Consider the following 57,671-nt stretch of genomic DNA (forward strand, 5'->3'; position numbering starts at 1 on the left):
TTTATGGATCCACCATATTTAAAAAACTTTATAGAAAAAACATTAATAGAAATAAGTAAAAGAGAAATATTAGAAGAAGATGGAATAATAATAGTAGAACATGATATAAAGGATGAAGTAAAAGATAATATAGAAAAACTTCAAAAATACAGAGAAAAGAAATACGGAAACACAATGATTTCGTTTTTTGCTTGGGAGGATTAGTTATAATGAAAAAAATAGCAGTATATCCAGGTAGTTTTGATCCAATAACTAATGGACATTTAGATATAATAAAAAGAGCATCTAAGCTATTTGATAAATTAATAGTAGCTGTTTTATATAATTCTAGTAAGAATTCTTTATTCACATTTGAAGAAAGAGTAGAACTTATAAAAGAAGTTGTTAAAGATATAGATAATGTAGAGGTAGATAGTTTTACAGGTCTTTTAATAGATTATTGTAATGATAAAAAGGTTAATGCTATAATAAGAGGATTAAGAGCTGTTTCTGATTTTGAATATGAGCTTCAAATGGCTCAAATGAATAGACAATTAAATCAAAATATAGAAACTGTTATACTTACAACTAGTACAAAATACTCTTTTATAAGCTCTTCTTTAATAAAAGAAGTAGGAAAATTTAGAGGAGATATATCGGAATTAGTTCCAAACAATGTATCAAAACAGGTATACAAAAAATTACATGGGGGGGATTAATCTTGGAACTATTAAGACTAATAGAAGAAATAGAAGATTTAGTAGAGGAAAGTTCTGGAATTCCATTTGGGAATAAAGTTTTTGTAGACAAAAAACAGTTTTTAGAAATAATAAAAGAAATAAGACTTCAGCTACCTGATGAAATAAAACAAGCAGAATGGATAAATACAGAAAGACAAAGGATACTAGCAGAAGCTCAACAAGAGGCAGATGCTATAGTTGAAAATACTAAGTCGTACATGCAAGAACAGGTTGAAGAAAGTGAAGTTATAAAAGAAGCTCAAAAACAAGCAGAAAAAATAATACAGCAGGCTCAAAGCACGTCTAAAGAAATAAGAAGAGGCGCAAAAGAATATGCGGATAATATACTTGGAAAAGTTCAATCAGATTTAGAAAATATAACCCAAGTAATAGCAGTTAATAGAGAAGAATTAAAATAGGGAATTATATATTATTTAACTACAAAATGATGGTTATTAAAATATATCTAAATGAGTTAATATTTTAGTAACCATCATTTTAAAATTAAGGAAATATATAATTTTGAATATGTGAATCAATGTGTAACATTAGACGAATTTTTTTTATACCTATTACTAATATATGAAAGTATATATACTAATAAAATAAATACAAAAAATATATTATTATTAAAAGGAATATTAGTAAAAAAATTATCAATGTATATATTATAATAAATAGAATTGTTAAAAGTTTGTATATCTAAACTGTTTTTAAATAAAGGATAAAGAAGAAAACAAAATAAAAATGAATTGACACCATGCAGAAATTTACCAAATATATAAATATGTATATTAACATCAGTGCTAGATAAAAAATTACAACATTGAGCAAGGATTGATATTCCGCTAAAGGATATTATGAATGTACAAAGGCAAATCTTAAATATTAAAGAAGGTCCACTCAATAACGATATATTATTACAACCTATTGTTATCTCGAATAGCCCACTTATAAATGCTTGAATAACTTCAATTGATATATTAAATGGATGAAGAAATACAAATAATATAGAACTTATCAAATCTATGAATTTTAATAAAATAAGTATTTTGAATAATACAGAAAATACTATAACGAATCCACATACTATTAATAGTGTGTTTATTCCATTTCTAACTGAATCTCCAAATATAGAATAAAATCCTTTTTCTTCATTTTCATAAAATAGTATTTTTTTTAACCTATTAAGTATGCTTGTGTTGTTATAAATTTTGATGTCTGATGAAGTATTGTAAAATCTAAATAAAATACCTATGCTCAATGCTCCTATATAGTGGCATAAAAGTATGAAGTAACCTATTTTGGCATTGTTAAACATACCTATTCCAACAGAACCCACTATGAATAATGGACCCGATGTAGAACAAAATGAGGCTAATCTTTGAGCTTCTATTTTTGATATTTCATTGTTGAGTCTAAGATTTGATACAAGTTTTGAACCTATAGGGTATCCAGAGAGTATGGAAATAGCAAATATTAGTGAACTCTTGCCTGGTACATTAAAAAGTATCCGAGATGGCTTTTCTAAGAATACACCTAGAATATCTATAACTTTTAAATTTATTAATAGATTAGCTCCTATTAAAAAAGGAAGAAGTGAAGGAATTAATATATCAATACATATATCCATTCCTACTTGTGCAGCCTCTATAGACTCTTTAGGAAACAAAACTATATTTATTATAAAAAATAAAACTATTATCCCTGGGAGTACAGATTTTAGTAATCTTGAATTTTTCATATAAACGCCTCCAAAACATTAATCTAAGATAATTATATTAAAGTATTTGTTTATGTATGAATTTAAAATAAAGTTAAAATTAAGATGATTTTGTCAAAAAATAATAGTTTAACTAATGAAGTATGATATAATTATAAGAAAAAAGATATATTTATATATAAATACATCTTTGTAAAGAGGTGACAATATATGGGTTCGAAAGTTATAAATCATTTTTTAAATTCGGTTTTAGACATAATGCCTCAATTAGGATTTAGCAATATACAAAAAAAAGATATTTTAGTTAAGGAAAGCAGTATTAAGGTACACGGTGTAATGTTGAATCTAGGCGTTGTGGGAGATATAAAAGGAAATGTAATTTATAATATGAGTGAAAATGATGCAAAAAAGATAGCTTCTAAGATGATGATGGGAATGCCGGTATTAGAATTTGACAATATGGCTCAAAGTGCTATATCTGAATTATCTAATATGCTTACAGCAAAGGCTAGTATAAATCTTGAAAAAGAAGGAATAAATACTAATATATCTACACCTACATTAACTTATGGAAGTGAATTTGAAGTTAAGACTAATACGGATAAAATAGTATCTAGTGAAGTTTTAGTAGATGATATATCTATTAAAGTCAATATTGCTTTTGAGTAAACAAGAAGCAGCTAACATAAATTGTTAGGTGTTTTCTTTTTAGATATAAAATTAAGATTTTATTTGATTTTAGAAAGTATTGATTTGGATATATTTAAAAATGAAGACTTTTCCATGGGTAATATGATATAATTTTAAAAAATATACTTATATACATTAATTTAACATTTGAAATAAAAGAATAGAAAGAGGTTATGAGTGTGATGTTAACAAAAGTAAATGAAGATATACAAAAAACTTGTGAAAATATATCGAAGTTACTAGATGTTGAGGTTACTTTAGTTGACTCTAATTTAGTTAGAATAGCTGGAACTGGAGAATTTAAACAAAAAATCGGTACCAGTATAGATAAAAATTCTATATACTCTCATGTTTTGGAAACTGGAGAAGTATACATTATGGATGAAAAATATGATAGTGAAAAATGTGTACAATGCAATCAAAGATATTACTGTAAAGAAATTGCAGATATATGTTGTCCTATTCAAATTGATGATGTTGTAATAGGAGTAATAGGGCTTGTAGCTTTTGATGAAAATCAAAGAAACATGATGCTTTTAAAAAAGAGTGAGCTAATGCTTTTTATATCAAATATAGCTGATTTGATGTCTTTAAAACTTAAGGGAATAGATAATGTTGATTATCAAAATGATAAAATAAGTTCTTTTGAAGAGCTAGAAAAAAAAGAAATTTTAAAAGCTATAAAAAAGTATGGAAACAATACAGATGGAATGAAAAAAACAGCAGATGCTTTGAATATAGGGATAGCTACTCTTTATAGAAAAATAAAAAAGTATGATATAAAGTAAAAAATTAAATCCGATTCAAAAGCTGTGAAATTCTTATTTTTCAGATAAAATAATTAATGTACAGTTTATATAGAAAATGAAGTTCATAAATGAATATATACTTGTACTTAAGGACAAAATTAGTAATAAGTATATTATTATGGATTTAATTATTCAAATAAACTGGAGGAATAAAATTTTGAACAAAGATGTTTTATCTGAAAAACAAGGCATATTTATAATTATATTGTTTTTAATAGCTACATCTACAAATATAATAACAGGTTCAAGTGGGAAAAATGATTTGTGGATGGTTATAATACTAGGATTTTTAGCTACTTTACCAATAGCTATGATATGTGCTAGGTTATGTGATCTATTTCCTGGGAAAGACTTATACGATATATCATTAATTTGCTATGGAAAAACTTTCGGAAAGTTTATGATATTCATATATATAATCTACTGTATTCATGTAGAATTATACGTTATATTAGATTATGCTTTTTTTGTTAATATAGTTGCGGCTTCAGATACTCCTAAGATAGTATCAGTTATAATACTTATGTTATTAGGAAACTGGATTATAAGATATAAAAATGAAATATTAGCCAATTGGTCTAAATTTTTTTTTATATTTTTTATATTTTATATATTCTTAGGTATAGCTTTTATGATTCCTGATATGAATGTACAAAATCTATTCCCTGTACTTTATAACGGAGTAGGTCCTATTATAAAGGCTACTTTTGGAGTTGTTTCATTTCCATTTGCTCAAATAATAGTGTTTACCATATATTGTTCTGGATTTGAAAAAAATGCATCGGCATGGAAAATATATATTATAAGTTTAGCAGTCGGTGCACTTCTTATATTGATGAATTCTGTTGCTGGACTTATGGTTTTGGGTGCTGATGGTATAAATTCTACATATTTTTCTTCTTATGATGCATTTGCTAGAATTAATATAGGTAATTTTATTCAACGATTTGAAAGTTTATCAGCCATTATATATACATTAGGAGTTTTTATGAAATCTAGTATATATTTATTATGTATTACAAAAGGTATTGGGAAGTTGTTTGATTTTGAAGAATACAATTTTATAACTACTTTATCATGTTTGATTATAATCAATATGTCTAACATTTTACACAAAAATGTAGAGGATAATTTCCATTGGATTTTCAATATATTTCCTTATTATTCATTTTTGTTTCAGGGAATACTGCCTATTTTTATATGGGTAAGTGCTGAAATTTATATGAAACTTAAGAGTTCTAATACTCGACTTTCTTAACTTTCTATAATTTCTGAATATAGTTTATCAATAAGGGTATTTTAAGTAGTTAGAAATACAGTATGGAATAAAAATCCTATCTGAATTAAGTTTCGTTTGAAAAAAGACTATGGATCATAGTCTTTTTTACATCTTGCTGTATAAATATTAATAAGCGGATAAAAGTATCAATTATACTAAGTGACGAAGTGTATAAAAAATTTGATGGATATATGAATTTGGATTAGAAAGGAACAGTATTATGAAAAAAGTATTGGTTTTGGCTGAAAAACCTTCGGTAGGAAGAGATATAGCCAGAGTTTTAAATTGTAATTTAGATAAAAATGGATATATAGAAGGTGAAAAATACATTATAACATGGGCCTTTGGACATTTAGTTACATTAGCGGCGCCTGAAAATTATGATGAAAAATATAAGTCTTGGAAAATGGAAGATCTACCTATGCTTCCTGAACGATTAAAGTTAGTTACTATAAATAAAACACATAGACAATTTAATACAGTAAAAGAACAGATGAATAGAGAAGATGTAGGTGAAATAGTAATTGCTACTGATGCAGGTCGTGAAGGTGAGTTGGTAGCAAGATGGATAATAGAAAAAACACATGTAAAAAAAAGAATAAAGAGACTCTGGATATCATCTGTTACAGATAAAGCTATAAAAGAAGGTTTTAATAATTTGAAACCTGGAAAAGATTATGAGAACCTTTATAAAAGTGCAACAGCACGTGCAGAATCAGATTGGATTGTGGGAATTAATGCAACTCGAGCATTGACATGTAAATACAATTCGTCTCTTTCTTGTGGAAGAGTTCAAACTCCTACTCTTTTTATGATATTAAATAGAGAGAACGAAATACAAAGTTTCAAATCTAAGGATTTTTATGGAATAAAAGCTTTTATAAACGATGTGGAATTTATATGGCAAGATAAAAAAACTAAAAATGCTAGTGTTTTTGATAAATCAAAATGTGACAATGTAATAAATAATATTAATAACAAAAAAGCTAGAGTTGTAGATATAATAAAGAAAAAGAAAAAAATATTTGCTCCTGGTCTTTATAATTTAACAGACCTTCAAGCTGATGCAAATAAGATTTATTCTTATTCAGCTAAAGAAACATTATCTATAATGCAAAGATTATATGAACAACATAAATTATTAACATATCCAAGAACAGATTCAAGATATATATCAGAAGATATCGTAGATACTTTAAAAGATAGAGTTATGGCTTGTAGAGTAGAAAAGTATTCAAAAGTAGCTTTTAACATTTTGAAAAAAGAAATTAAAATAAATAAAACGTTTGTAGATGATTCTAAGGTTTCGGATCACCATGCTATTATTCCAACAGAAGAGTCTAGTGGATTTGCTTCATTGACTGACAAAGAGTTTAAAATATATGATTTGGTTGTAAAGCGCTTTTTAGCTGTATTAAACAATCCTTTTGAATACGAAAGCATAACTATACAAATTGAAATAGGACAAGAAGTATTTACATCTAAAACTAAAAAAATATTATCTTTAGGCTGGAAAAAGGTGTATGAAGATATAGAGACTGATGGTAGTATAGTTAATAATTTGTTAAGTAATTTAAGCATAGGGGATGAGTTTGGTATATCTAATATACATCAAACTAAAGGTCACACTAATCCTCCTTCAAGATTTGATGAGGGAAGCTTACTTATTGCCATGGAGAATCCTAAAAAATATATGTCCAATGAAAATAAAGAATTAATACAGACTATAGAAGAAACTGGCGGACTTGGAACTGTTGCTACAAGAGCTGATATTATAGAAAAATTATATAATAAATTTTTGATTGAAAAAAGAGGTAGATACATACATATAACATCAAAGGGAGAGCAACTTTTGAATCTTGTTCCAGATGATTTGAAATCACCGCTATTAACCGCTAAATGGGAACAAAAGCTCGATCTTATAAGTAAAGGTAAATTAAAAAAAGATGATTTTACCAATGAAATGAGAAGTTATACAAATCTTATAGTTGAGGATATAAAAAATAGTGATCAAAAATTTAAGCATGAAAATTTGACTAAAAATAAGTGCCCTGAATGCGGTAAATATATGTTAGAAATTAACTCGAAAAATGGGAAAATACTTATATGTCAAGATAGAGAATGTGGATATAGACAGAATGTATCTAAAAAGACTAATGCAAGATGTCCTAACTGTTTTAAAAAATTAGAACTTAAAGGCCAAGGTGAATCTAAAATATTTGTATGCAAATGTGGTCATAAAGAAAAATTATCAAGGTTCAATGAAAGAAAGAAAACGCAAGGTAAGAAGGTAAATAAAAAAGATGTGAATAAATATTTAAAGAAACAAAAAACAGAAAATGAACAAGGTCTAAATTCTGCATTAGCAGAAGCTTTGGCTAAATTTAAGAAATAATATATAAAGGAGAGAATAAATGTTTAAATTAGGAGATTTTAATGAATTAGAAGTAGTAAAAGAAAGAGAATTTGGATTCTTTTTGGATTCTGAAGTTGGAGAGATTCTTCTACCTACAAAGTACGTTCCTGAAGACTTAAAAGTTGGGGATAAGATAAATGTATTTGTATATAAAGATTCTGAGGATAGATATGTAGCTACTACAATTACTCCAAAGGCTAGGGTAGGAGATATAGCTTTTTTGGAAGTTAAAGATATCAATCAATATGGAGCATTTGTTGATTGGGGATTGGAAAAAGATTTATTAATACCATATAGTCAGCAAAAAGAAACATTGAAGAAAAATAGAAAGTATATTGTTAGCATATATATAGATGACGTGAGTAATAGAATAATAGCAAGTCAAAAAATAAATAGATATATAGAACAGGAAGATATAGAACTTACAGAAGGTCAGGAAGTAGATTTGATGATATATGAATTTACAGATATGGGTATAAAAGTTATAATAAATGGAAAATATTTTGGCCTTTTATACAATAATGAGGTATACAAAAATTTAAAAATTGGAGATATCACAAAGGGTTGTGTAAAGAAAATCAGAGAAGATAATAAGATAGATGTTACTATCAGAAAAAAAATAAATACTGAAATAGACGAAGCAAAAGCTAAGATAATGGATGAATTGGAAAAATATGATGGAGTTTTATACTTAACTGATAAGTCATCTCCTGAACATATAAAAAATAGCTTAGAAATGAGTAAGGGAATGTTTAAAAAGGCTTTAGGGGGGCTTTATAAGGATGGGTTAGTTAATCTTACTAGTGAAGCTACATATTTAAAAAAATAAATTAAAGTGAAAATCCTGTTGTATAATATAACAGGATTCTTTTTTTCGTAAAATATATGTTATAATACAATATATTATTGGTAGTAAAGGGATGATTGATTATGAATATAATAACGATAGAAAATATATGTAAAAGCTATTCAGAAAAAATTTTATTAGATGATGTATCTCTGGGTATAAGTGAAGGAGAAAAAATAGGTGTATTAGGCATAAATGGGACAGGAAAGTCTACTCTATTGAAAATAATAGCAGAGGTTGAAACTTATGACAGTGGAAAGATAACAAAAGCTAGAAATGCAAATATAGAGTATCTACCACAGAATCCAGATTTTGATGGAGATTTAACTGTAATAGAGCAGGTTTTTAAAGGAACATCTCCTGTGATGAAGCTTATAAGTGAATATGAATATACACTTGAAAAGTTAAGTCGAAATTCACAGGATAATAATTTACAAACTAAACTTTTAAATTTAAATCAACAAATGGATGCTATGAATGCGTGGCAGCTTGAAAGTGAAGCCAAGAGCATACTCACAAAACTTGGAATATCTAATTTTGATGATAAGATAAAGCTTTTGTCTGGTGGGCAGAAGAAGAGAATAGCTCTTGCAAGTGCACTTATAAATCCATGTAATCTACTTATATTAGATGAGCCTACTAATCATATGGACAATGATACTATAATTTGGCTTGAAGAATATTTGAATAATAGAAAAGGATCTCTTATTATGATAACTCATGATAGATATTTCTTGGACAGAGTAGTAAACAAGATAATAGAGGTTGATAGGGGAATGTTATATTCTTATTTAGGAAATTATAGTAGGTTTTTAGAGTACAAACAAGAAAGAGAAGAAAGCTTAATTGCCTCTGAAAGAAAAAGAAAAAGTATTTTTAGAAAAGAATTAGAGTGGATACAAAGAGGTGCTAGAGCTAGAAGTACTAAACAAAAGGCGAGAATAGAGAGGTTTGAACAATTAAAAGAGGATAAACTTGAAATAAATGATAATAACATAGATGTATTTGTTGGAAGTTCAAGACTTGGTAAAAAGGTAATAGAGATAAATAATATATCAAAGAGCTTTGATAATAAAAAAATACTTAGCAATTTTGAGTATACAATATCTAAAGGTGATAGGGTTGGGATAATAGGTAATAATGGGTGTGGAAAATCAACTCTTATAAATATGATTGTTGGGAATATAAAGCCTGATAGTGGACACATAGATATAGGTACTACTGTTAAAATTGGATATTTCTCTCAAGAAAATGAGCATATGGACGAAAATCTAAGGGTTATAGAATATATAAAAGAAGAAGCAGAGTGTATGTATACAGCTGATAATAAGCATATAAGTGCATCTACTATGCTTGAAAGGTTTTTATTTACTAAAGACGCACAGTGGTCGCTAATATCTAAATTATCTGGTGGAGAAAAGAGAAGACTATATTTACTTAGAGTACTAATGAAATCTCCAAATGTACTTATTTTAGATGAGCCAACTAATGACTTAGATATACAGACTTTGACGATACTCGAAGAATATTTAGATGAATTTGATGGAAGTGTTATAACTGTATCTCATGATAGATATTTCCTAGATAGAATCGTAAATAAAATATTATCTTTTAAGGATGATTTTTCTATAGAACATTATGTTGGAAATTATTCAGACTATAAGGAATTTTGTAGTCAAAATGAAGATGTAGAAATAAAGGAAGTTGTTGAAAAGAAAGAAAAAAATGCGTATAAGAAAAAAGACACTAGGCTCAAATTTACGTTTAAAGAGCAAAAGGAATATGAAGAAATAGATGAAGTTATAGAAAAATTAGAAAATGATATATCTAATACAGATGAATCTATAAATAAATGTGGAAGTGATTTTGAAAAGTTACAAAAGCTAACTAAGCAAAAAGAAGAATTAGAAACTGCTTTAGAAGAAAAGTTAGGAAGATGGGAATACTTGAATGATTTAGCTGAAAGAATAGAAAATCAATAATGGATTTTGTGATTAATCCGAAATAAAGGAGATTAAAATACCGCGAATGTGTTAAATGTTTTTAATATAAATTTTATACAAAAACATTTAAATCATTCTCTAACATTTTAATCTCCTTTATTTTTAAGTGTAGCTATTAAATCTTAAAATGGCTTAATGGAGAATGTTTTCTTTTATATTGAGGTAAGATCGGTTTTATGTTATAAAAATTAATATTAAAAAACTGTCTATGAAAATGTTAGTGAATGCTTTTAGATATTTTGACTAATATAACTTGTTTTTGTCGTTTAATAATCCGTTAAGAAATTTGCGTGTTTGACCGTAGGGAGTTCGTAAATTTTAGGATTATTAATAAGACAAAAGCTTAGTTATATTCAAAATATTGTTGTATTCGCGGTATCTTTATAGACAGTTTTGATTACTTACATAATAATCAAAGAAAGTGTAAGTCTATACAATTAAGTATTCTTTACATATATAGGAGATGTGTAATAATCCATGTATCCTTTGATTTTATCTTTTCTATGTTTGTAATACATAATATTATACATATTAGTACTTTTTATATCGTAATTTAAAAAGAATTTTAAATCTTCATCTTTAAAATTTACTGAACTCAGTTTGTTTATTATAGTGATATCTGAGTTCTTTTTTATATTTTTTATTATTTCTCTTCCTTTATCATTGAATGCTAGTATTCTTATATAAGGGATGTTATTTATATTCTTAGCCTTTATAACGTCTTCTTTTTTTATTGAAAGAAGTATGTTTGTAAGTATTCTTTTGATTTTAGTCATAGTATATCTTTTAGATTTTACATTCATAATAAGTTCATTAAGTGATGGTGTCTTCATTATAGAGTCTATTATTTTGTTTTCTATTCCCTCGTTCACATCAAAATATTTATTTATGCTTTTTTCTTCTCTTAATATGATACCTATTAATATATTATAAAACTGATCATCAAATACAGGATTAAAGTTATTATCTATTTGAGATTCCATGATAGAGTATGTTGTATTTGGAACGACATTTATCAAATCTTCTAGATTTGTATTTGATTTTAAAGATTTTCTTATTGCAGTAGCACTGCATATAGAGCTATTTATATCTGTTGAATTGTATTCTGATTGTATTCTTTTTATAGTATAGGGTGTTATGGAACTCTTTAATTTAATTATACTCTTTATATATTCAATCCCTAATATGTTATTAGAACTGTTTAAAACCTCGTATAAACTATCTTCTGTTATATTTAATATTTGGTTATCACTTATGTATTTAAACAAAGCCTTGGCTCTTGCTACGGGGAATAATAGACCTTCGTTTAAATGATATCTAAGATGTTGTTTAAATGATTCGGGTTCATCAACTAATATTTGACTTATATGATACAAAATATCTATATCTCCTACTTCGCTTCCGAAACAAATGCTATCTATTGAGTTTGTGCTGTTTAATGTAGATATTGCGCCATGGCTAAAAAATTCAGCACTTTGGGTTGCAAATAATGTAGGTAGTTCTATTACAAGATCAACGCCTGCCTCAACAGCAGCCTTAGCCCTTATCCACTTATCAAACAAAGCAGGTTCTCCTCTTTGTAAGAAATGACCGCTCATTATAGCTACTGTATGTGTAGCGTCAGATTTTTTCTTTGAAGCTAAAAGATGGTGCATATGCCCGTTATGAAATGGGTTATACTCAACAATTAATCCTAAAACTTTCATATATATCTCCTTTTTAAGGTTATTATTAAATTATATAATATACAAATTATGATTTCTATAGACGCTATTAAAAAATAAACAAATTATATGATTAAGTTTTGCATTTTTAGATATATTAATGTATGTAGATAAAAATTTCGCAAATTTTATATATAAAACAAAAAAAGAAGGAATATTGAAAAAATTGTAGAATATTAAAAAGTATTGCATTTCATTGAATATTTAAATCAATTGATTTTTGTGTACAATTCAAGTAAAAAATGCTATATTAGTCTATGTTGAGGTAATTGTGTAATGTATACACATACATAAAAATAATATTAGGAGGTAGCAAATATATGAACATATTAGTTATTAACTGTGGTAGTTCTTCTTTAAAGTATCAATTAATAAACATGGAAAATGAAAGTGTTATGGCTATAGGATTAGCTGAAAGAATAGGAATTGAAGGTTCTGTAGTTAAACACCAAACTACAGGAAAAGATAAAGTAACTATTGAAGAACCTATGAAAGATCATAAAGATGCAATCAAGATAGTGTTAGATTCTATAGTAAATGAAGAATATGGTGCAATCAAAGATATGAATGAAATTTCTGCTATTGGACACAGAGTAGTTCATGGTGGAGAAAAATTTGCAAGTTCTGTTGTAATAAATGATGAAGTTAAAAAAGCTTTAGATGAGTGTACTGAGCTTGCACCTCTTCACAACCCAGCAAACTTAATAGGAATTAATGCCTGTGAGGAAATATTACCAGGAGTTCCAATGGTTGGAGTATTCGATACTGCTTTCCATCAAACAATGCCAAAATCATCTTATCTTTATGGACTACCATACGAGTTATATGAAAAGTATGGAGTTAGAAGATATGGATTCCATGGTACATCTCACAAATATGTATCTCAAAGAGCAGCTGAAATACTTGGTAAAAATATAAAAGATTTAAAGATAATTACTTGTCATTTAGGAAATGGAGCAAGTATTGCAGCTGTTGATGGTGGAGTATGTAAAGACACTTCTATGGGATTCACTCCTCTTGAAGGACTAATAATGGGTACAAGATGTGGAGATATGGACCCTGCTATAGTGCCATTTATAATGGAAAAAGAGGGATTAGATGCTGATGGTTTAAGCGCATTAATGAATAAAAAATCAGGTGTTCTTGGAATGACAGGAATATCTAGTGACTTTAGGGATATAGAAGATGCAGCGGCTAAAGGAAATGAAAAAGCTATAGTAGCATTAGAGGCTTATTGTAACAGAGTTAAAAAATATATCGGCTCTTACATGGCTGAAATGGGCGGAGTAGACGTTGTTTTATTCACTGCAGGTATAGGTGAAAATTCTATATCTATGAGAGCTCAAATATGTGAAGGTCTTGAAGGGTTAGGAATGAAGATAGATAAAGAAAAGAATAATGTTAGAGGAAAAGATACAGTTATAAGTACTGATGATTCTAAGGTTAAGCTTTTAATAGTTCCTACTAATGAAGAGCTTATGATAGCAAGAGATACTCTTCAATTAGTTAAATAGTTTATTTTACTAATAAGAAGGTAGGTATTGGCCTACCTTTTTATTATCTATCAAGTAAAAATACTTGACAAACTAATTAAGCATTTGTATAATAAATTTTGCAGTGTATTATTGAGGTGATTAATATGACGATAAATTTATCTGGATTAATAAAAAGAGAAATAACAGTTTTAGACTTGAATTTCTCTGAAAAAGTTGATAATATTAGTTGTTGTGGTAAAAGCTATAAATTAACTTCTCCTGTTGAAGTTGATGGACAAATAACCAATATCGATAGACAACTTTATCTGGATTGTAATATTAAATTCTCTGTTGTAGACTCTTGTAGCAGATGCTTAAAAGATGTTGAAATCAACATAGAAGATGATGTTAAAGCTTTTATAGTTGAAGATGAAGATTGTGTGTTAGAAGATGAAGATACTATTGTTTGCAATGGGGACGAATTAGATTTTAAAAATATAATTGAAAATACTTTTATATTAAATATTCCAGAAAGAATAACATGTGATGAAGAATGTAGAGGTCTTTGTTATTCATGTGGAGCTAATTTAAATGAAGAAAAATGCAATTGTCATAAAGACGAAGAATTTACTGATCCCCGTTTTTCTAAATTAAAAGACTTTTTTAAAAATGACTAAGGAGGTGGGATAAATGGCAGTACCAAAGCGTAAAACGTCAAGATCAAAGAGAGACTCAAGAAGAGCAGCTAACTCAAAGATGGTAGCAACTGGATTCGTAAGTTGTCCACAGTGTCATGAGCCGAAATTACCACATAGAGTATGCCCTGATTGTGGATACTATAAAGGTAAAGAAGTAGTAGCTAAATAATAAAAAGCATGTAGTTATAAACTACATGCTTTTTATTTTTTGTTCTATTGATTTATATGACTAATTATTATATACTAATATTAGTAGCTGGTACTAATATTAGTATATAATTTAGGGGTGGATGATGTGAAAAGAAAAAGCAAAGAAGAAAGACAGACAGAACTTTCCAAAATGTTAAAAAAAGACCCTTTTTATACAGATGAAGAACTATCGGATTATTTTGGTGTTAGTATACAGACTATAAGATTAGATCGAGTTAGACTTGGAATACCAGAACTAAGAGAAAGAGTAAAACTTGTTGCGGAAAATAATATAAATAAAGTCAAGACTATAGGCAGTAAGGAAATAGTTGGAGAAATAATAGATTTAGATGTTGGAAGCTTAGGTATTTCAATACTTGAAACAACTGATCATATGGTCTATTCTAAAACTAATATAGTTAAGGGACATTTTGTGTTTGCTCAAGCTGAGTCGCTAGCTATGGCTGTTGTAGATGCTCCTGTTGTATTAATGGGAGTTGCTAATATAAAGAATATAAATCCTATAAAAGCAAATGATAGATTGATAGCTAAAGCTGAAGTGGTAAAAGTTAGGGATAAAAAACATTATGTACATGTTAAAATAAATAATAAAAATCATGAACAAGTTTTTAGAGGAAAGTTCATATTCGATGAAATAAATTAAAGGAAGTGATGAATATGAAAATAGCAGTTGATTGTATGGGGGGAGATAATGCTCCTTATTCTACAGTTGAAGGCATAGTAAATGCTATAAAGGAATTGAATATAGATATAATAGCTACAGGAGATAAAAATGTATTGGAAGAAAATTTCAACAAGTATGAATTTGATAAAACCAAATTGGAGATAATCCACACGAGTGAAATAATATTAAATGAAGATAAGCCTGTAAAAGCTATAAGAGGTAAGAAAGATTCATCCATGGTAGTAGCTCTTAACTTAGTTAAAGAAGGAAAGGCAGATGCTATAGTTTCTGCGGGAAATACAGGAGCTCTTTTGGCTGGAGGACTTTTCGTACTTGGGAGAATAAAAGGTATAGATAGACCAGCACTTTGTACTTTTTTACCTAATAAGGAAGGTATGTCTATATTATTAGATGCTGGTGCAAATGCAGATTGTAAGCCTAGAAATTTATTAGAATTTGGAGTAATGGGATCTGTATATGCAAGTAAAATATTAGACCTTGATAATCCTAAGGTGGCAATAGTAAATGTTGGCCAAGAGGAAGGAAAGGGAAATGATTTAACTAAGAAGTCGTATGAATTATTAAAATTAAATGAAGATATAAACTTTATAGGAAATGTAGAGGCAAGAGATATACCTTATGGATATACAGATGTTATAGTATGTGATGGCTTTACGGGAAATGTTGTTCTAAAGCTTACAGAAGGCGTGGCTATGTCGGTATTTTCTATGTTAAAAGAGACATTTTTGACTAATATAAAGACTAAAATCGGAGCTATGCTTTTAAAGGATGAATTTAAAAAGCTAAAGAAAAATCTAGACTATAGTGAATATGGAGGAGCTCCGCTTCTTGGAGTAAATGGAGGGCTTATAAAAGCACATGGAAGCTCTAATTCTAAAGCTATAAAAAATGCAATAAAGCAAGGTGTTCGGTTTGCAAATGGGAATGTGCTTAATGAGATAAAGTTCAAAATAGATAAATTAGGAGTTGATCAGATTGAATAAATTGAAAAGAGCAGGAATATTAGCTACAGGAAGTTATGTTCCAGATAAAATTATTACTAATTCTGATTTGGAAAAAATGGTAGATACAACCGATGAATGGATATCTTCAAGAACTGGTATAAAAAATAGAAGAGTAGTTGAGGATGATATGGCTACTTCAGATATAGCAACTATTGCTGCTAAAAAAGCCATGGAGAGTTCTGGAATAAATCCGGAAGAGATAGATCTTATAATAGTGGCAACTGTTACTCCAGATATGTTGTTTCCATCTACTGCATGTATAGTTCAAAAAAACATAGGCGCTACTAATGCATCTGCATTTGATTTAGAAGCCGGCTGCTCGGGTTTTGTATATGCATTAAGTGTAGGAAAAAATTTCATAGAGACTGGTATGTACAAAAAAGTCCTTATAATAGGTGCAGAAGCTTTATCTAAAATTATGGACTGGACAGATAGAAATACTTGTGTGTTATTTGGAGATGGTGCAGGTGCTGCTATCTTAGGTGAAGTGGATGACAATGAGGGGATTTTATCTACATATTTAGGAGCAAATGGAGCGAGTGGGGAATGTCTTAAAACACCTGCGGGAGGTTCAAGAATGCCCGCTAGTGAGCAAAGTGTAAATGATAGACTTCATTACATAAGAATGGAAGGATCTGAAGTTTTTAAATTTGCAGTTAGGGTTATGGGGGATTCTGCTAAGAAAAGTATAGAACTAGCAGGATTAAATCAAGAAGATATAGATTATTTAGTGCCTCATCAAGCTAATATAAGAATAATACAATCATCTGCAAAAAGGCTTAAAATGCCTATGGAAAAAATATATGTTAATTTACATGAATACGGTAATATGTCTGCGGCATCTATACCTGTAGCTCTTGATGAAGCATATAGAAAAGGAAATATAAAAAAAGGTGACAATATAGTTTTAGTAGGGTTTGGAGCGGGACTTACTTGGGCTTCAAGTGTTATTAAATGGAGTATCTAGGAGGAGAAAATATGAACAGAGTATGTGAACTTTTAGGAATAAAGTATCCTATAATTCAGGGGGGTATGGCATGGATAGCAACAGCTGAGCTTGCTGCAGCTGTATCTAATGCTGGAGGACTTGGGCTTATCGGAGCAGGAAATGCTCCTGCTGATGTCATAAGAAATGAAATTAAGAAAGCTAGGGAACTTACTGATAAGCCATTTGGAGTTAATGTGATGTTATTATCTCCGTTTGTAGATGAAGTTATGGAAGTTGTATATGAAGAAAAAATACCTGTAATAACTACTGGAGCAGGAAATCCTGCTAAGTATATGGAAAAGTTAAAATCAATAGGAACAAAGATTATTCCTGTTGTTCCATCGGTTGCTCTTGCTAAAAGAATGGAAAGATGTGGAGCAGATGCTCTTGTTGTAGAAGGAACAGAGGCTGGAGGACATATAGGAGAGTTAACAACTATGGTATTAATACCTCAGGTTGCAGATGAAGTAAATATACCTGTTATTGGAGCGGGTGGAATTGCTGATGGAAGAGGAATTGCAGCTGCATTCGCCCTAGGAGCTAGTGCTGTGCAAGTTGGGACTAAATTTGTATGTAGTGAAGAATGTATAGTACATGAAAATTATAAAATAGCTATTATAAATGCCAAAGATAGAGATGCATTAGTTGCAGGTAGAAGCACAGGGCACCCTGTTAGAGCTTTAAAAAATAAGCTTATGAAAGAACTTATAAAACTTGAAAAAGAAGGAATGGACTCTTCTTATATAGATGAAAAAGGTGTAGGGGCACTTAAAAAATCTGTTATAGATGGAGATATAGATAATGGATCCGTAATGGCAGGGCAGAGTGCTGGTATGGTAAAAGATATAAAATCTTGTAAAGATATTATTGAAGGTATGATGAATGAAGCTAAGGATATAATGTCTAACTTGAATTTGTAGGAGGTATTTGTATGAGTAAAATAGCTTTTGTATTTCCAGGTCAAGGATCTCAATATGTAGGTATGGGCAAGGATGTATATGAAAATTATAAAGTTTCAAAAGAAATATTTGATAAAGCTGATGAAGTTTTACATATGAATTTAAAATCTATAATGTTTGAAGGTCCTGATGAAGAACTTACTAAAACTGAAAATACTCAACCTGCAATACTTACTTTAAGTACTGCACTACTTGAAGTGTTGAAAGATGAATTGAATGTAGAGTTTGATGCATGTGCCGGATTATCTTTAGGAGAATATTCTGCTCTTGTAGCGGCTGATGCACTATCTTTTGAAGAGGCTGTAAAGCTTGTCAAAAAAAGAGGTAAGTATATGCAAGAAGCCGTCCCTGAAGGTGTAGGTACTATGGCTGCAATACTTGGTCTTGATAGAGAGACACTTATAGATGTATTAGATGAAGTATCTAGCGAAGGAACAGTTGAGGCTGCTAACTTTAATAGTCCAGGTCAAATAGTAATATCTGGAGAAATAAAAGCTGTAGAAAAAGCTGCTAATCTTTGCAAAGAAAGAGGAGCTAAGAAAGCTGTTATACTGAATGTTAGCGCACCTTTTCACTCTTCTATGCTAAATAAAGCTGGAGAAAAATTAAATAAAGAACTTGAAAATATACAGATAAATACTTTGAAAGTTCCTGTTGTGACTAATATTACTGGAGATTATGTTGATCATGATGAAATAAAAGAAACTTTAGTAAAACAAGTAAGTTCATCTGTATTATGGGAAGATTCTATAGAAAAACTTATAAAAGACGGATTTGATACATTTGTTGAAATAGGTCCTGGTAAAACTCTTAAAGGATTTATAAATAAAACATCTAAAAAGTTAAAAGTTAAAGTAGACATCTACAATGTAGAAAATAAGGATACTTTAGAAAAGTTTATACAAGATATGAAGGAGGCCAAGTAATGATTGATTTAAAAGGTAGAGTTGCTCTTATAACTGGAGGTTCAAGAGGTATAGGAAAAGCTATAGCCATAAAGCTTGCTTCATTAGGAGCTGATATTGCTATAAACTATACTTCAAGAGAAGAATCTGCAATTGAAGTTAAAAAAGAGATAGAAGATATGGGAGTAAGATGCTTTATTGTAAAGTGCGATGTATCTAACTTTGAAGACTCTCAAAACATGGTTAACGAAGTTATAAATGAATACTCAAAAATAGATATATTAGTAAATAATGCAGGTATAACTAAGGATGGACTTTTAATGAAAATGAAAGAAGAAGACTTTGATAAGGTTATATCGGTGAATTTAAAAGGAGTATTCAACTGTACAAAGGCTGTAACTAGATCTATGATGAAGCAAAAATATGGAAAGATAATAAATATGGCATCTGTAGTTGGAATTATGGGAAATGCAGGTCAAGCAAATTACTGTGCTTCTAAGGCTGGGGTTATAGGTTTTACAAAGTCAACAGCAAGAGAACTTGCATCGAGAAATATAACTATAAATGCTATAGCTCCAGGATTTATAGAAAGTGATATGACTAATGTATTAAAGGATGAAGTAAGAGAATCTTATGAAAATGGTATACCTATGAAAAAAATGGGTCAAACAGAGGACGTAGCTAATGTAGCTGCATTTTTAGCTAGTGATATGTCTGCGTATGTAACAGGTCAGACTATAAATGTCGATGGTGGAATGGTAATGCAGTAAAAAATTAAAATATATAATAAAAAATTAGGAGGTATTTAATATGTTTGAAAAAGTTAGAGATATAGTAGCAGATCAATTAGGAGTAGACAATGTGGATCAAATTAAATTAGAAACATCTTTAATAAAAGATTTAGAAGCAGATTCATTAGATGCAGTTGAAATAATGATGGCTCTTGAAGATGAATTTGAAATAGAAATACCAGATGAAGAAGCAGAAAAGTTTACTTGCATAGGAGATATAGTAAAATATATAGAAGCAAATAAGTAGTATTGGAGGTATTAATATGAAAAAAAGAGTTGTGGTTACAGGTATAGGTTGTGTAACTCCTATTGGAATTGGAACGAATATATTTTGGAACAATATTAAAAATGGAGTTTGTGGAATAGATCAGATAACTAGATTTGATACTACTGATTTTGCAACTAAGATAGCAGCAGAGGTCAAAGATTTTGAAGCTTCTGATTTTATAGATAAAAAAGAAGCTAAGAGAATGGATAGATTCACTCAATATGCAGTAGCTGCATCTAAAATGGCTATAGAAGACTCAAAGATAGATACAGATAATATAGATAAAAATAGATTTGGAGTTATAGTAGGATCAGGAATAGGTGGAATAGAGACATTAGAAGAGCAGCATCAAAGATTATTGGAAAAAGGACCAAAAAGAGTAAGTCCGTTCTTTGTACCTATGATGATAACTAATATGGCTGCAGGACAAATATCTATAATGTGTGGAGCGAAAGGACCTAATACAAGTGTTGTTACCGCTTGTGCATCGTCTACTCATGCTATAGGAGATGCTTTTAAAGCCATCCAAAGAGGAGATGCCGAAATTATGATTTCGGGAGGAGCAGAAAGTCCTATAACACCACTTTCTGTTGCAGGGTTTTGTACAATGAAAGCTATGTCGACTAGAAATGATGACCCAAAAACTGCATCAAGACCATTTGACAAAGACAGAGATGGATTTGTAATGGGAGAAGGAGCAGGTATGTTAGTTCTAGAAGAATTAGAGCACGCTTTAGCTAGAAATGCGAAGATATATGCTGAAGTTGTTGGATATGGATTAACAGCAGATGCATATCATATGACAGCTCCGGCAGAAGGTGGAGAAGGTGCTGCTAGATCTATGGAAATGGCAATAAATGACGCAGGGCTAAAACTAGAGGATGTTGATTACATAAATGCTCATGGAACAAGTACTCCTCTTAATGATAGAAATGAAACCTTAGCTATTAAATCTTTATTTAAGGATCATGCATATAACTTAGCGGTATCATCAACTAAGTCTATGACAGGACATTTATTAGGAGCAGCTGGGGCAGTTGAAGCTATAATATGTTCTCTAGCTATAAGTGAGGGATATGTGCCTCCTACTATGAATGTTGAAAATCAAGATCCAGAACTTGACCTTGACTATGTTGTAGGAAAGGGTAGAAAAAAGGAAGTTAAATGTGCTCTTACTAATTCATTAGGATTTGGTGGACACAATGGAACACTTGCATTTAGAAAATATGAATAATCTATAAATAAAAAAATTCGCGTATGCAAAAGCATATGCGAATTTTTTTATTACAAGGAAATTGAAACTTGTTGGCGACATGAGTCATAGTGTTAGCGAATAGAGAAATTTTTATTGTCCTTGAGTCTCATTTATTTGAAAATGATTCGAGATAGAATCTATAAGTTTATTTTCTATTTTTTCCTTTTCTTTTTCTTTTTTATCATCTACTTTATCTTTGATTTTATTTTTTGTTTTCTGTTTTTCGCTTTCAATTACTGAATCTACTGCTGATTTTAATTCTTTAGTATATTCATTTAACTCTGTATTAGCACGGTTGATTTCTCCGTTTTGATATTTCTTTAGTTCAGCAATTGTTTCTTTAGCTTTTGCTTGAATATGAGAATCTAATTCCTGTTGCTGTTTTTCACCAATTTGATTAATTTCATTTTCTGTTTCTGACAAGAGACTGATTTCTATTGAAGCAATTCCTTTTTGAATAAGAGTAATAATATCTGTACCTAGGACTGCAGCAGCAAAGGCATTAATACCAGCAAACCCAATAATAATTACGCTTATAATAACGATTAATTTTTTATTGATTTTTTTTATTATATTCATGATCTATCCCCTTTCTTGTGTACTCTATATTTTGATGTATTTGTATTGAATATTATATATTTGCTGAGATTTCATGTCAATAAATGTCGAAAAAATGTAATGTGGTAATATTAGTATTAATCTACCATTTATTGCATACAATTTATCTGCTTAATCTAAGAATAAGGATTATTAAAGTACCTTAAATGTATTAAATGTTTTAACAAAACTAATAACACATGAGTGGTATTTTAATTCCCTTTATTTTGGATTAAGCACTTTACAAAATTTAGGTAGTTTGTTTTAGAATTTTTTTATGCATATTTTTGTTATTTACATAATATTATTTAAAAATAGGGAGGAGGACGAGTCTATGAATAAACTTTCTGAGGAAATTATAAATTCACTAAGTCCAAAAATTAAACGGTTTTTCATAAGTGCTGATTATGAATTTATAAGCAATATAGAAGAAATAAGGCTTAGGGTAAATAGACCTTTAATAGTAAACATGAATAATATGGATTATTTTTTTAATATAAAGACTGACAAGTTTTATAACAGTGATCAAAATGCCTATATTACTACAAGAGAGGATATAGAGCATACATTTCAGCTTATATGTAAGTACTCTATACATTCTTTTTTAGATGATATAAAAAAGGGGTTTATAACAATAAAAGGTGGACATAGAGTAGGCATTGGTGGAAAAGCTATTGTAGAAAAACATGAAATTAAAAACATTAAACATATATCTTCTTTAAATATAAGAGTTTCAAGAGAAATAAAAAATTGTTCCAAAAATGTGATTAAATATATAATCAAAAATTCAAACGAAATATATAATACCTTAATAATATCTCCTCCTCAGTGTGGGAAAACCACTCTAATAAGGGATATAGTTAGAAATATAAGTACAGGTATAGATAAGTATAACTTTAAAGGAATAAAAGTTGCGGTTATAGATGAAAGGAATGAAATATGTGGATCATACCATGGTATACCTCAAAAGGATGTAGGTATAAGAACTGATTCAATCGAGTCTTGTCCTAAAGATGTAGGGATTATGATGGTTCTAAGAAGTATGTCTCCAAATGTTATAGTTACAGATGAAATAGGTAGTACTAAGGAAATAGAATCTTTATACTCAGCTTTAAATGGAGGGGTATCACTTATAACATCTGTTCATGGTAGTGGAATAGATGATATTAGAAATAGAAAAGAACTAAACACACTATTAGATAAAGAATTATTTAAAAGAGTTATTGTTCTATCATGTAAAAAAGGAGCAGGCACAATAGAAAAAATATACGACCTAGAAGAAAAGAGGTGGCTATTCATTGCTTAAAATAATGCTTATGGTATTTATACTAATATGCTTTTTCTTATTAGGAGAGGAACTTTATAGATCTTTTAAAAAAAAGTACAGAGACATATCAGATCTTGTAAAAGTACTTGAAGTATTGAATATGCAACTTGAATTTGGTTTATACACACTAGAAGAAGTATTCGAAAAGATAGGTTTAAAAAAAGAGTTCAATGTAAGTCACTTTTTTGAAATGGTGAGCATGAAACTTAAAGAAAATAATAAAAGTTTAGATGATATAGTTGATGAATCAATTCCCATAATAACTCAGAAAACAAATCTTGGGATGAATGAAATAGATGAGATAACTAATTTAATAAATAATCTTGGAAAAAGCGATTATTATTCGCAAAAAAGAATAATTGATCTTACTATTGAAAATTTGAAGAAAAATGAAAAAGAAGCATTTGTAGAAATTAAAACAAAAGGTATATTGTATAAAAAATTAAGCTTAACTATGGGATTTTTATTAGTAATAATATTTTTATAGCGAATAGACAAAAAATGAAAATTTTTAAAAGGGAGGAAATTTTGTGGGAGTAAATGTAGATCTGATTTTCAAGATAGGCGGTATAGGTATACTTTTATCGATACTACATACTGTTTTAACAAGAGCAGGTAAAGATGAATGGGCTTATATTGCAAATCTTACAGGAGTTGTGCTTGTACTTATGATGGTTATAAAAGAGATTAGTAATTTATTTAATGCTGTAAAAACTATGTTCAATCTTTATTAAAGGGAAGTGATAGATTGGAATTTACAAAATTAATTGCGGTAGCATTTATTGGGACTATACTATCTGTATTGTTTAAAAAGGAAAAGCCAGAAATAAGTATGGCAATAGCAATGATTACAGGGGTTGCTATATTTACAGTATCTGTATACAAAATAAATTATGTAATAAACTGTATAAATGATTTGACTAAGAATATAAATATAAGCCATATGTATTTTTCTACAATAATAAAAATAGTAGGTATATCTTATTTAATGGAATTTGCAATTCAAATATGTAAAGACAGTGGTGAAGGAGCTATAGCTACTAAACTTGAATTTGGAGGAAAAGTAATAATACTTACATTGTCTTTTCCTATACTTTTATCAATACTCAATACGATAGTAAATATTATTCCTTAGGAGATTACTTATGAAAAAAAGAGTGTTTGTTGGAGTTTTAATTATGTTTTTTTTGATAACAAATCTAGCATATGCACAAGATGATTCAAAGGGAAATATAGATAAGTACATAGACAATCAGTTAAAAACTATTCAAATTGATAGATTGCAAAAAACTTTTGAAAATGAGCAAGTAATTAAAGATATAAATTTGAAAGATTTTATTATAGACGTTATGAAGGGTGAGAAAAACATATTAGACATAATAGATAAAGCGCAGGTAAAGCATTATTTATTTAAAGAAATTAAATTCAATTTTAAAATTTTAGTTACTATATTAATTCTATCGCTAATATCAGCAATACTTAAAAATTTAGATAATTCATTTTCAGGAACAGCTATAAGCAAGGTATCGAATTATACAGTTTTTGTACTATTGATATCAATAACTTTTATGGGGTATAAAGATGTCCTTGAAATAGCTAAGGTTACAATAGATAATATGGTTAATTTTATGCAAATAGCAATTCCTATTGAAATGGCTTTTTTAGTAACTTTAGGATTTCCTGTTACTTCAGCATCTTTAAGTCCTATATTTCTAGGAGGCATAGTTTTTATAAATATAGTGTTTAAGACATTTTTGATGGTAATAATGGCTCTTTCGTTTTCTATACTTATAATAAATAATATATCAAGTAATATAAACCTCAAAAGACTATATAATTTTACTAAACAAATAAGCGTGTTTACTGTGGGTTTTTTATTAACTGTATATCTTGGAATAATATCTATTCAAGGAATATACGTTACTTCGTTTGATAAATTTTCTATAAAGACTATTAAATTTGCTGTTGATTTTATTCCTGTTGTAGGAGGATTTGTATCTGATTCTATAGAAATACTACTTTCATCATCGTATTTATTAAAAAGTGTCTTAGGAGCAGCAGCACTTGTAATACTCATAGGGATATGTTTAATACCCATATTTAAGATAGTATCTATTATACTTGTTTATAAATTTTCATCTATAATTGTAGAACCTATATCTGATGACAATATATCTGCATATTTAAATGAAATGGCAAATCTTATGATAATAATTTTATCTTCAGTTGTTGCTGTTGGAATAATGTTTTTTATAACAATAGCAATACTTGCATCTATTGGTAATGTAACGAGAATGTAGGAGGAAGCCTTTATGAATAGTTTAAAACAATGGATAAGTAGTATATTGATTACTGCATTTGTTATTAATGTTATAGATATACTAATACCTACTGGAAGCTTTAAAAAGTACATAAATATAGTTTTGAACTTTATATTCATATTTATAGTTATAACACCTATTTTGAATTTAGTATCAAAAGATATGAATATAGAGGATCAAATATTAAAGCAGTTTAATGAATTTCAATATGAATACAACCAACAGTTGATGTCCAAAAGTTCTATAGATGAAGAAGAAATTATGTCTAATTACGATGACTATTTAAAACAGAGTATAAATATGAAGTTAGAGGAATCTGGATATGAATTAACTGATATAGAGACTGACGAGGATGGAGAAAAAAATTTAATTATAAAAGATTTAAAAACTAGTGAAAATAGTAATAATGATACTAAAGATAAAATACAATTAAAAGAGGATGAAAATTATAAGCAAGCTTTTAATGAACTTAAAAATGCTGAACATAAAAATATAAAAGAAGATTTGAATAAAATCTTCAAAATATCTATTGAAAAAATAAAAATTAACTAATGTGAGGGATGAAAATGAACCTTGATAAAAAGAGAATATACACTATTTTAGCTGCAATAATAATATCATTAGTACTACTTGTGAGTATTTCTGGTATATTTAATCAAAATGCAGATAAGAATTATCCAAATGCAGATCTAGTTGATAAAAATGAATCTGATAAGGGAAAAACAGTTGCTAAAGAAGATGAATTAGAAGACAGGCTTGAAAAAATATTAAGTAGTATACAGGGGGTAAAGTCAGTAAAGGTAATGATAACCTTTGAGACGGATGGAGAGCTAGAACCAGCTTTTAATGAAACGGTTGCAACAGAGACAACGCAGGAAAATGACTCAACTGGAGGAAGGAGGGTTGTAACAACAGAAAACAAAACTCAAACTATAGTAACTAAAAATAATAATAAAGGAAATGAACCTATATTATTAAAAGCTATAGAGCCACAAGTTAGAGGAGTTATAGTTGTAGCCGATGGGGCAGAAGATACTGTAGTAAAACAAAGACTATACCATGCTGTCAAAACAGTACTTCAAGTATCTAGCCATAAAATAGAGGTTTATCCAAAAAACAAATAAGGGGGATTAAGTTATGAAGTTTAACAAATTTAATAAGAAGTTTTTAAAAAGTAGAAATTTTGTTGTATGTGTATTAGTATTTATGTTAGTAGTTGTATGTACTGTTAATTATCAATTTAGCAAACAGCATATGCTTGAAACATCTAGTGACCTTAAGGAGTATGAAGAACTGCTTTTAACTGAGAATGAAAATGTAGATGTAGATAAAGAGCAGGTTAAGGAGGCGGCTAATGAAAATTTAGATGCTGAGGAAATAAAGGTTGTAGACAGTAATAAAAGTGAGACTGAAGAAAAGGTCAAAGAAACAACTACAAACATAACAAAAGAAATGGTATCAAAAGAAAACATGCAAAAGGATACATACTTTATAGATATAAAAATGAATAGAGAGCAGGAAAGAGGGGAATTAATAGAAGAACTAGATTCAATAGTTAAAAATCCTTCTTCTAGCAAAAATGCAATAGAAGAAGCATCTAATATGAAATTAAATTTAGTTAAGTTTAGAGAATCAGAGCTTAATATAGAGAGTTTACTTACTGCTAAAGGATTTAAAAATCCAGTAGCATACGTTAGTGAAAATAACGCAAGTATAGTAGTTGACAAGGAAAAATTGGATAAAGATGATGCTGCAAAAATATTTGATGTGGTATATACTCAAACAAAACTTCCTTTTGAAAATATAAAAATAATGGAATATAAAAGATAGTTTGTAAAATTTATTTCCATTTGGTATAATTAAAGTATAATTTAACACTTTGGAGGTGTACCTTTGGAAAATAAAGATTATGGCCAAATAAAAATATCTGAGGATGTAATTGCTACTATATCAGGAATTTCTGCTTCTGAAATAGAAGGGGTAGCAGCTATGAGTGGAAGCATTACAGGTAACATAACAGAAATTTTAGGTAAAAAGAATTTATCTAAAGGTGTTAAAGTCGTAGTAGAAGAAGACGAGGTATTTATAGATGTATTTGTTATGATAGAATATGGTGTTGTTATACCTGATGTATCATGGAAAATACAAGAAAATGTTAAAACGACTATTGAAACTATGACTGGATTAAATGTAGCTCAAGTCAATGTTCACATTCAAGGAATTACTTTTAAGAAAGAAAAAATTGAAGAGAATAGTTAATAGGAAGTATATTAACCCTCTGAATATTCAGAGGGTTAGTTTTGTGTATATAATACTTAGGAGGTTTACAATGAGCAGAAAGATAAGTAGAGAATTAGGAATGAAAATGGTTTATCAAATGGATATGACTAAAGAATATACTAATGAAAAGGTTGAGGAATTTATAGAGGAAAATTCTCATGAAAACTTTGATAAACAATACCTAGTTGATTTAGGAAATAAAATTATAGAAAATAAAGAAGATATAGATTTTATTATAAGCACTCATTCTAAAAAATGGAAAATAAATAGAATAGCTAAGGTAGATCTTAGTATATTAAGAGTGGCTATAGCTGAGATGAAATATATGGAGAATATTCCGTTTAAGGTTGCTATAAATGAAGGCATAGAACTTGCCAAGAGATATTCTGATGATGAGTCTACGAAATTTATAAATGGATTATTGGGAAGTGCAATAAATGATATCCAACAATAAAATAATTTTAGGAATAGACACAAGCTGCTATACGACATCTATAGCAGCTATAAATTTAGATAAAGAAATAATCATAGATGAGAAGAAGATGTTAAAAGTTAAGAGTGGTAACAAAGGACTTAGGCAGTCAGATGCATTTTTTCAACATGTAAACAATTTGGGAGATATGTTCGAGGGTTTAAAAAATATTATTAAGGATTATGATATTGTTGGAGTATGTGTATCTTCAAAGCCAAGACCTGTTGAAAATTCATATATGCCTGTATTTAGCTGTGGATACAAATTTGCAAAAACTATAGCATCTATATTAAATGCGAAATTATACCAAACATCACATCAAGAATGCCATATAGAGGCAGCTTTTTATGATACGGATATAGATAAAGATACATTTTTGTGTATACATATGTCTGGAGGTACTACTGAAATATTATTGGTAAATAGAAAACTAAGTGGATACAATATAGAAATAGTAGGTGGGACTAAAGATATAAGTGCTGGGCAACTTATAGATAGAGTAGGGGTAAGGCTTGGATATGAATTTCCCTGTGGAAATTATTTAGATAACAATGCGTTAAAATATAATACTGATGTTCATAATTTGAAAATATCATCCAAAGAAGGATATATTAATTTTTCGGGTGTTGAAAATCAAATATTCTCTATAATAGATGAATATTCTAAGGAATATATATCCAAGATTAGTTTAAACTCTATTTTAGATTCTATATATAAATCAATTGTTTACTTAAGCGAGGAATATAATATAAAAGATGTATTATTCGTTGGAGGGGTATCTTCTAGTGAATATATATCGTGTAATATGATAAATAAACTAAATAATCATAAAATAAATTCGTTTTTTACAAAGTCTAGTTTTGCAAAAGATAATGCTATAGGATCAGGTATTATTGGAGTTAACAGATTTTTAAGTGAGGTATAATTATGAAATTAAAGGCTCTTTCTATTAGTGAAGTTAATTCTTATATAAAACGGATTCTTACCAATGACCCTATATTATATAATTTAAAGGTGAAAGGGGAAGTATCTAATTTAAAAATCCATACAAGTGGGCATATATACATGTCTTTAAAAGACAACAAATCAAAAATAAACTGCGTTATATTCAAAAATAATGTTCCAAAAGATTTAAATTTAAGAGAAGGTCTTGAAGTTAGAGCATCTGGATATATATCTTTATATGAAAAAGATGGAAGTTATCAGCTTTATATAAATTCAATCGATGTTGACGGAATCGGGAACTTGCATGTGGAGTTTGAAAAACTCAAAGCTAAACTTCAAAATGAGGGATTATTCGATCCAAAATATAAAAAAGAAATACCAAGTATACCTAAGGATATAGGAGTGATTACGTCTTTAACAGGAGCAGCACTTAGAGATATTATAAATGTTATATCTAGAAGGTATCCAAAGGTTAATGTTAGGATATATCCTGTTTTAGTCCAGGGCGATAAGTCAGCGGATGATATAGTTTATGCTATTGATTTTTTAAACAAAAGAGAAGATATAGATGTTATAATATTGGCTAGAGGTGGGGGATCAATAGAAGAACTATGGTCTTTTAATGAAGAAAAAGTTGCAAGAAGTATATTTGCGTCACGCATCCCTATAATAAGTGCAATAGGACATGAAACTGATTTTACAATATCAGATTTTGTATCAGATCTTAGAGCGCCTACTCCATCGGCTGGAGCTGAAATATCTGTTCCATCTTATTTAGACATGAGAGAAAAACTATATATATCTAAGAATAGGATTAATAAAGTATTTGAGAACAAAGTATATACATATAAAAAAGATTTGCATAATACAAAAAAGTATATGGATATTAATTATAGAGAAACAATAAAAGATAAACTTATAGATATGGATAACTGTTTAAAAGATATTGAAAATAATATGAATAAAAAGCTTATTTTAACAAGAAATGAGTTAGATTATATAGGCCAAAATTTGAATAATTTAAGCCCTTTATCGGTAATGTCTAGAGGATATACTTTAGTAGAAAAAGACGATAAGCTAGTTAAAAATCCTAAGAATTTAAGGCCAGGAGATAATATAAATGTACTATTTGAAAAGGCCTGTGTAAATTGTAAAATACAGAATATAAAAGAGGTAGATTAGTATGAATTATGAAATTGCATATAAAAGGTTACAAGAAATTATTAAAGGTTTAGAAGAGGAAACTATATCTTTAGATGAATCTTTAAAGCTTTATGAAGAGGGTATAAGATTATATAGACATTGTAACAAATTATTAGAATCAGCTCAACTTAAGATAACCAGGTTTTCAAACGATACTTTAGAGGAAATAGAAATTGATATTGAGGAGGTATAAAAAATGGATTTTAAATCAGCATTAAAGGATAAAAAAATATATATTGAAAGTAAATTACAAAGTTATATACCTGATATGAATGCATATCAAAAAACTTTATTTGAATCAATGAAGTATAGTTTAGATGCAGGAGGTAAAAGGCTTAGACCTATACTTTTAATGGAGAGTGCAGCTTTATTTAATTCTGATATAGAAGAGACTATACCTTTTGCATGTGCTATGGAGATGATTCACACATATTCTCTTATACATGATGATTTACCTGCTATGGATGATGATGACTTAAGAAGAGGAAAACCTACAAACCACAAGGTGTTTGGAGAGGGAATAGCTGTTTTAGCTGGAGATGGACTTTTAAATTATTCATTTGAAATAATGCTTGATTATGCTTTAAAAAATGAAAAAAATAGTCATAAATACGTAAAGGCTATGAATGAAATAGCTAAAGCTGCAGGAGTTAGAGGGATGATTGCAGGTCAGATTGTAGATCTTGAAAGTGAAAACAAAAAAATAGATAAAGATACACTTGATTTTATACATATGAATAAGACATCTGCTATGATTATAGGGGCTATGAGAGCTGGAGCTATAATTGGAGGAGCGAATGATATAGAACTTGAGAATATAACAAATTATGCTAAGAATATAGGACTTGCTTTTCAAGTTACAGATGATATATTAGATATAGTGGGCGATGAAAAAAAACTAGGCAAAGATATTGGAAGTGATCTGGAAAACAACAAGTCTACATATCCGTCATTATTTGGTATTGAAAAATCAAGAGATATAGCTAGAGAACTTATAGATGATGCAAAAAGATGTATATATAGTTTTGACAAAAAAAATGATTTTTTAAATTGTTTAGCTGATTACATTGTAGACAGAGAATGGTAGTTTAAGGAGGACGTTAAGTGACTTTTATTGAGGGGATTTTAAATAATCAAACTTTTACAGTATGCTTTATATCTTGGTTTGTAGCACAGATATTAAAAGTTATACTGACTTTTATATTTGATAAAAAGATAGATGTTTCAAGGTTCGTAGGTTCAGGTGGTATGCCTAGCTCTCATTCGTCATTTGTTACAAGTCTTGCAACTGCGATAGGAATACAAAGAGGATATGAATCGTTGGAGTTTGCCATGGCATTTGTATTTGCTTTAATAGTAATGTATGATGCAGCTGGAGTTAGAAGAGCTGTTGGGAAGCAAGCTAAGATACTTAATAAAATGATAGAAGATATACAGGAACATAGAAAAGATGTTTTCAATGAAAAGAGATTAAAAGAACTTGTAGGCCACACTCCTGTAGAAGTCCTATCTGGAGCTGTGTTAGGTATTGTAATAGCTAACATAATGATTTGAAAATGATTTATCAATATGCTATAATATCTATGCTTTATGTAGAACAAAATATTAAACATATGATATAGAGATATATCCTAGTAATAGATTATCTAATAACCAATATAGTTTTAAAATATTGGGTTTTGGAGAAAATACTAGGGTATATTTATATATTTTAAAATAATTTTTAGAAAGTAGGATGAAGTTATGTATAAACATTTATACAATGTAAATAATCCTGAAAATTTAAAAAAAATGAATATAAGACAACTTAATGAACTTACTAATGAAATAAGAAAATTCCTCGTGAAGTCTGTATCTAAGACAGGGGGGCATTTGGCTTCTAATTTAGGCGTAGTAGAATTAACTCTTGCATTTCATTATATATTTGAAACACCAAAAGATAAGATTGTTTGGGATGTAGGGCATCAAGCTTATGTGCATAAAATGGTTACGGGAAGAACTAGTGAATTTGAAACTCTTAGAAAATTTAATGGACTTAGCGGATTTCCTAAGAGAAATGAAAGTAAGCATGATGCATTTGATACAGGACACAGCTCGACTTCTATATCAGCAGGGCTTGGTCTTGCTATGGCGCGTGATATTAAAAAAGAGGATTACGAAGTTGTATCTGTAATAGGAGATGGTGCTTTAACTGGAGGTATGGCATTTGAAGCTCTTAATCATTTAGGACATACTCAAACAAATATGACTGTAATATTAAATGACAATGAAATGTCTATAGATAAAAATGTTGGAAGTATGTCTAATTATCTATTGAAACTTAGAACTAACAAAGCTTATAAAAAAATGAAGATGGAATTTGAAAATATAACTAATTATATACCTAGAATCGGTGATACGGTATATAAGACGGCAGATAAAATAAAGGATAGCTTAAAATACATTGTAAGTCCAGGTGCTTTATTTGAGGAGATGGGTATAAAATATTTTGGACCAATAGATGGACACGATATAGAGGAACTTATTCAGACTTTTAAGACTATAAAAAAATTTAACGGACCTTGTATAGTTCATGTAATTACAAAAAAAGGAAAAGGATATAAGTTCGCAGAAAATGAGCCAGAAAAGTATCATGGAGTAAGTCCATTTGATATTAAAGAAGGAATTCAAAAGAGTTCTAAAGAGACATATTCAAGTGTAGTAGGAGAGAAAATGATTGAAATGGCTAGTAAGGATGAAAAGATAGTTGCTATAACAGCTGCGATGCCATCTGGAACAGGACTTTCCAAATTTCAAAATATTTATCCAAAAAGGTTCTTCGATGTAGGAATAGCAGAAGGTCATGCTGTTACATTTGCAAGTGGTCTTGCAGCTAATGGTATAAAACCTTATTTTGCGGTATACTCTACATTCCTTCAAAGAGGATATGACCAAATAATACACGATGTTGCTCTTAGTAATCTTCCTGTAACTTTATTACTTGATAGAGCTGGAATCGTTGGATCTGATGGAGAAACTCATCATGGAGTATTTGACCTGAGTTATTTAAATTCTATACCTAATTTAACTGTTATGGCACCGATGGATAAATACGAACTTGAAAAAATGTTAGAATTATCAAGAATGATTAATTCTCCAGTTGCTATAAGATATCCAAGAGGCGAAGTTTTAAAGTATGATAAAAATAATTACGAGTTAGGCATTGGAAAATGGGACATGCTAAAAAAAGGAAACAAGGTAGCTGTTATAGGTATAGGAGCTATGGTAAAAACTTGTTTAAAGTGTAGCGAAATATTGAATGAAAGAGGAATAAGTATAACTTTAATAAATGGACGATTCTTAAAACCGTTAGATTCTACAATGTTAGAAGATATACATAAGGAATATGATTATATAATAACTGTTGAAGATAATGTTTTAATTGGAGGATTTGGAAGTAGCATATCTTGTTATTTATCAAAGATTGGATATAAAGGAAAAATTATAAATATAGGATTTGAAGATAGATTTATAGAACATGGAAATGTAGATGTACTTTACGATAAATATGGATTATCAGCATCAAAGATAGCACAAAAAATAATAGAAGAAACCAAATAAGAAAGGTAATAAATCATGAAAAAAAGAATAGATATTTTACTAGTTGAAAACGGCCATTTTGAAAGTAGAGAAAGAGCTAAGAAATCATTAATGGCAGGACTTGTATTTGTAGATGGTCAAAGGTGTGATAAACCGGGAACTATAGTGAAGGAAGATTGTGATATAACAATAAAGGGAAAACTTATTCCATATGTTAGTAGAGGTGGATTAAAGCTTGAAAAATCAATAAAAAACTTTGATGTAGATGTAAAGGATAAGGTATGTTTAGATATAGGGTCGTCTACTGGGGGATTTACAGATTGCATGCTTCAAAATGGAGCTAAAAAAGTATTTTCTATAGACGTTGGATATGGGCAGCTTGCATGGAAATTAAGACAAGATGACAGAGTTGTATGCATGGAGAGGACTAATATAAGACATGTTGAGATTGATGATTTAGGAGAATATGCTGATTTTTCATCTATAGATGTATCCTTTATATCATTAAGACTGGTTATACCAAAGGCTAAAGAACTGTTAAAAGAAAACGGAGAAATAGTAGCCCTTATAAAACCACAATTCGAAGCTGGGAGAGAAAAGGTTGGAAAAAAAGGAGTAGTTAGAGAAAAACAAACACACATAGATGTGATTAAAAGAATAATAGAATTCGTATATCAAAATGAATTTGATATATTAAACTTAGACTATTCTCCTGTAAAAGGTCCAGAAGGTAATATAGAATACTTGCTTCATATAAAAAAGAATAATGGTTTAAACGAAAAGAATGAACTAAACTACGATGAAACAATTCTAAAAGTAGTAGAAGATTCTCATCAAAAACTGTAATTAGGAGGATTTAAAGTTGAAAATATCAAGACATAACAAAATATTAGAAATAATTGAAAGTAATGATATAACGACTCAAGATGATCTTGCACAAAAGCTTAGAGATCATGGAATGAATGTTACTCAAGCTACAGTATCAAGAGATATAAAGGACTTAAAACTAGTTAAGGTTTTAACTAAAGATGGGAATTATAAATATGCAGCACTTAAAAAAGAAGAAAAAGGGTCCTGTGACAGACTTATAAGATTATTAAGAGAAGTATTAATAGGTATTGATTCATCTGAAAACATTGTTTGCTTAAAAACTATTGCTGGATCTGCACAATTGGCTGCCAAAGCAGTAGATCAACTGGAACTTAAAGAAATAATAGGTACAATAGCAGGTATTGATACTGTATTTATATTGATAAAAAGCAGAGAAGATGTAGATATAATAAAAGGTAGATTCAGAAAGCTAATATAGATAAGGGGGATTATCATGATCCTTGAAATGTATATAAAGAATTTTGCTCTAGCAGAAGAAATTAGAATAGATTTTGAAGAAGGATTTAACATATTAACTGGAGAAACTGGCTCTGGTAAATCTATAATAATAGATGCTCTTAATCTTTGCCTAGGTGGAAGGTATGACAAATCATTTGTAAGAAAAGGAACGGATAAAGGTCTTGTAGAGGTTACATTTAATGTTACAAATGAAAAAGTTATTGAAGAATTATTAGAGAGTGGAATAGATGCATCTTTAGATGATAATTTGATAATATCAAGAGAGATATATAGCGATGGAAAGAATATCAGTAGAGTAAATGGAAGGAATGTAAGAATATCTTTTTTGAAAACAATAGGGTCTCTATTAGTAGATGTACATAGTCAACATCAAAATCAGGTTCTTTTTAATAAAGATAAGCACATAGAATTTTTGGATATATACGGACACCAAAAAATTGAGCCCGAAAAAAAAGAATACCTAAATATATATAACGAGTACTTCGATTTAAAAAAGGAAATAAACTCATTGACTGAAGATAAAGATGACATTCAAATCGCAAGGGAAATAGATCTTTTGAAATTTCAAATACAAGAGATTGAAGAAGGTGATTTGACTATAGGAGAATATGAAGAACTCTTAAAAGAAAGAGAAATACATAGAAATAGCGAAAAAATATATACAAGCCTAAATAGCTCGTATTTAAATTTATATGAATCGAATTACAATGCATTTGACTTGATATCTAAAGGTATTAAGGATTTAAAAAGTATTTCTAATATAGATGAGAGATTAGAACAATTCCATGCTTCTTTAGAAGAAATTATGTATACTCTTCAAGATATATCAAAAGATATAAGAGATTATAAAGATAATATAGACTTTGACATTAAAAGCCTTGATAATATAGAAATAAGAATAGATACTATAAATAATTTAAAGAGAAAATATGGAAATTCTATAGATGAAATTTTAGAGTATAAGAATAAAATAATTAAAAGATTAGAAGATATAGAAAATAGAGATGAAAAAATTATAGAATTAAAACAAAATTTAGAAAAAATTGAAAGCATATTAAATCTAAAAAGTGAAAAAATAACTTCTATAAGAAAAGAAATTGCAAATAAATTAGAAACCGACATATGCGAACAGCTCTATTCTTTAAATATGAAAAATGTTGTATTTAAGGTTGATTTTAAGCAAAAACAAGAATATTTTTCAACTGGAAAAGATATTATAGAATTTATGATATCCTTCAATGTAGGAGAAGATTTGATGCCTATATATAAGGTTGCATCTGGCGGAGAAATGTCAAGATTTATGCTTGCATTTAAAAGTATATTGTCTGATATAGATAAGGTTAATTCACTTGTATTTGATGAAATAGATACAGGTATAAGTGGAATAGCAGCAGAAATAGTGGGAAAAAAATTAAAGCATATATCAAATAAAAAACAGGTTATAAGTATAACTCACCTGCCTCAAATAGCAGTAAATGCAAATGCTCACTTTAGAATAAAAAAAATTATACAAGAAAGTAGAACTTATACAAAAATTGAAAAGCTAAGTCAAAAAGAACAAATAAAAGAAATAGCAAGATTAATATCTGGATCTAATATAACAGAAAAAACAATAGAACATGCTAAAGAAATTTTAGAAATAGCTCAAAATAAAGATGTTTAAACATCTTTATTTTTTTGAAGTTTTTATTTCAAAATTACTACAATGAGACTTTTTTACAATATTATAATTATTTGTGGAGGATATAAAAGTTCGATTTTAGGAAAATTAATATTAAAATGACATTAAGGAAGTGATGTATATGGCTAAAATTTCCAAGAGAAAATTTTTAATTTTAATATTAATTTTATCCGTTATATTGACAAGTTTTACACCTCTTGATTTAAATTCACAAGCTTTTAATCAAAATAAATTAGAATTAATTCCGCTTGGGAATATAGCTGGAATAAAACTTGATACAGACGGTGTATTAGTTATAGGAATAGACGAAAATTATTTAAAATATAAAGACAGAAATATAAAAGTTGGAGATATAATAGTAAAGATAGAGGGTAAAGAAGTAAATAAAGCACAAGATATAGAGGATATCACAAATAATATAAAAAAAGACTTCGTAAATGTAACTATAAAAAGAGATGGCAAATATATATACCAAGATGTAAAGTTATATAAAGATGATAAAGACAATACTCACAAAATAGGAATTTGGGTAAGAGATAAAATAGCTGGTATAGGTACATTGACTTGCTATAATCCACAAACTAAAGAATTTTATGCTCTAGGGCACGGAATAACAGATGTAGATACGGGAAGCATAATAGAAGTGAAGAAAGGTGTTTTATATAAGCCAAAAAAAACAGGGGTTAAAAAAGGTGTATCAGGAGTTCCAGGTGAAATAATAGGAGATTTTGATAAAAAAAATATAATGGGTGAATTTAATCATAATGATGATTTTGGGATAAAGGGCACAATGAATAACCAATATAGATGGGATAATCTAAAACCCATAGAAGTTGGTCATTATTACGAAGTTAAAAAAGGAAATGCATATATACTATTTTCTGATGAAAATTATAAAATAAAAAAATATAAGATACAAATAAAAAAGATATTCAATCAAAATAGACCTAAATCTAAAAGTATGGTAGTTGAAATCGTAGATAAAGATTTGATAAATTATACAGGTGGAATAGTACAAGGAATGAGCGGTGCACCTATAATACAAAATGGGAAAATAATAGGAGCTATAACACACGTATTCGTAAATGATCCTAAAAAAGGATATGCCATATTTATAGATTGGATGTTAAAATAAATCAAAATAAATTAAAGGAAACTTAATACAAATGTCGAATTAGTTAACTTGTACAAATATAATAATTTTTATTGGGGGGTAATTCTATGAAAGAAAAAATAAAATTAATAATAGCGGATGATAATAAGGATTTTTGCCAAATATTAAAAGAATATTTGCAAAATGAAGATGATATAGAAATATTAGGTGTAGCTAAAGATGGCATTGAGGCGCTTGACCTAGTATCAGAAAAGCAACCAGACTTACTAATATTAGACATAATAATGCCTCATCTTGATGGTCTTGGAGTTATAGAAAAATTAAATACAATGGATATAAAAAAGATGCCAAAAATAATAGTACTATCTGCTGTTGGACAAGATAAAATAACTCAAAGGGCTATAAATTTAGGAGCTGATTACTATATAGTTAAACCTTTTGATTTTAGCGTATTTATAAATAGAATAAGAGAATTGGTTGGACAAAGAAGTGTATCAATACTTCAAAATAATAAACCGCTAACAACTTTTAAAACTGTTAAAACTGAGTTTATAAAAAATACTGGAAATATAGAAGCTGAAATAACTAATATAATACATGAAATAGGAGTTCCAGCTCATATAAAAGGGTATTTATATTTAAGAGAAGCTATAACTATGGTAATAGATAATGTAGAACTTTTGAGTGCTGTTACTAAAGAGTTATATCCAAATATAGCTAAGATATTTAACACTACTCCATCAAGAGTAGAAAGAGCGATAAGACATGCTATAGAAGTAGCTTGGAGTAGGGGAAAAGTTGATACTATAAATCAATTGTTTGGATATACAGTTCACAATACAAAAGGGAAGCCAACAAATTCTGAGTTCATAGCAATGGTTGCAGATAAATTAAGACTTGAGCATAAAGCGGCAAGATAGATTAAAAAAACATCTTTTGTTATTATTAAAAAATAACAAAAGATGTTTTTTTAATTTTAGAAATTAATAGAAAAATTCTAAAAACTAATTCCTTGTTTAATTTAGATGTAGTTATGTGATATAATTAAATTTGTTTAAAATTAAGATTAAAATGAGTATTTTGTAAAACAAGGAGGAAAAATATGCGATTAAAGGCTCCGATAAAAATAGATAGAAAAACTAAAAATCTAGCTAAAAGATTAAAAGGAGGGGAGATTGCTGTAATAAACCACAAAGATATAGATGAGGTTGCAGCTAACTCTTTAGTAGAAGGAAAAATAAAAGCTATAGTAAATGCAGATACTACAATAAGCGGTAGATATCCAAACAAAGGACCTCAAATACTCTCTAATAAAAATGTATATATATTAGACAATGTAGGAAAAGAAGTATTTGATAGATTAAATGAAGATGATATTGTTGAAATAGTAGATAATAAGCTGTATTTAAATGATGAATTAATAGGTGAAGGTGAAGTATTAGATAAAGACATAATTAAACAAAAAATAAAATTATGCTATGACAATTTATCTAATGAACTAGATAACTTTATAGAAAATACTATAGAATATGCTAAAAAAGAAAAAGGATTTATACTTGGAGATTTAGAAATTCCTAAAATGAAGACAGATTTTAAAGGAAGACATGCATTAATTGTGGTAAGAGGTCAAGACTACAAACAAGATTTAAGCACAATAATTCCATATATAGAAGAGATGAAGCCTGCATTAATAGGAGTTGACGGTGGAGGAGATGCACTTTTAGAATTTGGATACACGCCAGATATGATAGTAGGAGATATGGATAGTATAAGTGATGAATGCTTAAGAAAATGCAATGAATTAGTAGTCCATGCTTATCCTGATGGAAGAGCACCAGGACTTAAAAGAATAGAAAACTTAGGGCTTGAGGCTACTGTGTTTCCAGCACCTGGAACTAGTGAGGATATAGCTATGCTGACAGCATATGAATACGGTGCAAAATTAATAGTTGCACTTGGAACTCACTCAAATATGATAGATTTTCTTGAAAAAGGAAGAAAAGGTATGGCTAGTACTTTCTTGGTAAGGCTTAAAATTGGATCAAAACTTATAGATGCAAAAGGAGTTAACCTTTTATACAGAAGTAAATTGAAACTAAAATACATATGGGGCCTTATTCTTGCAGCTCTTTTCCCTGTTTGTATAGTAGCTTATTTATCACCATCTATTCAGCAACTTATAAAACTTATGCAGATTAAAATTAGATTATTAATGGATTTTTAGGGAGGTTTTTTTGTGAATGTAAATATGAAGTATTTTATAGTAACATTAAGTGCTATTTTCATAAGTTTGGGGATCGGAATATTAATAGGATTTAATTTAAATAGTAATGGGGCATTTGATGAGCAACAAACCCAAATAATAGATGATTTGGAAAATAAATTCAATGTAATAAAACAACAAAACAGTAAGATGGATAATAAAATCTTAAATATAACAAAAGAAAATGAAAATCTAAATAAGTATATAGAAAACACACTTAGCTATGTGGTTAATAATAAACTAGAAGGCAAAAATATAGGAATAATTAAGACTACTGAAGATTATTTTTATCCTAATGTAGAAGAAGTTATAAACAAGGCTAATGGGAAAGTGGCATTTAATATTGTTATAAAGGATAAACTGGTAAATGAATTTGAAATAAATGAATTAAACAAAGAATTTAACGTAAATTTAAAAGATAAGAATGAATTTATGAATTATATATGTCAAATAACATATGTAGATAAAAATGTTGATTTATTAAATCAAATGAGTCAAAAAGGAATAATAGAGATAAAAACTTTAAATCTTGAGTATAATAATTTAAATACTGTTATACTTGAAGGTGGAAGTTTAGAAAATAATGAGAATAAGTTAAACATTGTAGATAAAAACATAATTAAATATTTTAAAGATAATAATGTTAACCTGCTTGGTAGTGAAAGAAGAGACACTAAAAATTCTTATATTCCATTTTACAAAGAATCTAAGATATCTACTATAGACAATTTAGATGAAGTTATGGGTAAAATATCATTGATTATGGTTATTGAGGGAAAAACAGGACATTTTGGAGTAAAGGATACTGCAGATGAATTTACACCTTTAGAAATTAAATAAAAAGGAGTCAATTTATGAATAATAAATATATTACTATAATAATACCTGCTTATAATGAAGAGAATAAAATAAAATCTACAATAGAAGGTATAAAAGATATAACGTGTATAGATGATATAATAATAGTTGATGATGGATCAACTGATAATACGTTTAAGATAGCGTCTTCATATGATTGCGTAAAAACATTAAAACTTGATAAGAATATGGGTAAAGGATTTGCTTTGAATTATGGACTTAAAATAGCCATGCAAAATTCTGATATTATAGGATTTTTAGATGCTGATTTAGGTCAAACATCAAGAGATATAGAAAAACTGATATACCCTATATTAAATGATGAATGTGATGTAACTATTGCAAAATTTCCACCAGCAAAGAAAAAAGGTGGTTTTGGATTTGTTAAAAAACTCGCAAAAAGTGGAGTTAAAATGCTAACTGGTGAAGAATTAGATTCAACATTATCAGGACAAAGAGTGTTTAAAAAAGAAGTTTTACAACATTTTGAAGAAATGCCGTTTGGATATGGTGTTGAAGTTGGAATGACTATTGATATATTAAAAAAAGGATATAAAATAAATGAGGTTTTAGTAAATATGACACATAATGAAACTGGAAGAAATCTAAAAGGATTCGTTCATAGAGGAAAACAATTTTATCATATAAATATTACTTTACTAAAAAAAATATTAGGGAGGTAGTATAACTTGATATATATAGTATTTTTAATTGGATTTTTAGGAACTCTATTAATAATTCCTTATTTTAAATTACTTTTAGTAGAAAGTAATGTTGTAAGAAAAAACTATAGACAAGATTTAATTCCAGTATGTGCTGGAATAGTATTTTTGCCTATACTTATAATAAATTCATCTGTTTTGAGATATTTATATAAAAGTAATGATATATATATATATTTGTTCGGCATAATGAGTATGGCATTTATAGGAATACTTGATGATTTGATAGGAAATAGAGATGTTAGTGGGCTTAAAGGACATTTTAAAAGCCTATTAAATGGAAAACTTACAACAGGGGGTTTTAAAGCTTTGTTTGGAGGTTTTGTGGCTTTACTAATATCAGTTAGCATATCAAATAATATAATTGATATATGTGTTAATACACTATTAATTGCATTATTTACAAACCTAATGAATCTATTAGACTTAAGGCCAGGTAGAGCAATAAAAGGATATCTATTTATTTCAATAATACTGCTATTTACTGTATCTATGTACTATGACAAAGTAATGATAGTACTTTTGATGTCAAATGTGCTTGCTTATTTTAAAGAAGATTTAAAAGCAAATGCTATGATGGGAGATACAGGATCTAATGTTTTGGGAATAGCAACAGGTATAATCATAGCTTATAACTTTTCATTTATAGTTAGACTTTGTGCAGTAATATTATTGATACTTATTCATGTAATTACAGAAAAGTATTCTTTAACAAAAATAATTGAGAATAATAAATTACTAAACTATATAGATATGTTAGGTAGATAAAGAGGTGTACTTATGATAAGCAAAAAAATTGGAACAGTACAAGAGATAATATCTAGAACTGAAGAAATGGAAGAGCTTAAGGTTAAGATAGGTGATAGTATACAAAAGGCTATAAATTATCCTAAAATTAACTCTTATGTAGCAGTTAATGATGAAGTTTTATTAAATACAAGCGCTGTAGAACTCAATCTTGGAACTGGAGGATTTCACTTTGTAATAGCTAATCTAAATAAACTAGAGAGTCAGATGAGTGAGGGTGGACATATAATGAAACTTAGATATACTCCACTTCAAGTAAAAATATTCTCAGCAGAAGAGCAAGAAAGTGAATATCATGATAAAATAAAAAACTTTAAATCACTTGAAGATATGCCTGTTGTAGTTGGAACCCTTCACAGTATGCTAGTTCCGTTTGCAGCATCGTATAAAAGAATTGATAAACAAAAAAAATTAGTATACATAATGACTGACGGAGCAGCTCTACCTATATATTTGAGCAAAAATGTACAAAATTTAAAGAAAAATAGATTAATAGATAATACAATAACTATCGGAAATGCCTTTGGAGGAGATTATGAGTGTATAAACATATATACTGCATTAATACTTGCAAAAGAAGTTTTAAAGGCTGATGCTGTATTTGTATGTATGGGCCCAGGTATAGTAGGGACATCTACTAAGTATGGTTTTACAGGCATAGAACAAGCCAATATACTTGATGCTGCTAAAAAGTTAAAAGGAAGACCAATAGCCATACCTAGAATAAGTTTTGCAGATAAAAGAGATAGACACTTTGGTCTTAGTCACCATTCTGTAACTATATTAAAAGAAATGGTTAACACAAAGGTTGTAGTACCAATTGGAATAGGGTGTAATAAAAATAAAGAATATGTAATCAACCAAGTAAAAGAGCATGGCATAGATAAAATACACGATATTGTATGTATAGATAACAACAAAACAAAATCCGACTTAGAATATTTCAACTTAAGGGTAAGGAGTATGGGAAGGTCTTATGAAGAAGATAAAGAATTTTTCAATTCGGCAAGCTCTGCTGCTTATTATGTATTGGAGGGATAGGTTATGATTTTTAAAGAAGAAACTATGAGTTCAGAAATGATATATAATGGAAAGATTATTAACTTAAGAGTAGATACTGTTGAACTTCCAGAGCATAAATACCAAAAAAGAGAAATTGTAGAACATCCAGGGGCCGTAGGTATATTAGCTATAAATGATAAAAAAGAAATAATATTTGTGAAACAGTTTAGAAAGCCAGTTGAGGAGATTTTAATAGAAATTCCTGCTGGGAAACTTGAAAAGGGAGAAGACCCTAGGGAATGTGCTATAAGAGAATTGAAAGAAGAAACTGGATACGAGGCTAAAAATATGAAATTTTTAAATGAATTCTATACATCAGCTGGTTTTTCTAATGAAAAAATGTACTTGTACTTAGCTACTGACTTACAAGCAGGTGATTGCTGTCCGGATGAGGATGAATATGTAGAAGTTATGAGTGTAGATATAAAAAAAGCCTTGGATATGATTGCAAACAATGAAATAAAGGATTCTAAAACTATAATAGGAATACTATTATCAAAAGATTTAATATAAAAAAGTCTTTGATTATAAAAATTGTAATATACCCCTTATTTTTAACATAGAATTATGTAAAGTTAAAAACAAGGGGGTTTTAATTTGAAAAATATATTTGAATTTTCAAATTCGAAGTTTAATTATAAAATAATTATGATAATATTTATATTTTTATTCAGCCTAGGGATTACAAGTGGAGCTTATTTAAATAAGGTATATTCTATTTCGGATACTTCTATGAATGAGTTTATTTCTAGGACAACCAGTGATTATAATCAAAATTTCAATTTAGTAGGCGAAGCTTTACTAAATTTAAAAAATGATTTTGTATATTTAATATCAATGTATTTGGCATCTCTTTTTGTAATTACAAGCCCACTTGTATTAGTTATAGTATTTTTAAAGGGATTATCAATAGGATATACAGTAAATACATTGATTTTGGTATTGAAGAGTAGTTCTATTAAAATGATATTTTTGATACTTATGAAAAATATAATTATAATTCCTTTTACATTCTTTGTAATATTTTTTTCTTTTAATTATTTTTTTGAAGCAATACATGCTTTGAGAATATCTAGTAAATTTAGAAATTATAATCATATTAAAAAATTAATGCTAAAATATAGTATTAATTTGATAGGATTATTTGCAGTAATAGCAACGATACAAGGCATAGTAAATTTAGTATCTATATTCATAATGCAAAAAATATTCTAGTTATAAGTATATTGCGTTAGAGAACAGAACTATCAACTATTTTGAGCAACGGAGCCGATTGTTGGGGATATGAGTCAGCGCGTAGCAGCTAGACGAATTTTTAGTCAGAGGAGTTTAATATGGATAATATAATAGATAAGTATATAGATTACATAATAAAAGATAAGAATCTTTCTCAAAATACTATACTTTCATATAAATCAGATTTAAAAAAATACATAAAACATTTAGAAAACAATAGTACGGATTATATTAGTGTTAGCGAAAATGATATATTTAGCTTTTTGATACAGCTTCAGAAATCTAATACATCAATATCTACAATATCTAGAATAATCTCGTCAATAAAATCATTTCATGAATTTTTATTTAATACAAGGATATCTGATAATAATCCCGCTAGAAAAATTAAAAAACCAAAAGTAGAAAGACCTAAGATGGATATACTAACACAAGAAGAGGTAGAGCTCTTACTTAATGCACCTAGTATAGAAAATACAAAAGGTATAAGAGATAAGGCTATTCTAGAATTATTTTATGCAACTGGAATTAAGGTATCTGAATTAATTAAACTTGATATAGATGATGTTAATTTAAACATGGATTATATAAACTGTGAAAATAAGAAAAATACTAGAACTATACCTATTAGCAATACATCTAAAAAATACACACAAAAATATTTAGATGATTCTAGAATGAATATGGTAAAGAATAAAGATGAAAAGGCTTTATTTGTAAATTCAAAAGGTGAAAGATTTACAAGACAAGGACTTTGGAAAATAATTAAAAAGTATACTCAAAATATAAATTTGGATAAAAATGTAACTCCAACTATGTTGAGACATTCTTTTGCCATACACTTACTCAAAAAAGGAGCAAATCTGAGTGTGGTTGGAAAAATATTGGGTAATAATAACTTAACAAGTCTTCAAATATATTTAAATCATATAGACAAGAATATAAGAAAAGAGTTAAAAGAAAATCATCCAAGGCTATAAATGATAAAATATGATTTAAAGTTATAATTGAAATCACATTGAATCAATGTTAAAATCTAAATATAAGTTAAATATAATAATATTAATTTATCCTGAAAAGAGGAGTGGATATTAATGAGTAAAAGAGTAGTGTTGATAGTAATGGACAGTGTTGGAATAGGACAGCTTCCAGATGCTAAAAAGTTTGGGGATGAAGGGGTTAATACATTAGGAAATATAATAAAATCATATGATGGTATATCAATACCTAATCTAACCAAACTAGGTATAGGCAATATTAATGGATTTGAACAAGTTAAAGAGATTGACTCTCCAATAGGAGCATTTGGTAAGTCCGCTGAGGTATCTCAGGGGAAAGATACTACAACAGGTCACTGGGAAATGGTAGGACTTAGAGTTGATGAGCCATTTAAAACTTTCCCAGATGGATTTCCCAAAGATGTAATAGAGGAATTTGAAAGTAAAACAGGAAGAAAAGTTATAGGGAATAAGCCTGCATCTGGAACTGCAATCCTTGATGAACTTGGAGAACATCATATGAAAACAGGAGAAGTAATCGTTTATACATCTGCAGACAGTGTATTCCAAATTGCAGCTCATGAAGAGGTTGTATCCCTTGATGAATTATACAAAATGTGCAAAATAGCAAGAGAGATGATGATGGGAGATAATGCTCTTGCAAGAATAATAGCAAGACCATTTGTAGGAGAGCCAGGAAACTTCACAAGAACTTCTAATAGAAGAGATTTTTCACTAGATCCTTATGAAGATACAATACTTGATAACATAAAAAAAACAGGTCAAGATGTAATAGCAGTTGGAAAAATAGAAGATATATTCAACGGAAAAGGTATTACTGAGGCTGTTCATACAAAGAGCAACATGGATGGTGTTGATCAAACTATAGAATATATGAAAAAAGACAATAAAGGTCTTATATTTACTAATCTAGTAGATTTTGATTCTAAATACGGGCATAGAAGAAATGTTGAAGGATATAAAAACGCTATAGAGGAATTAGATTTAAGAATTCCAGAAATTATAGATAATCTTAAAGACGAAGACATATTAATATTAACTGCAGATCATGGTAACGATCCCACATATAAGGGAACCGATCACACACGTGAATATATCCCTATTTTAGTATATGGAAAGAATATAAAAAGTGGAGCGAATATAGGGGTTAGAACGACATTTTCAGATATAGGAGCTACAATTGCAGATATATTAGAAACTGACCTTCCAAGCAATGGGGAAAGCTTTAAAAATTTAATTTTAAAATAATAGGAGGAAAAAGGATGAAGAATTTAATCACTAGAATAAAAGAAAGTGCAGAATCTATAAAGTCAAAGGTAAGTGTTGAACCGAAAATAGGATTAATACTAGGATCAGGACTTGGAGTATTAGCAGATGAAATAGAAGATGCTATTAAAATAAAGTATGAAGAAATACCTAATTTTCCTGTTTCAACAGTAGAGGGTCATGCAGGACAGCTTGTAATAGGCAAATTACAAGGAAAAGATGTTGTTGCAATGCAAGGAAGATTTCATTTTTATGAAGGGTATACTATGGAAGAGGCTACATTTCCTGTAAGAGTAATGAAGGCTTTGGGAGTAGAGACAATAGTTGTGACAAATGCTGCTGGTGGATCTAATAAGACTTATGTGCCAGGAGACTTAATGATAATAAATGATCACATAAATCTTGGAGGAAACAACCCACTTATGGGTCCTAACAGCAAAGAGTTAGGGGTTAGATTCCCCGATATGTCAACTGCGTACACTCCAGAACTTATATCTATTGCTAAAAATGTAGCTAAAGAATTGAATATTGATGTTAAAGAAGGAGTGTATACATACTTTACTGGACCGACTTATGAAACACCAGCAGAAATAAGAATGGTTCAAACTATAGGAGGAGATGCAGTGGGGATGTCTACAGTTCCAGAAGTTATAGTTGCTAGACATTCAAGCCTTAAGGTTTTAGGTATATCTTGTATAACTAATATGGCAGCTGGAATACTAGATCAACCTTTAAATCATGAGGAAGTTATAGAGACTACTCAAAGAGTTAAAACACAATTTATATCTTTAGTAAAAAACATATTACACAAAATGTAATATCTATGCAAGTAAAGCTAGACCAAAATTGATATAATTAAGTAAGAGGAATAGTTAGAGAGGTGTAGTAAATATGAGAATGTATGATATTATAAAGAAAAAAAGAGATGGACTTGAGTTGTCAAAAGAAGAAATAAACTTTTTTATAGATGGATATGCAAAATCAGAAATACCTGACTATCAAGCTTCAGCTCTTATAATGGCAATATTTTTACAGAAAATGACTAAACAAGAAACTGTATATCTAACAGATGCAATGATGAGATCTGGAGATGTTATAGATTTAGCAAAAATAGATGGAATAAAAGTTGATAAACATAGTACAGGTGGAGTTGGAGATAAAACTACTATAACTTTAGCACCTCTTGTAGCATCTTGTGGAGCACCTGTTGCAAAAATGTCAGGAAGAGGTCTTGGACATACGGGAGGAACCCTTGATAAACTTGAGGCTATACCTGGGCTTTCTATAGAAATGAATCAAGATAAGTTCACGGATAATGTAAATAATCATAAGATAGCTGTGTGTGGTCAAACTGCAAAAATAGTACCTGCTGATAAAAAACTTTATGCTCTAAGAGATGTTACTGCTACCGTAGATAATATATCTTTAATAGCTAGTAGTATAATGAGCAAGAAGTTGGCTTCAGGAGCTGATGCTATAGTTCTTGATGTTAAAACTGGTAGTGGTGCTTTTATGAAAAAATTAGATGACTCATTTGATTTGGCTAAAGAAATGGTTGATATCGGAAATGGAATGGACAGAGAGACTATAGGTGTTATTACTGATATGGATCAACCACTTGGACTTGCAGTTGGTAATTCACTTGAAGTAATAGAAGCTATTGAAACGTTAAAAGGAAATGGACCAAAGGATTTCACAGAGCTTTGTCTTAATTTAGGATCATATATGTTAATGCTATCTAAGGTTGTAAACACATATGAAGAAGGAAGAGAAATGCTAGAAGAGTCTATATCTTCTGGAAAAGCACTTGATAAACTAAGAGAATTTATAGATATTCAAGGTGGAAATAAGGATGTAGTTGATAATTATGATTTATTACCAGGAGCTACTAATATAGTAGAAGTTAAATCTATTAAAAAAGGTTATGTAAGTAAGATTGAAGCAGAAACTGTTGGTCTTAGTGCGATGATGTTAGGCGCAGGTAGAGAGACGAAAGAAGATGAATTAGATCTTGGAACTGGTATAAGACTTGAGAAAAAAGTTGGAGATAGGGTAGAAGCAGGTGAAACTTTAGCTTTTATGTATGCTAATGATATGAAAAAACTTGAATCAGCTAAAGAAAGACTTTTATCAGCTTATACTATATCAGAGAATAAGCCTTCTTCAAGAAAGCTTATTCATGGAGTTGTTACTAAGGATGGAATAGAAAGATTTTAGTAAAAGTATATACATGATAAAAAAGATGTACCAACCAAAGGTACATCTTTTTTATGTCATTTTTTTGAATTAATAAGTTACATATTGTAAAAAAGAGTCTAAAATTATATAATAGTATAGATGTATAAAAAGGAATTTATATTTATATACAATTTGAAGAGGAATATAAGTTCCTATTTTATATAAAAAATATTGAATTTTTTTAAAATTATATTGTTTACCATTCGATACATAATAACATGAATATGTTAAATTTAATAAAAAAGAGGTAATAATATGAAAAAATTATTTATTATATGTATTTTTATTGTACTTATTATAGCATCGGGGTTAGTCTACTTTAATATACAAACAGGTCCTTATGATTCTAGTAGCAATAAGCAAGTGTTGGTGGATATAAAAAAAGGATCTTCGCTTGATAGTCTTAGTCAAACACTTTTTGAAAAAGAACTTATAAAGAACAAATTATTTTTCAAAATAACTGCTAAGGTAAATAATATGGATACTGGAATAAAGGCTGGACTTTATAACATCAATCAATCTCGTTCGAATAAAGAGATATTGGATATACTAAATTCAGGTAGGGTATATAAGGATTTAGTTAAGATTACTATTCCAGAAGGTTTTGAAGCTCATCAAATTGCAGATAGAATTTCACAGTTGGGGCTTGGCAATAAGGACAAGTTTATGGATTTAGTAAATAATCCTGTGAATTTTAGTGATGATTATAAATTTTTGAATGAGGGAGATATATTATCTCTTGAAGGATACTTATTCCCGGATACATATTTCTTTGATAAAAAGTATTCTGAAAAAGATATCATAAATGTAATGTTAAAGAGATTTGATGAAATATATACTGATGAATATAAAAAAGTTCAAGATGAAAAAAATCTTACACTTAATCAGGTTATATCTTTGGCGTCTATTATAGAAAGAGAAGCTAGATTAGATAAGGAAAGAAGTGTAATAGCAGGTGTATTTTACAATAGAATGAATATAAATATGCCTCTTCAATCTTGTGCGACAGTACAATATATACTAGGACATAGAAAAAGTAATTTAAGCTTTGATGATATAAGAATAGACTCTCCTTATAATACGTACAAAAATTCGGGATTACCTCCTGGACCAATAGCATCGCCCGGTAAGAAATCAATAGAAGCGGCTCTTTACCCTCAAAATGTAGATTATTTGTATTTTGTAGCAAAGAAAGATGGTAGTCATAGCTTTTCAAAGACGTATAATGATCATCTAAAAAGAAAAGTAGAAAATGAAAGTGAATAGGAAATTATATTCCTCTTTAAATTGTGGATAAATATAAATTCCGTTATGAGTTTCAAAAAAGTTTACATTTAAAGGTTCTTCACAGAAGAACTTTTTTATATGCTTAAGGAAATTATATGATTTTCAAATTGAGGATAACATTGATGAAAGAACTATGCTTGCAACTATTTTTGAGCAACGGAGACCATAGGGATCGTTGGCGACATGAGTCAGTGCGTAGCGACTAGACGAATTTTTTATTTGTGTCATAGAAAGGATGATACTTTTGAGCAATATAGTAGATGAATTTGTAGAAGAATATATAAGAAATACATTAAAAGAAAGTGAAACTTTTTTAAAGGAATTAGAGGATTATGCAAGTGAGAATTTAGTTCCTATAGTTCATAAAGAAGTTGCAGAATTTTTAAAAGTAATATTAAAGATGAATAAGCCAAAAAGAATACTAGAGGTTGGATGTGCAATTGGATATTCTTCTATTTTGTTTGCGAATACTTTGAATAAGGATTGTGAAATAATAACAGTAGAAAGAAATGAAAAAATGATAGAAAAAGCATCAGAAAATATTAAAAAGTATAAATTTGAGGATAACATAACTATACTTGAGGGAGATGCCGAGGAAAAGTTAAAAGAAGTAGATGGAGAATTTGATATGATTTTTCTTGATGCAGCTAAAGGGCAATATAAATTATTTTATGATTTAGTTATAGATAAATTAAAGCCTGGTGGAGTACTGATATCTGACAATATACTTTACAAAGGAATGGTTGCAAGTGATAAGTACGTTATTAGAAGGAAAAAAACAATAGTAAAGAGAATGAGAAACTATCTAGACTATATAAGTAATTGTGATTATTTAGATACTAGCCTAATACCAATTGGAGATGGTGTGGCTTTAAGTTATAAAAAATATTAAAGAGGTGTTAATATGCAAAAGGTAGAATTGCTAGCTCCAGCTGGAGATTTGGAAAAATTAAAGATGGCCATTGAATATGGTGCAGATGCTGTATATGTTGGAGGAGAATTTTTTGGATTAAGAGCAGGTGCTAAAAATTTCACTTATGAACAGATGCAAGAAGGTGTAAAGTTCGTTCATGATAGAGACAAGAAATTATATGTAACGGTTAATGTAATACCTCATAATGAAGACTTTAAAGGGTTAAATGAATACTTAAAGCAACTTGAAGAAATAGGAGTGGATGCTGTAATAGTATCAGATCCAGGGGTTTTATCAGTAGTAAAAACTGTTATACCTAATATGGAAGTACATTTAAGTACTCAAGCTAATAATACTAACTATATGAGTGCTAAGTTTTGGTACAACCAAGGGGTTAATAGAATAGTAACTGCTAGAGAACTTTCATTTGAGGAAATAAAAGAAATTAGTGATAATATACCTGAAGATATGGAAATAGAAGCATTTGTACATGGGGCTATGTGCATATCATATTCAGGAAGGTGTCTTATAAGTAACTATATGACTGGAAGAGATGCAAATAGAGGAGCTTGTGCTCATCCTTGCAGATGGGAATATTCATTAGTTGAAGAAAAACGACCTGGAGAGTATTTTCCTGTATATGAAGATGAAAGAGGTACATTCTTCTTTAATTCAAAAGATTTATGCATGATAGAGTACATACCTCAAATAATAGAATCTGGAATTAAAAGTCTTAAAATAGAAGGTAGAATGAAAACTTCTTATTATGTAGCATCTGTTGTTAGAGCGTATAGAATGGCTATAGATGAGTATTATAAGAATGGTAAATCGTGGAAGTTTAATCCTATGTGGCTTGATGAAATTAAAAAAGCTAGTCATAGAGATTTTACAACTGGTTTTTATTTTGATAAGCCTAAATCAGATGAGCAACATTACGGGTCTAGTTCATATATAAGAGATTACGATTTTATAGGACTTGTCAAATCTTTCGATGAAAAAGAAGGAATAGCATTAGTAGAACAGAGAAACAGAATGTTTGTAGGAGATGAGATAGAAATAATAGGTCCCAACAAGGAGACTATTTACACTAAGATAGATAAATTATGGAATGAAAAAGGTGAAGAGATAGAAGTAGCACCCCATCCTAGACAATTAATTAAGATCAAGTTTGATGCTTGTGTTAAAGAAAACTATATATTGAGAAAGGTGATAGACGATGAAAAATAGGCCCTTGATAATAGGAATAACTGGTGGAACTGGTTCGGGAAAAAGCACAGTAAGTAAGGCTATAATAGAGAGTATACCAGAGGAAAATCTATCTATTATAGAGCAAGATGCTTACTATAAAGACCAAAGTCATCTTGAATTTGAAGAAAGGTTAAAGACTAATTATGATCATCCTTTTGCGTTTGATAATGAACTTTTAATAGGTCACTTAAACCATCTGCTAGAGGGAAAGAGTATTAAAAAACCAGTTTATGACTTTGAAAAACATACTAGAGACTTAGATAAATACACAGAGATTTTTTCTAAGGATATAATAGTGGTTGAGGGCATAATGATGTTAGAAGATGAAAACTTAAGAAATATGTTGGATATAAAGATATTTGTAGATACAGATAATGATATTAGAATACTAAGAAGAATCCAAAGAGATATACAAGAAAGAGGGAGAACTGTTGATTCAGTAATAGATCAATATCTTTCTACTGTAAGACCTGCTCATATGCAGTTTATAGAGCCGTATAAGAAGTATGCAGATATTATAATGCCAGAAGGTGGCTATAATAGTGTTGCTATAGATATTGTTGTTGCTAAGATAAAGTCTATAATAGAGTCAAAAGTTAAAAAAGATGATTAATTAAAGTATTAACCCCTTGATAATTGGAAAAAATAATCCTTATCAGGGGGTGTTTTTTTGAGGAAAAAAAGTAAGACAAAACATAATAAAAGACTCTCAATAGTTTTATTTACTTTTTCTTTTGTATTTATATTACTATTTGGAAGACTTATATATATACAAGGTTATAAAGGTAAAGAATATTATGAAAGAGCTGTAAGACAAAGTGAAATAAAAATAGATTTGACTAGCAATAGAGGCACTATATATGATCGAAACAATATGATGCTTACAGACAATGAAAAAGAGGATATAGTTGTAATATTAAAGAGGAATTTTGATTTAGATAAAGAAAAAATAGATATATTAAAAAAAGTTACAAATCTTTCTGAAAAACAAATATATAATAGATTTGAGACTAAAAGCAATCTAATAGAGCTTAAAATAAAGGATTTAAATGATAGCTTAAGAAAGCAAATAGAAAGTAAGAGTGCAATTTTAATAGTCAATAAAACATATAGGTATAGAAGTGAAAATATATTAACGCATGTTTTGGGATATATAAATGAGTATGAAAATAAAGGTGTAAGTGGAATTGAAAAAGCTAAAAATGATTTACTCAAAGATCAAAATAGAGAATATGTAGAGGCATTTGTAGATGCTAGGAAAAATGTAGTTCCTGGAAGTTTTAAAAAATATCAAAGTGAGGATATAAAACATAAGAACATAAAATTGACTATAGACTATAATATACAAAAAATAGTTGAAAAAGCACTGGACAAAAACCATAAAAATGGGGCTGTCATAGTATCGGATGTAAATACGGGTGAAATACTTGCAATGGCATCAAGACCTAATTTTAATCCAAATAAGATAGAAGATTATATAGACAGCGAAAAACAAGAATTGTTGAATAAAGCAATTCAATGTAAATATCCACCTGGATCTATATTTAAAATAATAGTAACTCTTGCAGCTTTTGAAGAAGGCTTAGTAGATGAAGAAGAAAAGTTTGACTGCAAAGGATATATAGAATTTGATGGAATAAAAATAAAATGTTGGGAAAGAGAAGGACATGGAGAAGAGACATTCAAAGAGGCTTTTTATAATTCATGCAACCCAGTATTCGTTGAAATAGGAAAAAGGCTTGGAAGCAAAAAAATATTAGAAACTGCAAAAAGAATGGGATTATCAGACAAAATAGATATAGGGTTAGAAGAAGAAAAAGAGACTTCACTTCCAAAAGGAGATTCTGTTAAAGGCAATGCTATAGGAAATATATCAATAGGACAAGGGGATGTAGAAGTAACTCCTCTTCAAGTTAATCAAATGACGCAGATAATAGCTAATAATGGAGTTTATAAAAAATTGTATTTATTTGACTCTATATTAGATCAAAATATGAATGCCATTCAAAAGCATAAATCAGAAAAAGATAAGGTGGTTATGTCTCCTTTTATAATAAATAGAATAAAAAAATTAATGGAGGGTGTTGTTGAAACTGGTACAGCTAAAAATATAAAAGAGATTCAAGGAAATAGTGCAGGAAAAACTGGTTCAGCAGAATACTACGTTAATGGGAAAAAATTTGTACATGGATGGTTTACTGGTTACTATCCAGCAAAAATACCTAAATATGCAGTAACTGTATTTATATATGATGGAAAATCAGGATCAGGAGCTGCAGCACCTGTATTTAAAGATATAATTGAAAATATAAATAATATTAAACAAGTACAGGCACAATAATATAAAGACTCTCATATAATGTAAAGTGACTCATTATATGGGGGGTGAATATATTGACAAATACAAAATCATTTCCAAATCCACTAACCCCTAAAGAAGAACTAGAATATTTAAAAAAGTTTAAACAAGGAGACTTAAGTGTCAAACCTATTCTAGTAGAAAGAAATTTAAGACTAGTAGCTCATATTGTAAAAAAATACACTAACTATCAAGAGGATATAGAGGACTTAATATCTATTGGAACTATTGGACTTATAAAGGCAATAGAGACATTTAATATTGATAAAGGAACACGACTTGCAACATATGCTGCAAGATGCATAGAAAATGAGATACTTATGAGTATAAGAGCGGGTAAAAAAAATAAAGGAGAGGTATCTCTTCAAGATCCTATCGGCGTAGATAAAGAAGGGAATGAAATATCTTAAACCTTATATCAACTTCAAATTTAGGAGGGGTTACATTGAAAAATATAGCTGTTGAAAGAACTATGTCATTTGTAAAAAATGATTTAAAAAGAGAAGGTTATCAAATAGATATAATAGACACTAATGAAAAGAATAACCCAAATTATTTAAACAATTTCGATGCATTATTAGTATCGGGTTCAAAATCAAATTTTATAGGAATTGAGACATCTTTGACCAAAATACCAGTGATAAAGGCTAGTGGAAAGAGTATTGAAGATATAAAAGTTGAATTAAATAAAATATTTCATTAGAAATTACCAAAAGAGTAGCTAATTAGCTACTCTTTTGGTAATTTAGGATAAATTATTAATGTAAACTCATCATTTCTTTTATGTTTTTCCTTTTTATATACAACATCATTCAGAATAGATTTTAGTAATCTATTCTTCAAAGCATTACTATCTGTGCTTTCATAAATATCCAAAAGATGCATAAATCTTGGGACACAACTTACATCTAATTTTTTAGAAACATCCATTAACTTATTATTTGTTTCATCTATAGAGTTTTGTATATCTTTAATTTTTTTGCTAATTGAATTTAACCTAGTTATATATGTAGATTCATCGTATACATTTCGTTCTAAAAAATCGTGCAAATTGTTCTTTTGAATATTTAAATTACCCAATTCTTTTTTTAAGCTATAAAGTATATTTTTATATAAGGAAGTATTATTATTCTTATCATCACTAGAATACTTATTTAAATCAAATTCATATTTTTTTAACCAATACCTCAAAGATAATGTTAGCTTATTTTCTATATGTATAAGCTTACTACTTTTATTAGAACAGTTTTTAGGACACATAATTTGAGAATCTCTATTTTTATATGGTCTAAGAACCATAGATGAATTACAGTAAAAGCATTTAATAACTCCTGCTAGAGGGTTTGAGATTTTGGTCTTTGAATTAAAGGGAGTATGAGATCTACTTGATAAAATTCTTTGTGCCTTTTTATACGTTTCAGAAGAAATAATAGCTTTGTGTTTTCCTTGAACATCTATCCACTCTTTTTTTGGTCTAATCTTAGTTTCTTTATTTTTACCTATTTCATTTGATTTTTTATTAAGTGTTTTTCTCCACTGTATTCTTCCTGTATAGACATTGTTTTTTATTATTGAAAGAACTGAGGCGGATGACCAATTTGAGCCTGTATAGCTTTTGTAGTTCATATCATTTAGTTTATCAGCTATTTTTTTACACCCTAAAGAATGATTTGTATATAAATCAAATATAATATTTACAACTACTGACTGCTCTGGATGAGGAGTTAAGGTCCTGTAATTATCTTTGTAACAAATCTCATATCCGTATGGAGGAAGAGTTCCTAAATAATTTCCATCTTCAACACTTCGGATTCTACCATTTTGAAGGCGTCTATTTATTATTTTAAGCTCTTTTCTAGCCATAAATGCCTCGAACTCTGAATATTCTTCATCGAATTCATCTTCTAAATTGTATACTTTTCTAGGGGTTACTATTTTTGTGTTAGAATTTTTGAAAGTCTCAAGAATAAGACCTTGTTCCTTCATATTACCTCTTCCAAGTCTATCTATATCCATACATAAAACGCAGTCATACAAATTATTCTCAACATCTTTTAAAAGGTCTAACATCTCGGG

Annotated in this window: 63 protein-coding genes (2 of these 63 only partly in view); 59 read left to right on the forward strand and 4 right to left on the reverse strand. The window is 28.8% G+C overall.

Annotated features, from left to right (window positions below):
• The 3 genes in view from rsmD to Tmeso_RS02910 are tightly spaced (at most 5 nt apart) and all read left to right on the forward strand, a layout consistent with a single transcriptional unit that may run on beyond the window.
• A protein-coding gene (gene rsmD / locus Tmeso_RS02900; protein WP_099188064.1) for a 16S rRNA (guanine(966)-N(2))-methyltransferase RsmD crosses the window boundary here: on the forward strand, positions 1 to 204 show its final stretch. It extends 351 nt beyond the left edge of the window; the window shows 204 of its 555 coding nt (coding positions 352-555); the start codon falls outside the window, past its left edge; its stop codon occupies positions 202 to 204.
• 5 nt (positions 205 to 209) lie between these two features.
• The gene (coaD, locus tag Tmeso_RS02905; RefSeq protein ID WP_099188066.1) at positions 210 to 698 is read left to right on the forward strand and encodes a pantetheine-phosphate adenylyltransferase; all 489 of its coding nucleotides are present in this window, start codon (positions 210 to 212) and stop codon (positions 696 to 698) included.
• Positions 699 to 700: 2 nt separating this feature from the next.
• Positions 701 to 1,138, forward strand: coding sequence for an ATP synthase subunit B family protein (locus tag Tmeso_RS02910; protein WP_099188068.1), 438 nt, complete (start codon positions 701 to 703; stop codon positions 1,136 to 1,138).
• 116 nt (positions 1,139 to 1,254) lie between these two features.
• Here Tmeso_RS02910 and Tmeso_RS02915 read toward each other — a convergent pair whose 3' ends face one another.
• Complete coding sequence (locus Tmeso_RS02915; RefSeq protein ID WP_099188070.1) at positions 1,255 to 2,463, reverse strand: sporulation integral membrane protein YlbJ; 1,209 nt, start codon at positions 2,461 to 2,463, stop codon at positions 1,255 to 1,257.
• Positions 2,464 to 2,652: 189 nt separating this feature from the next.
• Here Tmeso_RS02915 and Tmeso_RS02920 point away from each other — a divergent pair, with 189 nt between their 5' ends.
• From Tmeso_RS02920 to Tmeso_RS02945, 6 genes are all read left to right on the forward strand, one after another.
• The gene (locus Tmeso_RS02920; RefSeq protein WP_099188072.1) at positions 2,653 to 3,111 is read left to right on the forward strand and encodes a chemotaxis protein CheX; all 459 of its coding nucleotides are present in this window, start codon (positions 2,653 to 2,655) and stop codon (positions 3,109 to 3,111) included.
• 203 nt (positions 3,112 to 3,314) lie between these two features.
• The gene (locus tag Tmeso_RS02925) at positions 3,315 to 3,920 is read left to right on the forward strand and encodes a GAF domain-containing protein (RefSeq protein ID WP_099188214.1); all 606 of its coding nucleotides are present in this window, start codon (positions 3,315 to 3,317) and stop codon (positions 3,918 to 3,920) included.
• Between the two features lie 178 nt (positions 3,921 to 4,098).
• Positions 4,099 to 5,199 carry a GerAB/ArcD/ProY family transporter gene (locus Tmeso_RS02930; protein ID WP_187296200.1) on the forward strand — a complete coding sequence of 367 codons (1,101 nt, stop codon included), beginning with the start codon at positions 4,099 to 4,101 and terminating at the stop codon, positions 5,197 to 5,199.
• Between the two features lie 241 nt (positions 5,200 to 5,440).
• Entirely contained in the window at positions 5,441 to 7,615 is a 2,175-nt protein-coding gene (locus Tmeso_RS02935) for a DNA topoisomerase III (RefSeq protein WP_099188076.1), read from the forward strand.
• A gap of 19 nt (positions 7,616 to 7,634) precedes the next feature.
• Entirely contained in the window at positions 7,635 to 8,465 is an 831-nt protein-coding gene (locus tag Tmeso_RS02940) for a CvfB family protein (RefSeq protein ID WP_099188078.1), read from the forward strand.
• A 101-nt stretch (positions 8,466 to 8,566) separates the two neighbouring features.
• Positions 8,567 to 10,465, forward strand: coding sequence for an ABC-F family ATP-binding cassette domain-containing protein (locus tag Tmeso_RS02945; RefSeq protein WP_099188080.1), 1,899 nt, complete (start codon positions 8,567 to 8,569; stop codon positions 10,463 to 10,465).
• A 458-nt stretch (positions 10,466 to 10,923) separates the two neighbouring features.
• Here the strand turns inward: Tmeso_RS02945 and Tmeso_RS02950 are convergent, their stop codons facing one another.
• The gene (locus Tmeso_RS02950; protein ID WP_099188082.1) at positions 10,924 to 12,192 is read right to left on the reverse strand and encodes a nucleotidyltransferase; all 1,269 of its coding nucleotides are present in this window, start codon (positions 12,190 to 12,192) and stop codon (positions 10,924 to 10,926) included.
• Between the two features lie 338 nt (positions 12,193 to 12,530).
• On the opposite strand from Tmeso_RS02950, the gene Tmeso_RS02955 reads away from it, so the two are divergent.
• From Tmeso_RS02955 to fabF, 11 genes are all read left to right on the forward strand, one after another.
• A complete protein-coding gene (locus Tmeso_RS02955; RefSeq protein WP_099188084.1) occupies positions 12,531 to 13,724 on the forward strand; it encodes an acetate/propionate family kinase in 1,194 nt (397 codons plus the stop codon).
• 125 nt (positions 13,725 to 13,849) lie between these two features.
• The gene (locus Tmeso_RS02960; RefSeq protein WP_099188086.1) at positions 13,850 to 14,362 is read left to right on the forward strand and encodes a YceD family protein; all 513 of its coding nucleotides are present in this window, start codon (positions 13,850 to 13,852) and stop codon (positions 14,360 to 14,362) included.
• Positions 14,363 to 14,375: 13 nt separating this feature from the next.
• Positions 14,376 to 14,552: a 50S ribosomal protein L32 gene (rpmF, locus tag Tmeso_RS02965; protein ID WP_099188088.1), complete on the forward strand. Its 177-nt coding sequence runs from the start codon at positions 14,376 to 14,378 to the stop codon at positions 14,550 to 14,552.
• Between the two features lie 126 nt (positions 14,553 to 14,678).
• Positions 14,679 to 15,236, forward strand: coding sequence for a transcription factor FapR (fapR, locus tag Tmeso_RS02970; RefSeq protein ID WP_099188090.1), 558 nt, complete (start codon positions 14,679 to 14,681; stop codon positions 15,234 to 15,236).
• A 14-nt stretch (positions 15,237 to 15,250) separates the two neighbouring features.
• Entirely contained in the window at positions 15,251 to 16,261 is a 1,011-nt protein-coding gene (gene plsX / locus Tmeso_RS02975) for a phosphate acyltransferase PlsX (RefSeq protein WP_099188092.1), read from the forward strand.
• A complete protein-coding gene (locus tag Tmeso_RS02980; RefSeq protein ID WP_207653820.1) occupies positions 16,254 to 17,249 on the forward strand; it encodes a beta-ketoacyl-ACP synthase III in 996 nt (331 codons plus the stop codon). Before plsX ends, Tmeso_RS02980 begins: the two co-directional genes overlap by 8 nt.
• Before the next feature lie 11 nt (positions 17,250 to 17,260).
• The gene (gene fabK, locus Tmeso_RS02985) at positions 17,261 to 18,190 is read left to right on the forward strand and encodes an enoyl-[acyl-carrier-protein] reductase FabK (RefSeq protein ID WP_099188094.1); all 930 of its coding nucleotides are present in this window, start codon (positions 17,261 to 17,263) and stop codon (positions 18,188 to 18,190) included.
• Between the two features lie 11 nt (positions 18,191 to 18,201).
• Positions 18,202 to 19,155, forward strand: coding sequence for an ACP S-malonyltransferase (fabD, locus tag Tmeso_RS02990; RefSeq protein WP_099188096.1), 954 nt, complete (start codon positions 18,202 to 18,204; stop codon positions 19,153 to 19,155).
• A complete protein-coding gene (fabG, locus tag Tmeso_RS02995) occupies positions 19,155 to 19,904 on the forward strand; it encodes a 3-oxoacyl-[acyl-carrier-protein] reductase (RefSeq protein ID WP_099188098.1) in 750 nt (249 codons plus the stop codon). Before fabD ends, fabG begins: the two co-directional genes overlap by 1 nt.
• A gap of 40 nt (positions 19,905 to 19,944) precedes the next feature.
• A complete protein-coding gene (gene acpP, locus Tmeso_RS03000) occupies positions 19,945 to 20,172 on the forward strand; it encodes an acyl carrier protein (RefSeq protein WP_099188100.1) in 228 nt (75 codons plus the stop codon).
• A gap of 16 nt (positions 20,173 to 20,188) precedes the next feature.
• A complete protein-coding gene (gene fabF, locus Tmeso_RS03005; protein ID WP_099188102.1) occupies positions 20,189 to 21,427 on the forward strand; it encodes a beta-ketoacyl-ACP synthase II in 1,239 nt (412 codons plus the stop codon).
• Between the two features lie 111 nt (positions 21,428 to 21,538).
• Here the strand turns inward: fabF and Tmeso_RS16300 are convergent, their stop codons facing one another.
• Positions 21,539 to 22,027, reverse strand: a complete 489-nt coding sequence (locus Tmeso_RS16300; protein WP_187296201.1) for a hypothetical protein — start codon at positions 22,025 to 22,027, stop codon at positions 21,539 to 21,541.
• Between the two features lie 352 nt (positions 22,028 to 22,379).
• On the opposite strand from Tmeso_RS16300, the gene spoIIIAA reads away from it, so the two are divergent.
• From spoIIIAA to Tmeso_RS03200, 39 genes are all read left to right on the forward strand, one after another.
• The gene (gene spoIIIAA / locus Tmeso_RS03010) at positions 22,380 to 23,351 is read left to right on the forward strand and encodes a stage III sporulation protein AA (RefSeq protein ID WP_099188104.1); all 972 of its coding nucleotides are present in this window, start codon (positions 22,380 to 22,382) and stop codon (positions 23,349 to 23,351) included.
• On the forward strand, positions 23,344 to 23,859 hold the full coding sequence (locus Tmeso_RS03015; RefSeq protein WP_099188106.1) for a stage III sporulation protein AB: 516 nt from the start codon (positions 23,344 to 23,346) through the stop codon (positions 23,857 to 23,859). The genes spoIIIAA and Tmeso_RS03015 overlap by 8 nt, the downstream gene beginning before the upstream one ends.
• Before the next feature lie 43 nt (positions 23,860 to 23,902).
• Positions 23,903 to 24,106: a stage III sporulation protein AC gene (spoIIIAC, locus tag Tmeso_RS03020; RefSeq protein ID WP_099188108.1), complete on the forward strand. Its 204-nt coding sequence runs from the start codon at positions 23,903 to 23,905 to the stop codon at positions 24,104 to 24,106.
• Positions 24,107 to 24,120: 14 nt separating this feature from the next.
• Entirely contained in the window at positions 24,121 to 24,507 is a 387-nt protein-coding gene (gene spoIIIAD, locus Tmeso_RS03025; RefSeq protein ID WP_099188110.1) for a stage III sporulation protein AD, read from the forward strand.
• Between the two features lie 10 nt (positions 24,508 to 24,517).
• Entirely contained in the window at positions 24,518 to 25,672 is a 1,155-nt protein-coding gene (gene spoIIIAE / locus Tmeso_RS03030; protein ID WP_099188112.1) for a stage III sporulation protein AE, read from the forward strand.
• Positions 25,673 to 25,684: 12 nt separating this feature from the next.
• Positions 25,685 to 26,245: a stage III sporulation protein AF gene (spoIIIAF, locus tag Tmeso_RS03035; RefSeq protein WP_099188114.1), complete on the forward strand. Its 561-nt coding sequence runs from the start codon at positions 25,685 to 25,687 to the stop codon at positions 26,243 to 26,245.
• Positions 26,246 to 26,259: 14 nt separating this feature from the next.
• Complete coding sequence (locus Tmeso_RS03040) at positions 26,260 to 26,817, forward strand: stage III sporulation protein AG (protein ID WP_099188116.1); 558 nt, start codon at positions 26,260 to 26,262, stop codon at positions 26,815 to 26,817.
• A gap of 13 nt (positions 26,818 to 26,830) precedes the next feature.
• Positions 26,831 to 27,523 carry a SpoIIIAH-like family protein gene (locus Tmeso_RS03045; RefSeq protein ID WP_099188118.1) on the forward strand — a complete coding sequence of 231 codons (693 nt, stop codon included), beginning with the start codon at positions 26,831 to 26,833 and terminating at the stop codon, positions 27,521 to 27,523.
• Between the two features lie 63 nt (positions 27,524 to 27,586).
• Positions 27,587 to 27,952, forward strand: a complete 366-nt coding sequence (locus Tmeso_RS03050; RefSeq protein ID WP_099188120.1) for an Asp23/Gls24 family envelope stress response protein — start codon at positions 27,587 to 27,589, stop codon at positions 27,950 to 27,952.
• A gap of 70 nt (positions 27,953 to 28,022) precedes the next feature.
• Positions 28,023 to 28,427 (forward strand): transcription antitermination factor NusB, encoded by a 405-nt coding sequence (gene nusB, locus Tmeso_RS03055; protein ID WP_099188122.1) that lies wholly within the window; start codon positions 28,023 to 28,025, stop codon positions 28,425 to 28,427.
• Positions 28,411 to 29,370: a tRNA (adenosine(37)-N6)-threonylcarbamoyltransferase complex transferase subunit TsaD gene (locus Tmeso_RS03060; RefSeq protein ID WP_099188124.1), complete on the forward strand. Its 960-nt coding sequence runs from the start codon at positions 28,411 to 28,413 to the stop codon at positions 29,368 to 29,370. The genes nusB and Tmeso_RS03060 overlap by 17 nt, the downstream gene beginning before the upstream one ends.
• Positions 29,371 to 29,372: 2 nt before the next feature.
• Positions 29,373 to 30,572: an exodeoxyribonuclease VII large subunit gene (gene xseA, locus Tmeso_RS03065; RefSeq protein WP_099188126.1), complete on the forward strand. Its 1,200-nt coding sequence runs from the start codon at positions 29,373 to 29,375 to the stop codon at positions 30,570 to 30,572.
• A 1-nt stretch (position 30,573) separates the two neighbouring features.
• Positions 30,574 to 30,786, forward strand: coding sequence for an exodeoxyribonuclease VII small subunit (xseB, locus tag Tmeso_RS03070; protein WP_242967842.1), 213 nt, complete (start codon positions 30,574 to 30,576; stop codon positions 30,784 to 30,786).
• 3 nt (positions 30,787 to 30,789) lie between these two features.
• A complete protein-coding gene (locus Tmeso_RS03075) occupies positions 30,790 to 31,680 on the forward strand; it encodes a polyprenyl synthetase family protein (RefSeq protein WP_099188130.1) in 891 nt (296 codons plus the stop codon).
• 17 nt (positions 31,681 to 31,697) lie between these two features.
• Positions 31,698 to 32,147 carry a divergent PAP2 family protein gene (locus tag Tmeso_RS03080; RefSeq protein WP_099188132.1) on the forward strand — a complete coding sequence of 150 codons (450 nt, stop codon included), beginning with the start codon at positions 31,698 to 31,700 and terminating at the stop codon, positions 32,145 to 32,147.
• A gap of 189 nt (positions 32,148 to 32,336) precedes the next feature.
• Positions 32,337 to 34,193, forward strand: a complete 1,857-nt coding sequence (gene dxs / locus Tmeso_RS03085; protein WP_099188134.1) for a 1-deoxy-D-xylulose-5-phosphate synthase — start codon at positions 32,337 to 32,339, stop codon at positions 34,191 to 34,193.
• Between the two features lie 15 nt (positions 34,194 to 34,208).
• Positions 34,209 to 35,018, forward strand: coding sequence for a TlyA family RNA methyltransferase (locus Tmeso_RS03090; RefSeq protein ID WP_099188136.1), 810 nt, complete (start codon positions 34,209 to 34,211; stop codon positions 35,016 to 35,018).
• Positions 35,019 to 35,034: 16 nt separating this feature from the next.
• Entirely contained in the window at positions 35,035 to 35,481 is a 447-nt protein-coding gene (locus tag Tmeso_RS03095; protein ID WP_099188138.1) for an arginine repressor, read from the forward strand.
• 15 nt (positions 35,482 to 35,496) lie between these two features.
• On the forward strand, positions 35,497 to 37,185 hold the full coding sequence (gene recN / locus Tmeso_RS03100; RefSeq protein ID WP_099188140.1) for a DNA repair protein RecN: 1,689 nt from the start codon (positions 35,497 to 35,499) through the stop codon (positions 37,183 to 37,185).
• A gap of 139 nt (positions 37,186 to 37,324) precedes the next feature.
• Positions 37,325 to 38,338 carry a SpoIVB peptidase gene (gene spoIVB / locus Tmeso_RS03105; protein WP_187296202.1) on the forward strand — a complete coding sequence of 338 codons (1,014 nt, stop codon included), beginning with the start codon at positions 37,325 to 37,327 and terminating at the stop codon, positions 38,336 to 38,338.
• A gap of 86 nt (positions 38,339 to 38,424) precedes the next feature.
• A complete protein-coding gene (gene spo0A, locus Tmeso_RS03110) occupies positions 38,425 to 39,237 on the forward strand; it encodes a sporulation transcription factor Spo0A (protein ID WP_099188144.1) in 813 nt (270 codons plus the stop codon).
• 182 nt (positions 39,238 to 39,419) lie between these two features.
• On the forward strand, positions 39,420 to 40,541 hold the full coding sequence (gene steA, locus Tmeso_RS03115) for a putative cytokinetic ring protein SteA (RefSeq protein WP_099188146.1): 1,122 nt from the start codon (positions 39,420 to 39,422) through the stop codon (positions 40,539 to 40,541).
• Positions 40,542 to 40,553: 12 nt separating this feature from the next.
• Entirely contained in the window at positions 40,554 to 41,420 is an 867-nt protein-coding gene (locus tag Tmeso_RS03120; protein WP_099188148.1) for a copper transporter, read from the forward strand.
• A 14-nt stretch (positions 41,421 to 41,434) separates the two neighbouring features.
• Positions 41,435 to 42,121: a glycosyltransferase family 2 protein gene (locus Tmeso_RS03125; protein WP_099188150.1), complete on the forward strand. Its 687-nt coding sequence runs from the start codon at positions 41,435 to 41,437 to the stop codon at positions 42,119 to 42,121.
• Between the two features lie 6 nt (positions 42,122 to 42,127).
• Positions 42,128 to 42,928, forward strand: coding sequence for an MraY family glycosyltransferase (locus tag Tmeso_RS03130; protein WP_099188152.1), 801 nt, complete (start codon positions 42,128 to 42,130; stop codon positions 42,926 to 42,928).
• 12 nt (positions 42,929 to 42,940) lie between these two features.
• Positions 42,941 to 44,008: a DUF3866 family protein gene (locus Tmeso_RS03135; RefSeq protein WP_099188154.1), complete on the forward strand. Its 1,068-nt coding sequence runs from the start codon at positions 42,941 to 42,943 to the stop codon at positions 44,006 to 44,008.
• Between the two features lie 3 nt (positions 44,009 to 44,011).
• On the forward strand, positions 44,012 to 44,542 hold the full coding sequence (locus tag Tmeso_RS03140; RefSeq protein WP_099188156.1) for an NUDIX hydrolase: 531 nt from the start codon (positions 44,012 to 44,014) through the stop codon (positions 44,540 to 44,542).
• Positions 44,543 to 44,626: 84 nt separating this feature from the next.
• Positions 44,627 to 45,244 (forward strand): stage II sporulation protein M, encoded by a 618-nt coding sequence (locus tag Tmeso_RS03145; protein WP_099188158.1) that lies wholly within the window; start codon positions 44,627 to 44,629, stop codon positions 45,242 to 45,244.
• A 119-nt stretch (positions 45,245 to 45,363) separates the two neighbouring features.
• The gene (locus Tmeso_RS03150) at positions 45,364 to 46,245 is read left to right on the forward strand and encodes a tyrosine-type recombinase/integrase (protein WP_099188160.1); all 882 of its coding nucleotides are present in this window, start codon (positions 45,364 to 45,366) and stop codon (positions 46,243 to 46,245) included.
• A gap of 114 nt (positions 46,246 to 46,359) precedes the next feature.
• Positions 46,360 to 47,532 carry a phosphopentomutase gene (locus Tmeso_RS03155; RefSeq protein WP_099188162.1) on the forward strand — a complete coding sequence of 391 codons (1,173 nt, stop codon included), beginning with the start codon at positions 46,360 to 46,362 and terminating at the stop codon, positions 47,530 to 47,532.
• A 14-nt stretch (positions 47,533 to 47,546) separates the two neighbouring features.
• Entirely contained in the window at positions 47,547 to 48,368 is an 822-nt protein-coding gene (locus Tmeso_RS03160) for a purine-nucleoside phosphorylase (protein ID WP_099188163.1), read from the forward strand.
• 73 nt (positions 48,369 to 48,441) lie between these two features.
• The gene (locus Tmeso_RS03165; RefSeq protein WP_099188164.1) at positions 48,442 to 49,767 is read left to right on the forward strand and encodes a pyrimidine-nucleoside phosphorylase; all 1,326 of its coding nucleotides are present in this window, start codon (positions 48,442 to 48,444) and stop codon (positions 49,765 to 49,767) included.
• Between the two features lie 276 nt (positions 49,768 to 50,043).
• A complete protein-coding gene (mltG, locus tag Tmeso_RS03170) occupies positions 50,044 to 51,054 on the forward strand; it encodes an endolytic transglycosylase MltG (protein WP_099188165.1) in 1,011 nt (336 codons plus the stop codon).
• Between the two features lie 265 nt (positions 51,055 to 51,319).
• On the forward strand, positions 51,320 to 51,967 hold the full coding sequence (locus Tmeso_RS03175) for an O-methyltransferase (RefSeq protein ID WP_099188166.1): 648 nt from the start codon (positions 51,320 to 51,322) through the stop codon (positions 51,965 to 51,967).
• Between the two features lie 12 nt (positions 51,968 to 51,979).
• On the forward strand, positions 51,980 to 53,215 hold the full coding sequence (locus Tmeso_RS03180) for a peptidase U32 family protein (RefSeq protein WP_099188167.1): 1,236 nt from the start codon (positions 51,980 to 51,982) through the stop codon (positions 53,213 to 53,215).
• Positions 53,205 to 53,849, forward strand: a complete 645-nt coding sequence (udk, locus tag Tmeso_RS03185; RefSeq protein WP_099188169.1) for a uridine kinase — start codon at positions 53,205 to 53,207, stop codon at positions 53,847 to 53,849. The genes Tmeso_RS03180 and udk overlap by 11 nt, the downstream gene beginning before the upstream one ends.
• A 57-nt stretch (positions 53,850 to 53,906) precedes the next feature.
• A complete protein-coding gene (locus Tmeso_RS03190; protein ID WP_099188171.1) occupies positions 53,907 to 55,577 on the forward strand; it encodes a peptidoglycan D,D-transpeptidase FtsI family protein in 1,671 nt (556 codons plus the stop codon).
• A 53-nt stretch (positions 55,578 to 55,630) separates the two neighbouring features.
• Positions 55,631 to 56,005 (forward strand): sigma-70 family RNA polymerase sigma factor, encoded by a 375-nt coding sequence (locus Tmeso_RS03195; protein WP_099188173.1) that lies wholly within the window; start codon positions 55,631 to 55,633, stop codon positions 56,003 to 56,005.
• 35 nt (positions 56,006 to 56,040) lie between these two features.
• A complete protein-coding gene (locus Tmeso_RS03200; protein ID WP_099188175.1) occupies positions 56,041 to 56,298 on the forward strand; it encodes a YkuS family protein in 258 nt (85 codons plus the stop codon).
• A gap of 26 nt (positions 56,299 to 56,324) precedes the next feature.
• On the opposite strand, the gene Tmeso_RS03205 is transcribed toward Tmeso_RS03200, so the two are convergent.
• Positions 56,325 to 57,671 carry the 3' portion of a recombinase family protein gene (locus Tmeso_RS03205; RefSeq protein ID WP_099188177.1) on the reverse strand. It continues 180 nt past the right edge of the window, so 1,347 of the gene's 1,527 nt are visible here — the last part of the coding sequence; its start codon lies beyond the right edge, outside the window; it ends in the stop codon at positions 56,325 to 56,327.

The sequence above is a fragment of the Tepidibacter mesophilus genome (assembly GCF_002724055.1).
Taxonomy (GTDB): Bacteria; Bacillota; Clostridia; order Peptostreptococcales; family Peptostreptococcaceae; genus Tepidibacter_A; species Tepidibacter_A mesophilus.

Excerpts from the sequence above, each read along its gene's own strand:
- Tmeso_RS03160 (WP_099188163.1), top strand. The coding sequence starts at position 47,547 with ATGAAGAATTTAATCACTAGAATAAAAGAAAGTGCAGAATCTATAAAG.
- Tmeso_RS03040 (WP_099188116.1), top strand. The coding sequence starts at position 26,260 with ATGAACCTTGATAAAAAGAGAATATACACTATTTTAGCTGCAATAATA.
- mltG (WP_099188165.1), top strand. The coding sequence starts at position 50,044 with ATGAAAAAATTATTTATTATATGTATTTTTATTGTACTTATTATAGCA.
- nusB (WP_099188122.1), top strand. The coding sequence starts at position 28,023 with ATGAGCAGAAAGATAAGTAGAGAATTAGGAATGAAAATGGTTTATCAA.
- Tmeso_RS03155 (WP_099188162.1), top strand. The coding sequence starts at position 46,360 with ATGAGTAAAAGAGTAGTGTTGATAGTAATGGACAGTGTTGGAATAGGA.
- plsX (WP_099188092.1), top strand. The coding sequence starts at position 15,251 with ATGAAAATAGCAGTTGATTGTATGGGGGGAGATAATGCTCCTTATTCT.
- Tmeso_RS03180 (WP_099188167.1), top strand. The coding sequence starts at position 51,980 with ATGCAAAAGGTAGAATTGCTAGCTCCAGCTGGAGATTTGGAAAAATTA.
- Tmeso_RS16300 (WP_187296201.1), bottom strand. The coding sequence starts at position 22,027 with ATGAATATAATAAAAAAAATCAATAAAAAATTAATCGTTATTATAAGC.
- Tmeso_RS03090 (WP_099188136.1), top strand. The coding sequence starts at position 34,209 with ATGAAAAAAAGAATAGATATTTTACTAGTTGAAAACGGCCATTTTGAA.
- fabD (WP_099188096.1), top strand. The coding sequence starts at position 18,202 with ATGAGTAAAATAGCTTTTGTATTTCCAGGTCAAGGATCTCAATATGTA.
- Tmeso_RS02955 (WP_099188084.1), top strand. The coding sequence starts at position 12,531 with ATGAACATATTAGTTATTAACTGTGGTAGTTCTTCTTTAAAGTATCAA.
- spoIIIAA (WP_099188104.1), top strand. The coding sequence starts at position 22,380 with ATGAATAAACTTTCTGAGGAAATTATAAATTCACTAAGTCCAAAAATT.
- Tmeso_RS02940 (WP_099188078.1), top strand. The coding sequence starts at position 7,635 with ATGTTTAAATTAGGAGATTTTAATGAATTAGAAGTAGTAAAAGAAAGA.
- Tmeso_RS02950 (WP_099188082.1), bottom strand. The coding sequence starts at position 12,192 with ATGAAAGTTTTAGGATTAATTGTTGAGTATAACCCATTTCATAACGGG.
- Tmeso_RS03165 (WP_099188164.1), top strand. The coding sequence starts at position 48,442 with ATGAGAATGTATGATATTATAAAGAAAAAAAGAGATGGACTTGAGTTG.
- fabF (WP_099188102.1), top strand. The coding sequence starts at position 20,189 with ATGAAAAAAAGAGTTGTGGTTACAGGTATAGGTTGTGTAACTCCTATT.
- Tmeso_RS03150 (WP_099188160.1), top strand. The coding sequence starts at position 45,364 with ATGGATAATATAATAGATAAGTATATAGATTACATAATAAAAGATAAG.
- steA (WP_099188146.1), top strand. The coding sequence starts at position 39,420 with ATGCGATTAAAGGCTCCGATAAAAATAGATAGAAAAACTAAAAATCTA.
- Tmeso_RS02960 (WP_099188086.1), top strand. The coding sequence starts at position 13,850 with ATGACGATAAATTTATCTGGATTAATAAAAAGAGAAATAACAGTTTTA.
- spo0A (WP_099188144.1), top strand. The coding sequence starts at position 38,425 with ATGAAAGAAAAAATAAAATTAATAATAGCGGATGATAATAAGGATTTT.
- Tmeso_RS03135 (WP_099188154.1), top strand. The coding sequence starts at position 42,941 with ATGATAAGCAAAAAAATTGGAACAGTACAAGAGATAATATCTAGAACT.
- udk (WP_099188169.1), top strand. The coding sequence starts at position 53,205 with ATGAAAAATAGGCCCTTGATAATAGGAATAACTGGTGGAACTGGTTCG.
- Tmeso_RS02925 (WP_099188214.1), top strand. The coding sequence starts at position 3,315 with ATGTTAACAAAAGTAAATGAAGATATACAAAAAACTTGTGAAAATATA.
- spoIIIAF (WP_099188114.1), top strand. The coding sequence starts at position 25,685 with ATGAATAGTTTAAAACAATGGATAAGTAGTATATTGATTACTGCATTT.
- Tmeso_RS03060 (WP_099188124.1), top strand. The coding sequence starts at position 28,411 with ATGATATCCAACAATAAAATAATTTTAGGAATAGACACAAGCTGCTAT.
- Tmeso_RS02920 (WP_099188072.1), top strand. The coding sequence starts at position 2,653 with ATGGGTTCGAAAGTTATAAATCATTTTTTAAATTCGGTTTTAGACATA.
- Tmeso_RS02945 (WP_099188080.1), top strand. The coding sequence starts at position 8,567 with ATGAATATAATAACGATAGAAAATATATGTAAAAGCTATTCAGAAAAA.
- xseA (WP_099188126.1), top strand. The coding sequence starts at position 29,373 with ATGAAATTAAAGGCTCTTTCTATTAGTGAAGTTAATTCTTATATAAAA.
- Tmeso_RS03045 (WP_099188118.1), top strand. The coding sequence starts at position 26,831 with ATGAAGTTTAACAAATTTAATAAGAAGTTTTTAAAAAGTAGAAATTTT.
- fabK (WP_099188094.1), top strand. The coding sequence starts at position 17,261 with ATGAACAGAGTATGTGAACTTTTAGGAATAAAGTATCCTATAATTCAG.
- xseB (WP_242967842.1), top strand. The coding sequence starts at position 30,574 with ATGAATTATGAAATTGCATATAAAAGGTTACAAGAAATTATTAAAGGT.
- Tmeso_RS03075 (WP_099188130.1), top strand. The coding sequence starts at position 30,790 with ATGGATTTTAAATCAGCATTAAAGGATAAAAAAATATATATTGAAAGT.
- spoIVB (WP_187296202.1), top strand. The coding sequence starts at position 37,325 with ATGGCTAAAATTTCCAAGAGAAAATTTTTAATTTTAATATTAATTTTA.
- dxs (WP_099188134.1), top strand. The coding sequence starts at position 32,337 with ATGTATAAACATTTATACAATGTAAATAATCCTGAAAATTTAAAAAAA.
- Tmeso_RS02935 (WP_099188076.1), top strand. The coding sequence starts at position 5,441 with ATGAAAAAAGTATTGGTTTTGGCTGAAAAACCTTCGGTAGGAAGAGAT.
- Tmeso_RS03140 (WP_099188156.1), top strand. The coding sequence starts at position 44,012 with ATGATTTTTAAAGAAGAAACTATGAGTTCAGAAATGATATATAATGGA.
- acpP (WP_099188100.1), top strand. The coding sequence starts at position 19,945 with ATGTTTGAAAAAGTTAGAGATATAGTAGCAGATCAATTAGGAGTAGAC.
- coaD (WP_099188066.1), top strand. The coding sequence starts at position 210 with ATGAAAAAAATAGCAGTATATCCAGGTAGTTTTGATCCAATAACTAAT.
- Tmeso_RS03125 (WP_099188150.1), top strand. The coding sequence starts at position 41,435 with ATGAATAATAAATATATTACTATAATAATACCTGCTTATAATGAAGAG.
- rpmF (WP_099188088.1), top strand. The coding sequence starts at position 14,376 with ATGGCAGTACCAAAGCGTAAAACGTCAAGATCAAAGAGAGACTCAAGA.
- fabG (WP_099188098.1), top strand. The coding sequence starts at position 19,155 with ATGATTGATTTAAAAGGTAGAGTTGCTCTTATAACTGGAGGTTCAAGA.
- spoIIIAE (WP_099188112.1), top strand. The coding sequence starts at position 24,518 with ATGAAAAAAAGAGTGTTTGTTGGAGTTTTAATTATGTTTTTTTTGATA.
- Tmeso_RS02915 (WP_099188070.1), bottom strand. The coding sequence starts at position 2,463 with ATGAAAAATTCAAGATTACTAAAATCTGTACTCCCAGGGATAATAGTT.
- recN (WP_099188140.1), top strand. The coding sequence starts at position 35,497 with ATGATCCTTGAAATGTATATAAAGAATTTTGCTCTAGCAGAAGAAATT.